This window comes from Saccharomonospora amisosensis, from assembly GCF_011761185.1.
Lineage (GTDB): Bacteria > Actinomycetota > Actinomycetes > Mycobacteriales > Pseudonocardiaceae > Saccharomonospora_A > Saccharomonospora_A amisosensis.
In genome coordinates, this window is record NZ_JAAOYM010000001.1 from 1 (window position 1) to 57,671 (window position 57,671).

The following is a 57,671-nucleotide window of genomic DNA, read 5'->3' on the forward strand; positions in this document are numbered from 1 at the left end:
CTGATCAAGCCCGTAAGCCGTGGCGCACGGTCGAGCAGGTCGAGTTCGCCACCGCCGAATGGGTCGACTGGTTCAATCACCGCCGTCTCCACGAGTACTGCGGCGACATCCCACCGGTCGAACTCGAAACCGCCTACTACGTTCACGACCGGGCCCAGCAACCCGCTGAGCTCTTAAACCCATAGCTCTCCGGACACGCCGGGGCGGTTCACTCGTGTTGTTCGTTGGCCCGTTCGGACCAGTGTTGGCCCACACGTGCCGTGTGATCCACGGCATACTCTCACTGCGTTCGGGTCGTGCCTGCGGTGTCGAACGGGAACTGCGCAGCGCCGCGCGACAGAGAGGTTTGATCACATGGGTGTGACGTCGGTTCGCCGCCAGCATGCGGAGCGGACCCGCCGAAGCGGCTCCGGTCAAGGAGGAGCCGGGCAGCGAGCGCCTGGGGACGTCATCGACATGCCGCTCGCGGTACGTGGCGCGTCTACGGGATTCACCGTCCTGCTGCTGGGAAGTCTTACGCATCCGCTCGTCGCCGCTTGGACTCCAGCATTGTCTCAGCTGTGGCTTCCACTCGTGGCATTGGTTGCTTTCGTGGTGGCGGCGCGCCGCGTCGGCAGGGCGCGCATTCCCATCGTGCACGGCGCGGTGGCCGCGATGAGCAGCTATTTACTGATGTTGCCGCTGGTGTTGCTCGGCCCCGCCGGCGGTGATCCGGCGCAGATCGCTCTGACGGTGGCGGCCTCGCTGATCACCGGAGCTGCCGTCGGCTTTCTGCAGGGCAGCCGAAGGTAGTCGGCGACCTCATGTGAGCCTCGCGTTCGTCGATCCTGTACGGGTTGACGGCCTGGCAAGCCCCCCGCCGCCGGGCAGCTCCGGCCATGTCTGCTGCCCAAGTCGTCAGCATCGGCACACGTCTGAATCATAGGAGCGGCTTTGACTTCCACCGACATCTCGGTGTCATCGCGGCGGCCGTCGCGCGAGCCCGAAGCCAAAACGCGCACACTTGGTGGTCTCGGTTCGTCGGTAGCGAAGCCGTTCGAGCAGGCCGGCGAGATGGTGCGGCTACTCGGTGTCGTTCTGTACTCGGCGATTCGCCACCCGATGGGCTACTGGGGCGAGGTCCGGGACCAGATGTTCCTCACGCTGAGGTTGTGCTCAATTCCGATGATCATTTCCACGATCGCATTCGGACTTGGCGCACCTGGCCTCCAAGGTGGCAACATCTTCTATCTGTTCGGCATTCCCGAGCGTCTGGGTTCGTTCTTCATCATGGCGAGCGTGCGCGAGTTCGCGCCGTGGATCAACGCGATGATCATCGCCGGAGTCATGGGCACCGCCATCACCGCCGACCTCGGTGCGCGCCGTATTCGGGAAGAGATCGACGCCATGGAAGTGCTCGGCGTCGATCCGATCCGGACGCTTGTGGTGCCTCGAGTTGTCGCGCTGACGCTCATCACGGGATTGATGGACATCGTGGCGTTGGTATTCGGCGTCGTCGGTGGATACATCGCGGCCGTCCCTATTCTCGAGGCGAATCCGAGCGCCTTCGTGGCGAGCTTTTTCGACAACGCGACAACGACCGATATCTGGGCGAGCGTGGTCAAGACGTCGCTGTTCGGCATGATCATAGGCGTCGTCTGCTGCTACAAGGGGATGAACCCGGGGAGCGGCCCCATCGGTGTCGGCAAGGCGGTGAACCAGGCGGTCGTCATCGCATTCGCGACCATCTGGATCGTCAATGCCGTGTTCACCGCGATCATTCTCGGTGTGAACCCGGACATGATTGTCTTCAAGTGATGAGGCGGTGGACCCTGTGAGTAGCGGAATGCCACGACCGACAGAGACCGGCACGCAGGCCGGCCGTTCACGAGCCCGTCCTCCGAAGCCGGCCGATGTCATCGTCTCCCCGGGCAGTATCGTCAAGTCCATCAAGGAGGCGGTGACGACCGGTGGTGACATCGCGCGGTTCTCCTGGCAGGTGGTTCGCGCGTTACCTGACTTGCGTCATTACCCGACCGAGGTGTTCCACCAATGTGGCGTGCTCATCCTGTCAAGCGGATTGATCATCTGGATGATGCAGTTCGTCATGGGATACGAGTGCGGCTTGGAGGGCAACTACACGCTGAAACAAATCGGCGCGCCGTTATACTCTGGTATTTTCAACGCCTGGTGTGGCATCCGCGAGATGGCGCCCTACATGTGGGGATACATCATCTCCGCGAAGGTCGGATGCGGCCTTGTAGCCGAAATCGGGTCCATGCGCATCTCGGACGAGATCGATGCGATGGAAGTCATGGGCGTGAAATCGCGCAGTTACCTGGTCGGAGCCAGGGTGGTCGCGGCGTGGCTCGCGCTTCCGTTTCTCTACATCGTCGGACTCGGCATCATGTACATCGGTGAGTACCTCACGACGGTGAAGATGCTGGGCGGGGTGTCCGAAGGCGGATACAGCTTCATTTTCTGGCTCTATCAAAATCCCGCCGATCTGCTGTATTCCCTTGTCAAAGTGATGGCGATGGGAACAGCCGTCGTGTTCGTGGGATGCTACTACGGCTACACGGCCAGTGGCGGGTCCGTCGGTGTGGGCCGAAGTACGGCGAAGTCCATGATGCTGAACATGGTGCTGGTGCATGTGATCGGAGTGCTGGGCACCCAACTGTTCTGGGGCCTCAGTCCCAACGCGCCGATCGCGAACTGATCTTGAGCCAGGTCCCTCTACGGCAAGGAGTTGACGATGTCCTTTGTGTCACCCTCGACGGCGACAGAGCCGACGACGCAACTTCCCCATGCGGGGAACCTGCCTGCCGGCGATCAGGTGCGTCGAGACGGCAACGGACAGCTGCGGCACTCGATGGAAGTGCGGAATGTCGTCAAGTCGTTCGGCAGCTTCCGGGTTATGAACGGAATGAGCATCGACTTCGTCGATGACGCGATCACGACCGTCCTGGGACCTTCAGGGACCGGCAAAAGCGTACTTTTGAAGCACCTCGTAGGACTGCTGGAGCCGGATGACGGAGAGATCGTCGTGTTCGGCAAGAACATCTGGCAAATCAGCGAGAAGGAACGCTACGACCTGCGCAAGAAGTTTGGCGTCCTGTTTCAGGACGGTGCACTTTTCGGATCGATGAATATTTACGACAACACCGCCTTCCCGCTGCGTAAGCACACCGATCTCGATGAGTCGGATATCGAGGAAATTGTGGTGAGTCGGCTCCAGGAGGTCGGGCTGGAGAAGGCGATGGCGAAACTACCCAGTGAAGTTTCGGGTGGGATGCGCAAGCGGGCCGGATTCGCGAGGGCGCTCGTGCTGGATCCCGAGGTCGTGCTGTTCGACGAACCGGATTCCGGTCTCGATCCGGTGCGTACCAGCCTGCTCAACGACCTCATCCTCAAAATGCACAACGAGCACAAGGGGACCTACCTTCTCGTCACGCATGACATTAGGACCGCGCGGAAGGTTAGTGACTATGTTGGCCTGATCTGGCAGGGACAGGTGGTGCATTACGGCGAGGCCGAGGAGGCATTCGCGTCCGAGGATCCGTTTGTCCGGCAGTTTCTCTCCGGAGATTCCGCTGGACCGTTGGGAATGGACTGACTCGATGCGACGTATCTTGGCTTTCGGCGTCGTCGCCGTCGTCGTTCTCGGAGTTGCCGGCTTCGTGCTGGGGAGGGACGACGGTTATCGAGTCGACGTGGTGCTCGCATCGGCCACCAACGTCGTCGAAGGCGGCTCAGTTCACGTCAACGGTTTCGAGGCGGGCAGGGTAGAGAACATCGCGGTGCAGGACGGCAAGGCCCGGGTCACGTTGGCGATGAACAACGACCACGCTCCGCTGCACGACGGTGCGGTCGTGACCATCGAGTGGAAGGCGGCGCTGGGTGAACGTATCGTCGCCGTCGCGGACGGGCCCGCCGGGAACGCCGTCATCCCGGACGGAGGAATGATCCGAGGGGAAATGCCTACGCCGATGGAGGTCGACCAGGTTCTCGCGGCACTGGATGAGCCCACGCGAGAGCACCTGTCCTCCCTGATCCGGCGGCTTGACAAGTCCGTGGACGGCAACGAAGAGGACCTCCGTGACACGTTGCGGTCGGCGGGGCCGGCGCTGGAGGCCCTGGGTGAGGTTCTGCGGGCGGTCGGCAGTGACGGTCCGGCGATCAAGCAACTGATCACCCAACTGGATGGCATCGTGTCCACGCTCGTCAACCGCGAGCAGGCCATCCGCAATATCATCGAGCAGGTTTCGACCACGACCCGTCTCACCGCACAGCAAAAGCACGCGGTGGCGGAGGCGTTGGACAAACTTCCGGGCACGTTGGACACGGCGAAGACGACACTGGACCGGGTCCCTTCCGTCGCGGACAAGGCGGTTCCGCTGCTCGAGGATCTGAAACCCGCTACCGACAAGTTGCCGTCGGTGGCGCGGAACCTGAGGCCGGTGCTGGCTGACCTGCGCCCGCTCGTCGCGGAACTGCGGCCAACACTGGCGGTGGCGCGGGATCTGCTTCGCTACACCCCGGGGTTGCTGGACAGCGCTCATGGGGTACTGCCGGGCGCCAACTCACTAGTCGGGGACCTCACTCCCGCGTTGAGTTTTCTCCGGCCCTACACCCCGGAGATCGCCGGATGGGCCGCGAACTGGGGCTCCGCGAACGCCAACTATGACACCAACGGCCATTACGCCCGGATCTACGTTCAGGCCGGGCTCGGCAGTGTCAACGTCAATCCGGGCATCGTCCCCCCCGGCTACAAGAAGGACCTGACACCGGCGCCCGGTTCGCTGGTCGACCAGCCCTGGGTGGATGCCGCCGGAGGTGGAGTGCGATGAGCAAGCAGCCCAACCAGGTGCCTCGTCGGCTACCGCGTGGCCGGATTCTCGCCGTCGTCGCGGTGGCCGTGCTCGGGGTGACAGCGGGAACAGTCGGCATTGACCAGGAGAGCGAGCCGGGCCAGACCACGATCGTCGCGCGCTTCGCCGATGCGAGTCCTCTGCTGGTCGGCAACGAGGTGAAGGTCAGTGGCGTGAAGGTCGGCCAGGTGGCGGCGATGGATGTGCGGGGCGGCAAGGCCTCCGTGGTGCTGAGCCTGGAGAGCGAGGCCCTTCCCGTGCACACGGACGCCAGGGCCACCATCCGTCCAGTGAGCCTGCTCGGCGAGCGCTACGTCGAGCTGGATCGGGGAAGCCCCGACGCGCCGGTACTCGGCGATGGCGATGTCCTCCCGATGCGGCAAACCGGCGCGCAGGCCGACCTCGATGAGGTGCTCAACACGGTCGACGACCCCACCGGACGGTCGCTGGCCGCGCTGGTGACCATGCTCGGGGAAGGTATCCGTGGCAACGGCGGAAATGTCGACGCCACCATCCGGGCCCTCGAGTCGTCGATGAACGACACCACGGCCCTGTCCGGTGTCCTGCGGGACCAGAACCAGCTGCTCGGCAGCCTGGTGGACAAGCTGCAGCCTGTCGCGAGCGCTCTCGCCGCCGACCAGGGAGCCAACCTCGACCGGCTGGTCGCCTCGGCGCGAAAGCTCACCGCGGCCACCGCCACGAAACGGCGGGAACTGACCGAGACGTTGCGGCGTCTGCCAGAGACCCTCGCGACGGCCCGCGCGACGCTCGCCCAGCTCACCGGCACCGCCGCCGAGACCACGCCGACCCTCGCGGCGATCCGGCCCACCACCGACGACCTCGCCGCGATCAGCGCCGAAATCCAGCGCTTCGCCGACGCCGCCGATCCCGCCCTGGCGCACGCCAACCCCGTCCTCGAGCACGCTCAGCGCCTGCTGGACGAGGCCAGGCCGGTGGTGGACCAGCTTCGGCAGGCCGGTCCGGACCTGCGGTCGGCGGTGGGCGACCTGCGTCCGGTCGTCGGTGAACTGACCGCCAACCTCGGCAACGTGCTCGGCTTCATCCGTAACTGGGCACTGACCACCAACGGCCGGGATGGCATCTCACACTACTTCCGCGCGATGCTGGTCGTCAGTCCGGATCTGCTCGGCGCGGCCGTGCCCACGCCCAACGGCGCGCCACCCGCGCAGCAGCAAGGTCCGCCCTCCGAACGACCGCCGGAAACATCACCCCAGCCTGACCGTGCGCCGTTGCCCCTGCCGCAGGTACCCGGCCTTACCGGGGACGGCGGCATCCTCGGTGGGCTGCTCTCCACCGAACAGGACCCCAAGGCAGGTGTGACCGGGCTCGACCCACAGCAGGAGCAGGGACTCGTCCAGTTCCTCATCGGGGGAGGAGGTCGATGATGGCAAGCAACAGCAAGCGCCGCCGGCGTTCGGTGCTCACCGGAATCGTGGTGCTCGTGGTGTTCGTGGCCTCCGTTGGCGTCGCGATCACCGCGAACAAGGGCATACCCGGTCTGCCGCGCACCGTGGTGCGCGCCGAGTTCGTTGAGGTCGGAGGCTTGCGCAGCGGGGATGACGTGCGGATCAACGACGTGCGCGTCGGGCAGGTCGGCGAGATCACCCTGGTGGACGGCAAGCCAGTCGTCGAGCTGAGGTTCGATGGCCACCGGTCCATCTACCGCAATGCGACGGCCGTCACCGCATCGGTGGGGGCGCGCTCCGCGCTCGGCCAGAAGTACGTCGCCTTCAACCCCGGTTCACCACAAGCCGGAGCCGTCGACCCCGGGGAGGTCATCCCGGCCTCGGAAACGACCGGAGCCCAGGAACTGTCGGACCTGCTCGCCGTGCTGGACGAGCCCACCCGCAAGGCGCTGGGCTCGACGCTCCGGGAAACAGGCGGCGGTGTCGCAGGCCATACGCAGGACCTGCGAGACACGCTGGCCGCTCTGCCGACCGAGCTGCCCGACCTGGGGACCGTGTCGCGCGCGCTGACCACGGAGGGGGGTGCCGACCTTGTCCAGACACTGCAGGCCGTGGATCGCTTCAGCGGCCGCTTCCAGGGCCGGGAGCAGCAACTCAGCAACCTTGTGCGCCAGCTCGACACCACCCTACGCTCGGTCGCCGTCGACGACGCCAGGCCGGTGTCCGACGCGCTGACCAAGGCGCCGGACACGCTGACCAAGGTCCGCGGCAGCCTCGAGGCCCTGCGGCGGCCGCTGGCCGACACCGAGGCCGCCGCGGCGGCATTGCGGCCCGGAGCACAGGCGCTCGGCCAGGCAACCCCCGATGTGCGCGGCGTGCTGCGAGAAGGGATTCCGCCGTTGAACAAGGTGCCCGGTGTCGCGGGGCAGGCGATGCCCGCGGTGGACGGCCTGACTCGGACGTTCACCGATGCGCGCCCGGTGGCGCCGCGTATCCGGGAGGCGGTCGGCTCGGCGCAGCAACCCCTGGCCGTTCTGGCGCCCTACGCCCCGGAGATCTCGCTGTGGTTCACCCACGCCACCGACGCCCTGCATCAGGGTGATGCGGCTGGCCACTGGCTGCGCTTCTCACCGCCGGTCGGGACGAGCACCGCGACCGGCATCGTGCGGGGCCTGCGTGACCCGCTGACTGCGCGCAACCCGTACCCGGCACCCGGCGAGGCCGCACGAGACAAGAGCACACTGCTGGGACCGAGGTGACACAGATGGAATCGAATCCGCGGAAGAGGCTCGCACGGGCCCGGCGCTCCCCGTTCCGACTCGGCCTGGTCTTCATCGTCGTAGCGTTGGTGGTCGGCGTCGGCCTGTTCAACAAGGACCCCATTCTCACCACGTTGAAGCCGGGCACGACATTCGCGATCCACTTCGCCCGGGACTACCATCTTCGTCCCTACGTCACGGAGGTCAAGGTCGCCGGGGTCCCGGTCGGCAAGGTCACCGCCGTCGAACCGGGGTCCGACGGCTCCGCGCGAGTCGAGGTCAAGGTCGACGGCGACATTCCGGGCAAGCTCCGCTCCGCGCCGTCCGCGGTGATCCGCCCCGCCACACTCCTGGGTGGCAAGTACTACCTCGATCTCGTACCCGGAGGGCAGCCCGGGGACTTCGGCGGCACCATCCCGGTCGCGCGAACGGAGGTCCCAGTGGAGCTCGACAAGGTCACCCGGGCGTTGCCACCCGACACGCTGGAGTCCGCGACGTCGGCCGTTGATTCGCTGGATCGCACGTTGGACGAACGTGGCCGCGCCGCGCTGGACCGGCTCCTCGCCGATGCCCCAGGCACGTTGGACCCGGCGGCCACCGTACTCGACGCCGCCCGGGGCACGCGCCCGGCAACGGACCTCACTCACGTCGTGGGGGGCCTGGAGTCGACGGCGCGGACGCTGACCGAGCAGCCAGGGCAACTGGACGCCATCGTGCGTGACCTGGACACCCTGGGCACCGTGCTGGGGCGGCGCTCGGCCGACCTGGCGGACGCGCTCGCGACGTTGCCCCGGACCCTGGACTCGACGAACGCTGGGCTGCGCCGCCTGGATGGCACGCTGATCCGGCTGCGGGACACCGCTGACCCGGCGCGCCCCGTCGCGGCGGAACTCGACACCGCGCTGGCGCATGCCGATCCCGTACTGGCGAAGGCCCGCCCATTGGTGACCGACCTGAAGAACCTGCTGGTCGATGCCAGGCCCGTCGTGGAGCGGCTGGTGCCCACCGCCCGCGACGCCACGCCCGTGCTCGACGACGTGCGTGGCCCGGTGCTGGACCGCCTCAACGGTCCGGTCAAAGCCACGGTCCTTTCGCCCTACCACGGCACCGGGCCCTACTCGGACACCGGCGGAGACAGGCCGCTGTACCAGGAGCTGGCGTACATGTTCGCCAATGTCGACCGGGCCTCCTCCATGACCGACGCCAACGGCGCCTCGATCGCGTTCCATCCTGGAGTCGCCCCAGGCACGCTCGCCGGCCTGCCGATCAGCCTGGAACAGCTGTTCCGCAACCTCACCGGCATCGGGAAGGGAGAGCCACGATGAGCGGCACACGGCACCGCCTGCGCAAGACGTGGCAGCGGGTGCGCAACGAGCCGCGCCTGGGACGCAACGTGCTCACGCTGGCCGTTCTGGTGGCCCTCGGCCTCGGCGCCGGCGGATACATCCTGAGTCAGCAGGGATCGGGGACCACGACCTGGCCGTGGCAGGATCAGTTCGTCTTCACAGCCGAGTTCGACAACGCGCCCGCCGTGAGCCCCGGCAACGGACAGGAGGTCCGCATCGCCGGTGTGCAGGTCGGGCAGATCGAGTCCGCTTCGGTCTCCGACGACGGCAAGGCGGAGCTGACACTCTCGATCGAACCCGGTCACACCGTCTACGACAACGCCCGGACGGTGCTGCGGCCCAAGAGCCCGATGAACGAGATGTACGTGGAGATCGATCCCGGTGGCCCGCCCGGCAAGCCGCTCGCCGAAGGGGATATGATCCCGGCAACGCAGTCGCAGCGGCCCATCCAAGCGGACGAGGTCCTCGCGCACCTCGACACGAATACCCGCAGCGCCCTGACCGCGCTGCTCACCGAGTCCGACACGGCACTGGCCCACGCGCCGGAGGCACTGCCGGGCGGGCTGTCCGCCACCGACCGCGTCGTGCGTGACCTCAAACCCGTCGTCGTCGAGCTGCAGACCCGCAAGGACAAGCTCGCGCAACTGGTCACCGCACTCGCTCAGGTGTCCAGCGCTGTCGGTGAGAACGACCAGCGCCTGGCCGAGCTCGCGAGGAACCTGCAGCACACGCTGGCCGCGGCCGGAGAGCAGAGTGACGCCATCGACGAGGCGCTCGCCCAGCTGCCCGACGTGACCGACGAGCTGGGCCGCGCCACCGGCAGCGTGCAGGCCCTGAGCGACCAGCTCGATCCGGTCCTGGACAGCCTGCGGCAGGCCTCCGGCACGCTCCCGGATTCCTTGCGCAGGCTGACCGCCACCGTCGATCGCGTCGGCGAGACCGTGGACGTGGCCAACCCGGTGGTGACCAAGGCCAGGCCCGTCGTCAATGACTTGCGGCCCCTGGTGACTGACGTCAACGCCCTCCTGCCCGACCTGCGGCACACCACCAGCCGGCTGGAGCCGATCACCGCCTCCCTGCTCCCCTATCTCAACGACCTGGGAGCCTTCGTGTACCAGACCAACTCGGTGACCAGCCTCCACGACGCCAATGGCGGCATCCTGCGTGGCCTGCTCCAGGTGACGCCCAGCACGTTGCCGCTCCCGGGCGCCGAGATCCTGTCCAGCCCGACACCACGCTAGGCGGTCGACCACCATGAGAATCTCGCATTCCGTGCTGCCGGCCATCCGGCTCACCGTCCTGATCGTCTTCGTCGCCGTGTGCGCCGTGATCTTCGGCTATCTCTGGGACAACTCGGGCGGGCGGCTTCCCTTCCAACGCTCGGCCTACCAGTTGTCGGCGAGCTTTCCCCGGGTGGCGAACCTGGTGCCCGGCGCGGACGTGATGGTCGCCGGCGTCCGGGTCGGCGAAGTCGCCGAGGTTCGCCCTGCCGGGGAGCGGGCACGCGTGACGATGGAACTGGACAACCAGTATCCGGTGCACGAAGGTGCCACGGTGCGGGTCCGGAACAAGACCCTGGTCGAGGAGACCTTCCTGGAGATCAGCGACGGTGACGGCGCGCCGGTGCCCAGCGGCGCCACCCTGCCGGACTCAGCCGGCCAGCCGCCGGTGCAGCTCAACGATGTTCTGGCCAGCCTCGACCAGCCCACCCGTGAGGCGCTGGCAAGCGCGGTGCGTTCCCTCGGCGGGGCGACGGAAGGCAGCCGCGAGAACATCTCCCGTGCGCTCACCGGCCTCGGCTACCTCGGCCGGGAGGGACAGGGCGCCCTGGCCGCGCTGTCCGCCCAGAGCGACGATCTGTCGAAACTCACGGGGAAGACGGCGACCCTGCTGGCCGCGCTCGACACCAGCCAAGGACAGATTGCCCGGCTGGTCGCCGACGCCGACACCCTGACTCGTACCACCGCCGACGGCGCCGGCCAGATCGAGGCGGTGCTCCGTCGACTACCACCGGTCCTGGACAGCGCGAGCGCCGCCACCGACGACCTGGACCGGCTCTCCACCAGCCTGGCACCCATCGCCCAGAACCTGCGTACGGCCGCCCCCGACCTCAGTGCCGCACTGCGGGAACTGCCGCGGACCTCCGCCGACCTGCGCGGCCTGCTGCCCTCCCTGGACGGCGTGCTGAACACCGCGCCGGACACCCTCACGAGGGTCCCCGCGGTGGCGGCCGACGCGCAGCGCCTGCTGCCGACCCTCGACGTGGCGCTCGCCGACGTCAACCCCATGCTGGCCTACTTGCGGCCCTACGGCCCCGATGTCGCCAGCATGTTCGCCAACATGGCACAGTCGATGGCACGGGGGGACACCAACGGCCGCTGGCTGCGGACGTTCCCGCCGGTCAACGAGCAGAGCGTCCGGGGCAACCCGCTCAATCTCAACCAGATCCCCCTGCTGGACAAGTACAACCCGTACCCCGCACCGGGGGAGGCGGCCAACCCGGGCCCGTTCGACGGCGAGTACCCGCGCGTGCAGCGTGATAACAAATGAGAAGGCCGCGTCCTCCACGCCTCCGGCTCCGACTGCCCATGCCTTGGGGTCGGCACTCCCATGCGCCAGCGGAGAAGCGGCGCCCCCGGTGGTCGCGGTACCGGACCAAACGCGGCGCCGTGACCATCCTGGGCGCCCTGCTCGTGGTCGCCTTCCTGATCGGCGGGCTGGCACAGGTGCGCCTGGAGACCAGTGTCGAGTCCTTCCTGCCACACGACGACCCCGCGCTGCAGGAGCTGCAGGCGGCGGCGTCCGACTTCGGCGGGGACCCCGTCGTGGTCCTGCTCGAGTCACGCCAGCCGGGTGAGCTGCTCGACCAGCAACATTTGCTGCCGCTGCTGCAGCTGGAGGGCCAGCTGTCACGCCTACCCGACGTCGCCGCCACCTACGGCCCCGCGACCACGCTCAACCAGATCGCCGGCCGGGTGCAGGACCTGCTCGCCGAGCTCGCGGGACGACGCGACGCCCTCCGCGCCCGAGGCGGAGACGCGACGGCGGCCGAGTTCGACGCCCGGTACGGGGCACTCCTGGTGCAAGGGCTTCCGGCTGGGCTGCCCACGTTGCGCAACCCCGGCTTCGTTGAGACGGTCCTCCACACACCGGACGGGCAACCCAAACCACAGTGGCGGTTCATGGTCCCGTCCGACCGGGCCGTCGCCGTGCTGATCCGGCCACGCGAGGGGCTGGACCAGGACGGCACCGACCGGCTCGTGCAGAGCGTCCGGAATGCCGTCTCGGCGGCCCGCGACACCGTGGGTGCCGAGCGTGCCATCGTTTCCGGCGTTCCCACGGTGACCTCGGATCTGGCCAGTCAGGTGCGCTGGGAAATCCCTGTGATCGGGGGGATCGCGGTGGTGGCGGTCGCCGCGTGCTTTCTGCTCATCCCCTGGACCCGGGGTGTGCGACGACGGCTCCTGCCCGTGGTGACGACCACCGTGGCGGTGGCGCTCACGGTCGCTACGTTCGGGTGGCTAGACCGGCCCCTGTCCCTGGGCGTGGTCGCCTTCCTTCCCGTGCTCTTGGGCATCGGCAGCTACTATCCAACCTACTTCGCGCAGCACGCCCGGCGTCGCGTCGTGCTGGTGGTCGCCAGCGCGACCGCGGCGGCATTCGCCACCCTGGCGCTGTCCCCGTTACCCCTCGTCCGGGACCTCGGCCTGACGCTGGCCTTCGGCGTTCTGCTCGCCGCCGCGCTGGGTATGGTGCTGGTGCGCGCGGTGTCACGGGCTGACGCTGAGCCTCGCGGCGACCGTCGGCCCGCTGCCCGCACCGCTGCGTCCTGGCCGATCCGGGCTGCTGCCGCGCTGCTCGCCGTCGCGGTCGCGGCGACGGGCTGGGTCATGCTGCCGCAGTTGAGACTTGACAGCGACTTCCGCAACTTCGCCGCAGGGCTGGAAACCCTCGAGGACGCGCGTAAGGTGGAATCGGTCATCGGCTCCTCCGGTGAGGTGGCGGTGGTGTTGCGCGGCCCCGACGTGCTCGCACCCCAGGCCGTCAGCTGGTCCCACAGCGCTCAGAGCATGATCGTCGAACGGCACGGAGACCAGCTCCGGCCGGTCATCTCGCCCGCCACCCTGCTTCCCTTCCTCGGGTCGTCGCCGTCCGCCGCGCAGATCGAGGCCGCGACCCGGCTGCTGCCGCCGTACCTCACCGGCTCGGTGTTCCGCGACGACCGGCGGGCAGCCGTGCTCAGCTTCGGTGTGCGCATGGACGACCTCGACCAGCTGCGGACGCTGCGCGACGACGTCGCCAGGAACCTGCCACCGCCCCCGACGGGGTACCGGGTGGAGTTGACCGGCTTGCCGATGGCTGCGGTCCGCGGGCATGAACTTGTCTCCTCCGACCGTGTCATCACCAATGTGGCGGGGATCCTCGCCGCTGGGGGCGTGCTCCTGATCGGCCTGCGCCGCAGGAGCGACGCCGCGCGCGCCGTCGCCGCCGCCACCCTCGCAACCGGGGTCGGCCTCGCCGCCCTGTGGGTGGCACGGGTTCCGCTGACCCCGATCACCGCCGCGCTGGGTTCCCTGACAGCGGCCGTCGGGTGCGAGTTCACCGTGCTGCTCGCCGAAGCGGTGCGACGGGGCAACGCCGCGCTGCGCACCTCCGTGTTGCTGGCCACGGCGACATCGGCCGTCGGGTACGCGGTGCTCGCCGTGTCCCAGCTCGAGGCGGTCCGGGAGTTCGGTCTGCTGCTCGCCGCATCGGTGCTGCTAGCCCTCGGAGCCGCGGCGTGCGTCGTCTGGCTTACCGTGAAGCCCCTCCGGCGGAGCGATCGTCGCCCAGCGACCGCGACCACTCCGCCCGTATCCGTCACCACGCCAGGAGGTGGATCATGAAGCAGCGGCAGACATCCGACGTGACGGATGCCAAGGAACAGGATGCTGATACGCGTGAGAACGACGCAGAGCGTTCGGGCACGGACCGGGACACCCACGTCGCCGAGGATTGCTCGCCGGACCAGCGGCGAGAGCAAGGAACCCAGGGCACGGGTGGCCAAGACCGCGACATCGCCAACAACGACGACAGCGGTGCGGACGGCGTCGATGCCGAGCGGAACGCCGACGGTGAGCCGGGCGGCCTGCGCGGCCTCCTCAGGCGAATCAGGCTCCCGCGGACCCGGAAGGCGCGGACAGTCGCGGCCGTGATGCTGCTGCTGCTCGCGGGCGGTGGCGCGGGCGGCTACCTCTGGTGGGCTGGTGAGCAACTGCCGGACGATGCCGCCTTCCGGATCGACGATCGTGTCGTCACCGTTGACGACCTAGGCGAAGTCACCGACACATGGCGTGCACTCTACGGTATCGAGCCACCGCAGGAGCCCGGCAGGCTGGACCGTTTCCGGCGCGACGCCGCCAAGGCCTATGCGGTGAGCCTGCTCCTCGACAGGGCGGCCCGGGACCACAAAATCGTGGTGGCGGACAAGGCGGCCCGGGACACGTTGAGCCGGTTCGTCACCCAGCAGTTCGGCGAAGGCACCCAAGGTCGCGACCAGTTCGTCCAGGCGCTGGGCAACGCGGGCACGTCGGAACGAGCCGTCCTGGACGAGGTGAAGAAGCAGTTGGCCATGGACCAGCTGTTCAACACGGTCACCAAGGACACACCGAAGGTCGGCGACCAGGAAATCCGTGAGGCATTCAGCAAACGAAAGGATCAGCTGGGGACTCCTGAGCGCCGGGAACTGGCCAACATCGTCGTTCGGACCAAAGATGAGGCCGACCGGATCGTTGCCGAGCTCCGCGGCGGGGCATCGTTCGACACCCTCGCCCGACAGCACAGCCTCGACAGCGCGACCCGAAGCGACGGTGGAAACCTTGGCACCGTGACCCGGGACCAGCTTCAGCCCGACTACGCCAAGGCAGCCTTCGCCGCTGGGCGGGGTGAGCACTTCGGCCCTGTGCAGAACCAGTTCGGCTGGAACGTCGGTATGGTCACCGGAATCACACCGGCCGAGCCCGCGAGGTTCGACCAGGTGCGCGACCCGCTGAAGCAGCAACTCGAACTGGAACGAAAACTCCAAACCTGGCGCGACTGGCTGGCCGAGCGGATCCGCGACGCGGAAATCCAGTACGCCGATGCCTACCTGCCCGCATCGCCGGACGCTCCGCCAAGCGTGCAGCCGGGCGAACTCGGGATTCCCCAAGGGCAGGAGCCCGCGAAACCCGCTCAGCCGCCCCGGCAAGGGGGTCCCCGGTGAGCACGGCGGGGCCCCTGCTCGTGCTGGCGGCACTACTCGTGTTGCTCGGCCGGTGGGGCTTGCGGAATGCCGACACGGCGGTACCCGCGGCGCTCGGTGCCCGGGAACGCGCCCGCCGCGCGCGGGTGCTGCGCCGGGGCGCGGTCGCCGCACAGGTGGTGGCGGCTGCCTTCGTCATCCTGTCCATTCTGGCCTTGTGGGGAACTTGATGCCAGCATGTCTCAGACGCCCGTATCCTTGGGCCGGTCGATCAGCCCGTAGTACCCGGCCAGTCCCGCGGCTTCCGCGCGGCTCCCGACGTCGAGCTTGTGTAACAGGGCCGCGATCATGCGTTTGGCCGTACGCTCGGAGACCAGCATCCGTTCGGCGATTTCGATCGTCTCGGCGCCCCGCGCGAGCAAGCCCCACAGGCGCATCTCCTCGGTATCCAATCTCTGGAGAATCGTTTCCGGTGGGCGGCGGATGCCGTCCAGCAGGGCGGTAAGCAGATCCGGTTCGAGGACCCGGAAACCGGCCGCGACGCTTAGCAACGGGGCGACAAGGGTGTCGGGGTCCGCGGACTTCGACAGGTAACCATCGGCACCCGCCCGCAATGCCTCCTCCGCCAAACCCCGATCGGTGGTGCCTGACAGCGCCAAGATCCTGGTGTCCGGGTGGCGTGACTTGATGTGCCGGATTGCCGCCACGCCGCCGATCGGTGGCATGGCGAGATCGACGATCGCTAGCTCGGCGCCGGTCGAGCCGACAAGAGCGGCTGCTTCCTCCGGTCGGCTGGTCGACCCGGCGACCGAGATGCGGTCGCCGACCCGGCTATCCAGCAGCAGAGCCAAGCCCTGCGTGAATAGATCGTGGTCGTCGACGATGACTACGATCAGCTTGCCACCATCCATAGCATAACTCTACTGCGACATAACGGTGGTGCTGAGATGTCATACGACGAGGTGGGCGCGACTGGGGAATCTCCGGCCGCAATGCGCTGGTGGCGTGCGCCTCGGTCGCGGCGGTATCTGGTCGGGCTGCCGGATCGTGCCGACAAGCTGCGTCCGGTCGGGTTGATCACCGTCTGGGTCCGGATGGGTGTCGTGCTCTCAGCGGCGGTGCTCCTGCTGGTGGGGTCTGGCCCCTTCGTCCACCACACGGCAGCGGCCTGGTTTGTGGTCTGCGTCGCGATGGCCTACTCGATAGTCGTGTTGCGGCACCCATCGTGGGAGGTCGAGGGGAGATGGCCTGCCGCCGTCATCACCGCGTTGGACGCTAGCCTGGCGTCCGGGATCGTGGCCTTTTCCGGCGCCGCGCAGAGCCTGGCGGTGTCCATCCTGTTTCTGGTTATCGTCGCCGCAGCGTCGCGGCTGTCCTTCCTCAGCACGTTGGGAGTGTCCCTGCTGCTCGGTGGAAGCTACGTGACGATCGCGCTGGTCGTGGATGCCGGGAACGTCTCGGTGCACGATCGTTTCCTGTCCGGAATGTGGTGGGCGCTCTACCTGCTCTTCACCGGCGCGCTGGGTTCGGGGCTCGTCCTGCTAAATGAGCATGCCGAACGCGCTCGCGGCCTGGCTCAAGCGGAGACGATCGCCGCACGCATCGTGGCGGACGAGGAGCGTGACCTCCGGGCTCGGCTGAAGGCGGCCTACGATGCGCAGGAAACCGGGCTGCGCGTCATACTTCATGAGTTCCGTACGCCCGTCACGTCCTTGGGCGCGCTGGTCCGCGATCTGTCTCATGAGGACGACTGTGGCGAGGCGCGGTCCGTCAGCACCCGCCGCGCTCTGTTGACCGCGCACGTCGAGCACCTGTCGGCCATGCTCAACGCGCTGGCCGACGTCGCAGCCAGCCGGCGACCAGCCTTCAGCACAGGGCACCTTCGGGTGGTGAACGTGCACGAATTCATACTCATGGCCGCCGACGCGGCCGGCTTGCCGCGGGAACGACTTCGATTGATCGTCTCGCCATCGAACGCCCACGCCCAACTCGATGCTCAACTTGTCCGCCGGGTCGTCACGAACCTGCTGGAGAACGCATCCCGCCACGGCCGTGACCAGCCGGTCAGTGTCATCGCGAACCTTGACCAAGGCTCGCTGTCACTGGAGATCGCCGACCGAGGGCCGGGAATACCCCTTGACCGCGCCGTCGAACTCACCGCCAAGTTCGCGCAGGCCGGGCAGGAACGAGGCACCGCAGGTCTTGGCCTGTGGATCGTCGACCAGATCATCCAGGCGCTGAACGGCACGATCGACTTTCAGGAGGCCGCCGGAGGCGGGTTGGCCGTGCGCGTGACATTGCCCGTGCGGACGCTGGCTGGTCGCCCACCCACCCAGTCGCCTCACCCATAGGTCCGCACCACGAGCGCCAGGGGGTGGCGATGGTGCGCCCAGACCAACTGGGCCTCGACCGATCTTGCGCGGCCCACACTGTCCGTGGCCTTCATGGGCCACTCGCGGCACGGATGGCCCGTATTGCCGGGTGCGCATTCCTCATACGCTGGGGGAAGAAGCCCTTCAGAGTCGAAGGAGACGATGTCGATGAAGACCAAGGCCGCCGTCTTGTGGGGCCTCAACGAGAAGTGGCAGGTCGAAGAGATCGACCTCGACCCGCCGAACGAGGGTGAGGTCCAGGTCAAACTGGCCGCCAGCGGATTGTGTCATTCCGACGAGCACCTCGTCACCGGCGACATCCCGATCCCGTTCCCGGTCGTGGGTGGACATGAAGGCGCCGGCATCGTTGAGGCGGTGGGCGCGAACGTGACCGAGGTGGCCGAAGGCGATCCTGTTGTCTTGAGCTTTCTCCCGGCATGCGGCAAGTGCTCCTACTGCGCCCGTGGCATGACGAACCTCTGCGATCTGGGTGGCGCGGTGATCCTCGGGCCGCAGCTGGACGGCACCTACCGGTTCCATACTCGCGGCGAGGACGCGGGCCAGATGTGCCTGCTGGGTACCTTTTCCGAGCGCACGGTGGTGCCCGCCGCCTCGGTGGTGAAGATCGACGAAGGGTTTCCGCTGGAGAAGGCCGCCCTTGTCGGGTGTGGGGTCACGACCGGATTCGGTAGCGCCACCCGGGCCGGCGAAGTGCGTGCCGGCGACGTGGTCGTCGTGGTCGGGGCCGGTGGCATCGGTGTCAATGCCATCCAAGGAGCACGGGCCGCCGGCGCGCGTGCCATCGTCGCCGTTGATCCGGTCGAGTACAAACGTGCCAAGGCGGGCGAGTTCGGGGCCACGCACACGGCCGAGTCGATGGACGAAGCGTGGAACGTGGTCAGCGAGTTGACCCGCGGGCAGCTCGCTGACGTATGCGTGCTCACCACCGACGTCGCCGAGGGCTCCTACATCGAGCCCGCTTTGAGTCTGGTGGGCAAGCGTGGGCGTGTGATCGTCACCGCGATCGGCCATCCGGACGAGCACACGATGAGCGGCAACCTCTTCGAACTCACGCTCTACGAGAAGCAGATCCGGGGCGCGCTGTTCGGATCCTCGAATCCGCAGCATGACATTCCGCGACTGCTTGAGTTGTACAACCTCGGCCAACTCAAGCTCGACGAACTGGTGACCGCTGAGTATCAGCTGGAGGACATCAACCAGGGATACCAGGACATGCGTGACGGAAAGAACATCCGCGGAATGATCCGCTTCTGAAACTCCTAAGTCGACAGAAACAGTTATCGTCGCCAAGTTATTCCCGCCCTATCCGGCGTGTATTCGAATCGAGGATGTGACATGGCAATCGACCGCGTCATCCAGCACGGTAAGCGGAATGGGTATGGCAGCCTCTGTGAGGGCGGCCTACGCATGGAATCCTTCCCGATGCGGCTGTTCCGGAAGGGAAACAAGAAATTCTGGGACCCGGAAACGATCGACTTTTCGCAGGACGCCGCGGACTTCGCCGCGATGTCGCCGGACGAGAAGAAGTTGACCTGTATCCTTGCCTCGCAGTTCATGGCCGGGGAGGAGTCGGTCGCTCAGGACCTCCAGCCGTTCATGGCGGCCATGGCGGCTGAGGGACGGCTGGCCGACGAGGCCTACCTCACCCAGTTCACCTTCGAAGAGGCCAAGCACATGCAGTCGTTCCGACTGTGGTTCGACGCTGTCGGGCTCGGCACGGACCTGCATGAGTACGTGGAGTACAGCCAGCCCTATCAGACGATCTTCGCCGAGGAGCTGCCCAAGTCCCTGTACGCCTTGGAGAAGGACCCGTCGCCCGCGGCGCAGGTGCGTGCCTCGATTACCTACAACCACATCGTCGAGGGTTGTCTTGCCCTCACCGGGTATTTCGGATGGGCGAAGGTATGTGCAAGCCGGGGCATCCTGCCGGGCATGCAGCAGCTCATCAAGTACATCGGCGACGACGAGCGCAGGCACATGGCGTGGGGAACATTCACCTGCCGCCGTCACGTCGCCGCGGACGAGCGGACCTGGGAGGTCGTTGAGGAGCGCATGCAGGAACTAATCGAGCCAGCGATGGGCTTGATCGTGAAACTGTTCGACCAGTTCGAGGGCGCGCGGGCCCCGTTCGGCATCGATCTCGACGAGATGACCGACTACGGCATGGACAAGATCAACCGTCGGCTGGAGTCGATCGAGGGGGCACGGGGCCGCCCCGTAGAGGAGATCGACGAGGACTACTCGCCGATGCAGCTTGAGGACACCTTCGCCGAGGAGGACGAGAAGGTCGTGGCGAAGTCGCTTGCGGCCGTGTCCTGAGCCGACGCGCTCCGAGCACTGTTCAGTGGAACTGTTCGTCCGGGAGCGGAGACCCGACCCGGGCGAACAGTTCGCGTCGGCAAGGTCACCAGAATCGAGGCAGCAAGAGATGGGCACAACAACCGCGCCAGCTGGCGAGGTCACTGTTGACGTGTTGTTCGTCGGCGCCGGGCCCGTGGGGTTGTTCGGTGCCTACTACGCGGGTTTCCGTGGGCTTACTGCGGCGTTGGTGGATCCGCTACCGGAGGCCGGTGGTCAGGTACAGGCGATCTACCCCGAGAAGAACATCTACGACATCGCGGGCCTGCCCGCTGTTCAGGGGCAGCAGCTGATCCGCAACCTCCTCGAGCAGGCGAAACCGTTCGGCCCCCGATTCCTTTTGTCTCAGCAGGCGAGCGACATCCGGGAAGTTGCCGATGGCTGGCGGGTGACGACCTCCTCGGGTGTCGTCGTCAACACGAGGGCCGTGATCGTCACCTCCGGAGTGGGTTCGGTGACTCCGCGTCCGCTACCAGCAGGTGAGGAGCTTCTCGGGCGCGGGCTCTGCTACTTCGTCCCGCAGCTGGAGGTGTTCGACGGCAAGGATGTCGTCGTGGTGGGCGGTGGCGACTCGGCGCTGGACTGGGCACTGGCCGCGGTTCCGCGTGCCCGGTCGGTCACCCTCGTGCACCGTCGCAAGCAGTTCCGGGCGCACGAACATTCGGTCGCGCAGGTGAAGGACAGTCCGTGCCACCTGGTGCTCGACGCCACCGTTACCGCGGTTCGTGGTAACGACAGCGTGGAGAGCGTGGACGTCACTGTGCGCGGGGAGGACGGCGCGCGGGAGCTGAAGGCTCAGGTCGTGGTCGCCGCACTGGGTTTTCTGATGGACCTCGGCCCGATCGCCGGGTGGGGCCTTGAGATGGAGGGGCGGGCCATCCGCGTCGACACCCGGATGCGTACGAATCTGCCGCGCGTCTATGCCGCTGGGGACGCGGCGACCTTTCCGGGCAAGGTGAAATTGATCGCCGTCGGTTTCGGCGAGGTGGCGCTCGCCGTGAACAACGCTGCCGTCGAGTTGAATCCGGACGCGACTCTTGCTCCCGGGCATTCGAGTGATCTCGTGCCCGCGTCGGAACCGTTGGCGCCCGAGGGAAACTCTGCACAGCCGCGAAGCAAGGAGGTCGCAGGATGGCGTTCGTGATCGGCGAGCCGTGTGTCGACGTCAAGGACATGACGTGCATCGAGGAATGCCCGGTCGATTGCATCTACGAGGGCGAACGGATGTTGTACATCCACCCGACAGAATGTATCGACTGCGCGGCCTGCGAGCCGGTATGCCCAGTAGAGGCCATCCGTCCCGCGCAACACGTCGATGAGGAATGGAAACCGTTCCAGGAGTCGGCGCAGCAAGCGTTCACCGGGATCGGGTCGCCGGGAGGTTCGACGAAAGTGGATACCCCGATACCCGACACCGAGTTCGTGAAAACGCTCCCTCGCAAGGAGGACTAGTCAAGGTGGAAGGTGCGTCGCGATCGCGACGCAGCATTACGAGGAGTGAGTGTGGGCTCAATCGCTGTGGCTCAACGAGGAGCACGCAGCACCGCCGATGACGGACAGGCTGGCGGTGATGTGGTGGACCTGTCCGCTGACAACTGGGTGCTTGTTCGTGCGGCTCAACGAGGAGACGCGTCGGCGTATGCTCTGCTGTACGACAGATTCGCGACCAGGGTTCAACGCTTTGCCCGATCCCGTGTCCGCGATCGGCACCTGGCGGAGGACGTCACCAGCGAGACCTTCGCACGGGCGCTGCGGGCCATCAACTCGCTAGAGTACCGGGGACGAGACGCGGGCGCGTGGTTCCTCACCATCGCCCGCAACATCATCTTCGACTACACGAAGTCCGGGTCGGTGCGGCATGAGGTCACCGTCGACGAGCTCCCGGACGCCTCCGGTCACGAGACGCCGGAGGAGCTCGTCATTCTTGGGATCGCGCGAGCTGAACTGATCCGGTGCCTGCGATTACTCCCCGATGACCAGCGAACGTGTCTTGTGCTGCGGTTCTTCTGCGATCTCTCGGTCAGCGAGACCGCGAGAATCCTGGACCGCGAACCCGGTGCGGCGCGCTCTCTGCAGTATCGGGCGATTCACCGTCTTGGCGAGTTGATCGGCGGATCTGCGAATGAGCAGCGTCGGGCACAGCCGGCACCGTCCGGAGGAGAGAAAGGCAGTTGACGATGACAGCAATGACTGTTGACGTTCCGGAATCCGTGCAGCGATTTCTCAGCAGCGCTTCGGACAGCATCGTGGTCGGCGCGGAGCGGCGAGGTGCGACCGGGAACGGCCAGATCACGACTGAGGACCCCGCCACCGGTACGACGTTGACCAGCATCGCGGCCGGCGGCAAGCTCGACGTCGACGAGGCGGTGGCTTCCGCACAGTCGACCTTCGGAGAATGGCGAGCGATGAGCGCGGCAGCCCGCGGACATGTGCTGCTTGACATCGCGACGATGCTGGATGCTCATGCCGAGGAATTGGCGACGCTCGAAACCTTGGACAACGGAAAGCCATTCACCGAGTCGCTGTACGTCGACGTCGCGCTCGCGGCCCAGGTGTGGCGCTACTATGGTGGCTGGACGACGAAGCTGACCGGGCAAACCGTGCCGGTCTCTCCGCCGGTGGGGGAGGCCCTTGTCTATACGCGACGGGAACCCCTCGGCGTTGTTGGCGCGATCGTGCCCTGGAACTTCCCGTTGCTCATCGCATCCTGGAAGGTGGCACCGGCGCTGGCGGCTGGGAACACCGTCGTCCTCAAGCCGTCCGAGTTCACCTCGTTGAGCGCCCTGCGTATGGTAGAGCTAGCGCTTGAGGCAGGGCTGCCCCCCGGCGCGATGAACCTGGTCACCGGCTACGGGCCGGAGGCCGGACAGGCACTGATCGATCACCCCAGCGTCGCCAAGATCTCGTTCACCGGTTCGACGGACACCGGCAGGCGCATCGTCACCGCGAGCGCGCCACATCTGAAGAAGTTGACGCTCGAACTGGGCGGGAAGTCGGCGAACATCGTCTTCCCGGACGCCGACCTTGCCGCCGCGGCACAAGGCGCGCTGACCGGGATCTTCATGAACCAAGGGCAGGTGTGCTGCGCCGGATCACGGCTGTTCGTGCATCGCGACGTTCACGACGAGCTGGTACAGGAGCTGGCTTCGGCGGCGAAAGCGATCCAACTGGGTCATGGACTGGCCGACGACACCGAGATGGGCCCGCTCATCTCGCCGAAACAGCTGGAGCGCGTGCAGGGGTATGTCGAGTCGGGGCTGCGCGAAGGCGCGACGCTGGTGTGCGGTGGTGACCGCCCGAATGGTGTACTGGCTAACGGCAATTTCCTGAGCCCGACCGTGTTCACCCAGGTCCGCGACGACATGTCCATCGCGGCTGAGGAAATCTTCGGGCCGGTGCTGTCGGTGCTGTCGTTTGACGACGAGAACGAGGCGGTTCGGCGTGCCAACGCGAGCGCCTACGGATTGGCCGCGGGCGTGTGGACCAACGACGTGAGGCGGGCCCACCGCGTCGCAGCGGAATTGGATGCGGGCACGGTATGGGTGAACATGTACAACATGATCGACCCCGCCGCGCCCTTCGGCGGTTTCAAGGCGTCCGGCTACGGACGCGATCTCGGCGAGGAAGCGTTGCTCGGCTACACACAGACGAAGTCTGTGTGGCTGAACCTCGACTGATCCCAAGAGCCAAGCAGAGGCTCACACCACAAGAAAGGAAATCGCAATGGGCGTGTTCAAGGACGAGGCGGAAGTTCACAAGTACATCGGAGGGGTCTTCGAGAAGGGGCTCGCCGATCCCAAGATCGGCCCAAAACTGTCGGGCTCAGGGGTGATCCTGCAGATCACGTACACCGACCCCGACGCGGTCGTCACGGTCGACATGCCGAACGGCAAAGTGTACGCGGGCGCCAGCGATCTGAAACCAGTAGTGGAACTGTTCATGACCGCCGACGACGGAAACCGGTTCTGGCTCGGCGAACTCAACCTCGCGACCGCGCTGGCGAAGGGCAAGGTCCGCGCTAAGGGACCGACTTCGAAGGTCCTGAAACTTGTGCCCGCCGCGAAGTCACTGTTCCCGACATATCGTGAGATGCTGGAAGCGGACGGTCGACAGGACCTGCTTGCGGCATAACGGAGGTCACCATGCTCAGCACCATGCAGACAACACCGCTGACGGTGTCCTCGATCCTGCGGCACGTGGTGCAGAACCACAGCGATCGTGAAGTCCTCACGGCTACCGGTGACGGCGTCAGGCGGGTTTCCTACCGCGAACTGGGCGAGCGGTGTGGCAAGCTCGCGAACGCGTTGCGTCGCCTCGGTGTCGCCGACGACGACCGGGTCGCGACGTTCCAATGGAACAACCAGGAGCACCTGGAGGCCTATGCGGCGATCCCATCAATGGGCGCCGTGCTACACACCCTCAACATCCGGCTGTCGCCCGAACAGATTCGGTTCATCGCCACACACGCCGAAGACCGGGCGGTCATCGTTGACTCGTCGCTCATCCCACTGCTGGCTAAGGTTCTCCCCAGCCTCGACACCGTGCGGTTCGTGCTCGTGACCGGAGAAGGTGACATCACCTCCTTGGAGGGATGCGGCAAGGACGTGCTGCGTTACGAGGATGTATTGGCTGGCGAGTCGTCCGAGTTTCCCTGGCTGGACGGTGACGAGAACGCGGCGGCGGCGATGTGCTACACGAGTGGCACGACCGGCGATCCCAAAGGCGTCGTGTACAGCCACCGGTCGATGTACCTGCACTCGATGGCCGCGTGTTCCGGGAACGCATTCGGCATCGCGGAACCTGATCGAGTGCTTCCGGTGGTTCCGATGTTCCACGCCAACGCATGGGGCCTGCCTTACGCGGCGTTGATGGCTGGCGCGGACCTGCTGCTACCTGACCGATTCCTGCAGGCAGAACCTCTGGCGGACATCATCCAGGCGCAGCGCCCGACGCTTGCCGGCGCTGTGCCCACCATTTGGAATGATCTTTTGCACTATGTCGATCGAAACCCGGACATTGACCTCTCCTCGTTGCGCCTGGTCGCTTGCGGTGGTTCGGCGGTGCCGAGAGCGTTGATGGAGTCGTTCGAGCGGAGGTTCGGCGTCACGATCGTGCAGGCATGGGGCATGACCGAGACTTCGCCGCTTGGCGCAATCGCGACGCCCCCGGCCGCCGCCGAAGGGGAAGACCGAATGCGGTACCGGGCCACTCAAGGACGGCCAGTTTGCGGCGTCGAACTCAGGCTGGTGGACGACGACGACAGGGTGCTCCCGCGCGACGGCAAGGCGGTCGGCGAGTTGGAGGTGCGTGGTCCGTGGGTTACCGGGTCGTACTATCGTGTCGAAGCCGAGGACAGGTTCCACGACGGCTGGCTGCGAACCGGCGATGTCGGGAACATCAGCCCGGACGGGTTCCTCACCCTAACCGACCGGGCCAAGGACGTCATCAAGTCCGGTGGCGAGTGGATCTCCTCGGTTGAGCTGGAAAATCTGCTTATGGGCCATCCCGACGTCGTCGAGGCAGCGGTCATCGCCGTATCCGACCCCAAGTGGCAGGAGCGACCCCTTGCCGCCGTGGTGCTTCGAGACGGCACTGAGACGACTGCCGACCAGCTGCGGTCGTGGTTGGCCGACAAGGTTCCGAAGTGGTGGCTGCCGGAACGATGGGCATTCGTTGACCAGGTCCCGCGCACGAGCGTCGGCAAGTTCGACAAGAAGGCTCTACGCCGTATCCACTCGGATGGCAGGCTGGCGGTGAACGAAGTATACGAATAGCTTCGTTCGTCATCAGGAGCAGTGTCGATGGTTCCGGCTGCGGCTGGCGGAGCTCACCAACGATGAGGTGTGAGCTACCTGTCGGCATGTCACCGGGCATCGACCATGAGACCCCGACCGTGGCGCGAAGTAGCACCGAGGATTGATATCCAGTAGCGTCAACCCAAGCAGAGAGCCGAGTTACAGCCGCTCGCCCCGCACTGCCCGGGTGCGCCGCGCCGACATACGGAGGCGCGGCGCACGACCCTGGACCGCCCAGGTGTCCCCCACGACTGCGACACGTAACCCGACCTGAAGTATGACACGCGACAGCTCCTTCAGCGGGAACGGGGGCACAGCCACCGCTTGCTGGCTGCACCGCGATCTGCCAGGAGTGGCGCTCGACGTGGTGCGCGGTGTGGTCGCGTGGTGGTTGATCCGTCGAGCCGGTCCCGAGCGGACCAATAGTCATCGAACCAGTTCGCGACGTACCGGATGCCTTCGCTAATCCGTTCCTGGTTCCTGGCAACGCGGAATCCACATCAGACTCCCTTCCACGTCGGCGCGGAGTTCCGTAGCTGTCCCATGGCTTCACCGTCGCGTCGTACCGGGAACACGACGTGCCGTTCTCCGTCCAACGTCCGCACCCAGGTCGCTGTTCTCGGCCACCTCGGTGAGCGCGCGGACCGGGCTGACCGGTGCGTCGGTTCCGGCGAACAGCACGAGCCGGGTGTCCGGTCGCGGGTGGCGAATGTGCGGTGCAGCAGCGCGTGTAGCTCGTCGCCATGTCGCAGCTGGTTCCCCAGGCCTGGGAACCGCGTGTCGGCGAACGCAGGCTCGATGGTCGCGAGCACCGCGCGGGTCGGCGCCCAGAACCGCTCGTCGACGGCGCCGAGGGCGAGCCAGCGCCCCGTCGGCGGTCGCGGAGACATCGTTGGTGGGGTAGAGGTGGCGCCGGTCGTCCGCGCCGCGCTCCAGCGGTGGGCCGCCGCGCGCGGCGGCCCACGCGGTCATCACGTCGGTCATGCTCACGTCGAGGTGGCAGCCTAGGCTGGTATGGGGCCCGTTCGTACAGGGCCGACAAGATCGCGATGAGGCGAAGCACGACGAGCCGAGGTCGGCCATCGGCACGCCTCGGCGTGGTTCCTGGCCCCAGCGCCCGCTGAACGACAGTGTGCCGGATGCAGCGAGGTAGTTGATGTCGTGGCCGGGCAGTTGCTCGCCGCGGCTGCCGTAGCCGGAGATGGAGCGGTACACGATGCCGGGATGATCTCGGCGACGCGTTCGTGCCGACGCCGAGCTCGTTCATCACGCCCGGTCGGAAGCCCTCGACGAGCACGTCGTGCTCCCGCGCCAAGTCGAGGAACTCGGCCTGGCCTGCCAGGGTCTTGAGGTCGATGACCACGCCGTGTTTGTTGCGGTTTGCCGCGGCGAATAGCTCACCGCGGATCAGCCGGCCGCCGTCCCTGCCCGGCGGCTCCACCTTGGTCACCTCGGCACCGAGGTCGCCGAGCACCTGCGCCGCCCACGGTCCCGGCAGCAGTTGGGATGCGCGTCGAACACTCGGACCCCGTCCAGTACGCCGCGCTTACCCATGCTTCTCCATAAGCACCACGCGGTTGACCAGTCCGGCCGCAGCCGCGGTAGGAGCCGGGAACCGTTCACCGGGCATCAGTAGTTCAGCCGCGCGGGTTGGGCCCAGACTGCGGGTGAGAAACCAGGCCAACCCGCCGTCGGGCGCCATCCCGCGTTGGGGGAACGGGGCCGCGGAGAAGGCGTCTTCGGCGGTGACGACGACGTCACAGCAGCGCACCAGGCTCCAGGCGACGCCGACCGCGAAGCCCTCCACCGCGGCGATCGTGGGCATCGACAGGCGCGCCAGCCTGGTGAGGGTGCGGTCCCCGACAGACAACCTGGCGGATGGGGCGCCGATGCCTTCGCCTCGGGACGGGGAGGTTTCACGTCCCCGCCCGCCGAGAAACAGCCTGCGGCTCCGGTGAGCACCAGTGCGCGGATCGTGCTGTCCTCACTGACCTCCGACAGGGCCGCGTCCAGCTCCGCCCAGGTCTGCCAGCCGATCGCATGTTCCGTCGGCACCATTTGATCGACTAGTACTGCAACGGCACTTATTAGCGGGTGGCCGCGTCGGCGGTAGTGGCTGGTGCGGGCTTGGTGTTGGCGTTGTCGGCGCCAGCGTGACCAGCGCCAGACACGTTCGGCGGTGTGTAGGGGTAGCAGGACCAGTTTGATCAGTAGGCGGCGGATCTCGGGTAGGGTGTAGGCGATCATGTCTTCGGCGCCGACGCCGATTCCCCTTTTATCGCAAGAGCTTTGGTTGCTGCGAGCCAGGCCAGAGCGAGCATGGACAGGGTGATGTGGGCATACCAAGCCCGCCAGCTCCGAGCCTGGTAGTGATCAAGTCCGGCTTCGTTTTTGGCTTGTTGGAAGCATTCTTCGATCCGCCAGCGGCTTCCGGCGACCCAGGCCAGGTCCACCATGGTGGCTCGGCGGGAGCCGTAGCATTAGTAGGCGATCTCGTTGGGATCGCTGATCGAGCGGCGTGCCAGCAGCCAGTGACCCCGGCCGGTCGCCAGTCGATGCGGATCGGGATCTGTGCCCAGTCGTAGTCGCGGGGACCGTGCGCCCCGGTGCCCACCGACAACCGGCGCCAAGCCTGCGCCGGCAGCGAGGCGATCAACTCATCCGCACGCTGCTCGCCGCCGTCGGTGGTGATGAGGGTGTCGCTGCAGCGCAGCGCCAGCACGTGCCAGGCGTCGTGGTCTTCCAGCCAGACCCGCAGGTACTTGGCCTGTCCGTAGGCTTCGTCCGCGGTGACCCAGGAAAACGGCACACCCAGCGTCGAAAGCGCGGGCCAGCATGGCCATCAACTGCCGCGGCTTGGTCGCGAAGCCGACCTCGTCGGGGATACCGGCGGCTCGGCAGCGTTCCCGGTCCTCGGTCCACGAGGTGGGCAGGTACAGCTCCCGGTCGATCAGCGCATGCCCACGATCCGAGGCATACGCCAGAAACGTGCCGATCTGACAGTTCTCTATGCGCCCAGCCGTGCCCGAGTACTGCCGCTGCACCCCGGCCGAGCGAGTGCCCTTCTTCAGAAACCCCGTCTCGTCCTTGATCAGCACACCCTGTCGATCGCCCAAGTGCTCGATGACGTAGTCACGAACATCGTCACGGACACCGTCGACGTCCCAGTCCGCACGACGCAGCAACCGTTGCATACCGTCCGGCGACACCTCACCGGCATGTTCGGCCAGCGTCCACCCATTCTTGCGTTCCAGCCCCGCGACCAGGCCCGGGACATACTCCCGGACCCTAGCCCGCGGCTCCGACCGCGCGAACCGTCCCGTGATCCGCTCATGCACACGCTCAAGCTCCGCCACCACAAGATCGACAACCACGGGCACCATGATCCACTACGGATCAGGCAAGTGCCGTTGCAGTACTAGGGCGTGTCCTGTAAATGATCTAGCTGCGGATGGGGTTTGATCTTGTTCGTGGTTGGTCGGGGTGAGTTGACGGATCGGGCCTGGGCGCGGATTGAGCCGTTGCTGCCGGCGGTGTCGGGGCCGGGGCGGCGGTGGCGGGATCACCGGCAGGTGATCAATGCGATTCTGCGAAAGCTTCGGACCGGCGCGCCCTGGCGTGATCTGCCCGAACGGTATGGGCCGTGGAAGACCGCCCGTGAGCGGCTGCGGTTGTGGACCAAGGACGGTACCTGGCAGCGGATTCTGGATGAGGTGATCGTCAAAGACGACGCTGTCGGGGACGTGGAGTGGGTCATCAGTGTCGATTCCTCGGTGGTCCGGGCTCACCAGCATGCTGCGGGAGCCCGAAAAAGGGGGGCTGCACGCCTGCCATCGAGGCGATCGCGGTCGACGGCGAAGGACTCGGACGTTCCTGTCAACGGACGCAGAAAACTGACCCCGTGCGGTTCCGGGAAAGTTGACCCCCTTGGGGTTAGTCGTGTTTGGCGCGGTTGTCTTTGGCGAGTAGTTCGCGGCGTTGCCGTGTGCGGTAGGAGTCGCCGGTGAGGGTGAGGACCTCGGCGTGGTGGACGAGCCGGTCGATCATGGCGGCGGCGACGACGTCGTCGGAGAACGTTTCGCCCCAGCGTCCGAAGGGCAGGTTTGAGGTAACCATGATCGAGCCTTGTTCGTAGCGGGAGGCGACGAGCTGGAAGAACAGGTTGGCTGCGTCCTGGTCGAAGGGGATGTAGCCGACCTCGTCGACGATGATCAGTTTGTAGCGACGGATCTTCTTCAGCTCGGCCTCCAGTTGGCCGGCGTGGTGGGCGGCGGACAGCCTGGCGATCCAGTTGCTGGCGGTGTCGAACAGCACCGAGTAGCCGGCGTGGCAGGCCTTGACGCCCAGTCCGATGGCCAGGTGTGTCTTGCCGATGCCGGGCGGGCCCAGCAGGATGACGTTCTCGGCCTTGGCGACGAAGGTGGTGGTGGCCAGGTGCGCGAGCACGTCGCGGCGCAGCGACGGCAGGTGGTCGAGGTTGAAGTCCTCCAGGGTTTTGACCTGCGGGAAGTGCGCGGTGCGGATGCGCATGATGGTGCCTTTGGACTCCCGGTCGGCGACCTGGCGCTGCAGGAGCGCGGCGAGGTACTCCTCGTGCGACCAGTTCTCGTCGCGGGCCTGGGCGGCCAGTTCTTCCCAGAACGCGCCGATGGTGGGTGTCTTCAGCACCCGGGTGAGGTAGGCGATCATCGAGGGCAGGCCGTCCTTCGGCCCGGCGACGGGTGCCGCCGTGGTGGTTGTGGTCACTCGTTCCTCGCTTTCGTCACTGGTGCGGACGGGTTGAAGTCGACGCCGAACAGGGCGTCGTAGTCCGGCAGGGCCCGCAGCATGACGGCGTGGCCGTCGGCATGGTGGCGGGTAGCTGCCTGACGTCGTTGCCGATCCTCGGCCAGTGCCTGGCGCATCTGCTGCGCGGTGGCGGCGTGGCCCGGGTCGGTGACCACGCCGTGTTTGGCCCAGGACCGCTCGTGGCGGGCCACGACCTGCCCGTCACAGACCACCGTCACTTCCCGCAGGGAGGCGGTCACGTCCACGAACCGGCCGATGCACCGCGGATCGACGGAGTAGTCAACGGTGTCGACACGCACGTGGTAGTCACGCGGCAGCCGCACTCGATGGGTCAGGCCGATCGGTGGGGCGACCGGTGGCAGCGGCAGCATCGCTTGGTAGTCCACCTCCAGCAGATCCACCGGGCGTCCCTGGATCGAGCGCACGGTGCGGGTGTTGGCCCGGGCCAGCCACTCGGTGAGCTGCTCGTTGAAGTCCGCTGGCGAGCCGAACGTCCGGCCGGGCAGGAACGAGGTCTCCAGGAATCCGTTGTGGCGCTCCACCATGCCCTTGAACTCCGGATCACGCGGCGGCGCCAACCGGATCTGGGTGGCCAGCGTGCCGGCGAACGCCGCTGCCGGTGTGCTGACCCGCCCGCCACCACCGATCGCGGACTCCCGGTCCCACAACAGCGTCTTGGTCACCCGGCCGATCCCGCAGATCAGCGCCCACATCCCCGAGAGGATGTCGCCGGCCTGCCGGGACGGGATCATCGTCGCGGCCATGAACCGGGAAAACGCCAGCGTCATCACCAGCACCGGCAGCATCCGCTGCTGGCCCGGCCCGACCGGGATCCGCGGCGCGGGAAACCACAGACCTCCGATTTGGCTATTTGTCAAGTGGCTATGGGTTCACGCGGTGCGCTGTCTGGATGCCCGAAGGCCTTGATTGGGTCGTAGGTCTGGTCGGTCTGTAGGCAGTGGTAGAGCTGGCCCAGTATCTTATTGAACAGGTGACGGACCGCGGGTGCGTGTGCGTCGCCGTGGTCCCGTCGGCGTCGGTAGTGCTGTTGCGCAGGTCCCGGGAGAACGACGAGGGTGGTGCCCCAAACCCAGCCGACCGCAGCGAGTCGGTCGTTCTTGACGCGTCTGTGCGTAATCGCAATGGCCTTGCCGGACGCCCGGGTGACCGGAGCGGATCCGGCGTAGGCCTTCAACGCACGGGCGTCGCCGAATCGGGTGCGGTCATCGCCGAGTTCGGCGAGAATGCGGGCTCCGGTGAGATCGGCCAGACCAGGGAAGCTTGTGATGATGGCGTGGTCCGGGTGTTTGCGGAACTCTTCGGCCGAGGCCTGCTCCAGGTCGTTGGCGCCGGTGCAGGCGGTATCGAGCATCGCGAGCAAGACCAATGCCTGGCGCCCCATCGCCTTCTCCACCAGAGCCGGTTGCCGCAGGCCAGGCTTCCGCAGCTTGTCGACGATCGTGGCGGCGAGCTGCTCGACGCCCCGGCGACGGCCCGCCCGACGCAATGCCGCTGCCACTCGTGCCTTGGTTACCTTCATGGCCTGAGCCGGCGTCGGGGCGATGGCAAGCACCGCTCGCGCCTCGGGCTTGGCGAGGTTGGTAGCGGACTTGGCTGCGAAGGCGTCAAGCATCGCGGGGTAGTACTCGCGCAGCAACGATCGCAGTTCGTTGCCGGCCCTGATGCGCCGCCAGACCGCGTCTTGCTGTGCGCGAGCGAGCACCGCGACGGCCTGGGCGAGCTCACTGTCGGCCGGAAGACGGCGGTGCAGGTGTGCATCGACGCGCAGGATGTTCGCCAAGGTCATGGCGTCAGCGTGGTCGGACTTGGCGCGAGCGACGGTGTAGCGTTCGCGGTAGCGAGCCACGGCCATCGGGTTGATCGCGAAAACGGGCCGACCCGTCGCGCGTAGCGCAGCGACCAACAGGCCCCGTGGTGTTTCGATTGCGACGGGAATCGGGTCCTCGTCCGTGTCTCCGACACCGGCGAGCAGTTGGATCAGCTCGGTCAGACCGCCAGGGTCGTCGCCGATCCGCTTCTTGCATAGCAGCGTGCCCTCGTTATCGATGACCGCGATGTCGTGATGGCCCTCGGCCCAGTCGATCCCACAGTACCGGTTCAATCCGTCCCTCCACATCAGGTGTTGTTCGGTTGGTCCGAAATCCAGGCGAGAACGCGCAGCGACCTACTTACGAGCCTCACGGGCTTGCCTCCGATGAGCTGTTCGCGATCCCAGCGCACCAGCACGGCGCCGGTCTACGTCAGAACTCGAAACTCGCGAATGACGAGGCGTCGGATCGTGCGGGCGGCTCGAACCACGAACATTCCACCCGGTCGCGGCGGCCGGACCCCGGAAGACACACCGGAATCCGGCCGCCGCAGGCTGCTGCCCGACCGCCCACGGCCTGTGGTGAGGACTACTGGCCCAATCGCACTCAGGGGTCTACGAGCAGCAAGCCATCGTTCCAGACCACGTGACCAGTGGCCGGTTCGCGGATAAGTAGATCGCACTGCGCGAGCTCGCCGGGCTGGTACTCAGTCCGGCTGGCCGGGTCCAGTGGGGTGAACAGCGGCCGCAGTTCCGCACCCGGTCCTTGAGCACCGTCAGCGACCTGGCCCAGCCGATCCGTTCCGCGATCACGGTCGCCGGCATGGTCGGCCACTGCGCCAGCAGCGCCCGGATCTGCGGCTCGACCGCGTCCACGATCGAGCCCTTAGCCAGCCGATGATACTGCGGGGGCGCGGCGGCCGCCAGCGCCCGCCGCACGGTGTTCCTGCTGACACCGAGCTGACGGACGATCGCCTTGATCGGCATCCCTTCAGCCCGGTGAAGACGGCGGATCTCCGCCCAGTCCTCCACGTTGAGCACTCCCTACTGTCAACGGGGGTCCGTTTTCACCCGTCGGTAGGGGTCAGTTTTCACGCGTCGCCGACAGCACCCAAGCCCGCCAACACATCCAGACCGGGATGAAAAGGGCTCACTGATGATCTTGGTTTGAGGTGATGTTGGTGTGGCTGCGCCGTGGATCGTGTCGGACGAGTTGTGGTCGCGGATCGAGCCGTTGCTGCCGGTGCGTCCTGCTGGCAGGACGGGGCCGAAGCCGCTGCCGGATCGGCAGGTGCTGCAGGGCATCTTGTTCGTGCTCTACACCGGCATCGGGTGGGAGGACTTGCCGCAGGAGCTGGGCTTCGGCTCAGGCATGACCTGCTGGCGGCGATTGCGGGACTGGCAAGACGCCGGGGTGTTCGACCGGCTGCACGAGGTGTTGCTGACCGAACTGAACGCGGCCGCCGTGATCGACTGGTCCCGGGCGTGTGTGGACGCCTCGCACGTGCGCGCGAAAAAGGGGGCCTGGATACCGGGCCGAGCCCGGTCGATCGGGCCAAGACCGGCTCCAAGCACCATGTGATCTGCGACGGCGGCGGCATCCCGCTGGCGGTGCGTCTCACCGGCGGCAACCGCAACGACGTGACCCAGCTTCTGCCGCTGGTCGAGGCCATCCCGCCGGTACGGGGACGGCGAGGCAGGCCCCGCCGCAGACCCGACGTCCTCGTGGCCGACCGGGGCTACGACTACGACACGTATCGCGAGGCGCTGCGGCGGCGAGGGATCCGCCCGTTGATCAGCCGACGCGGCACCCGCGACAGCAACCAGGCCGTGCGCTGGGTCGTCGAACAGACACTGGCGCTGCTGCACCAGTTCCGCCGCCTGGCCACCCGGTGGGAACGCCGCACCGACATCCACCACGGCCTCCTCACCCTCGCCACCAGCATCATCTGCTGGCGCCGACTCCCCAACCGAATACGTCAGGAGCTCTAAGCTAAGTGTTCGATTTTGGGACAGTGCGGTCGCGGGGGACAGGTTGACGATGGCGGCGGTTGTGACGCGTAGCACTAGGAGGTGGACTCATGACGGCCGCGACTGACACCGCCCCAGAGGTTGGGCAGGGCCAGGCGGACATCGTGCTCGACGTGGTGGTGCTTGGCGCTGGGGTGGCTGGCTTGTATCAGCTGCACCAGTTGCGTGAGCAGGGCCTGCGGGTGCGGGCCTACGAAGCGGGTTCCGACGTGGGTGGAACCTGGTACTGGAACCGCTACCCGGGCGCTCGTTTCGACAGCGAGGCTTACATTTACCAGTACCTGTTCTCGGAGGCACTGTACAAGGAGTGGAGCTGGAGTCAGCGGTTCCCGGACCAGCCTGAGGTGGAGCGGTGGATGCACTACGTCGCCGATCGGCTCGACCTGCGCCGGGACATCCAGTTCTCCACCACGGTCACCAGCGCGCACTTCGACGAGGACCGTGGGCGTTGGCTCGTGGGCACCGACCGTGGCGAGACGATCGACACCCAGTTTTTCGTCGCCTGTGGAGGCATGCTGTCCGCGCCGCTGGAGAACGTCTTCGAGGGACAGGACCGCTTCCGCGGACCGGTGTATCACACGTCCCGCTGGCCGAAGGACGGTGTCGAGCTGGCGGGCAAGCGGGTCGGTGTGGTCGGTATCGGCGCGACCGGCATCCAGGTGATCCAGACGATCGCCGCCGAGGTCGAGCACCTCACCGTGTTCGCACGTACGCCGCAGTACGTGCTGCCGATGAAGAATCCGGACTACGGGCCGTCTGAGCAGGCTTGGTACAAGAGCCGGTTCGAGGAGTTGCGGGCCACACTGCCGCACACGTTCAGCGGGTTCGAGTACGACTTTGAGCACGAGTGGGCCGCGTACGCGCCTCAGCGGCGCCGGGAGATCCTCGAGGAGATCTATCAGGACGGGTCGCTGAAGCTGTGGCTGGCCAGCTTCGGGGAGATGTTCTTCGATGAACAGGTCAGCGAGGAGGTCTCCGAGTTCGTCCGGGAGAAGATGCGCGAACGCCTCAAGGACCAGCGGCTGATCGACATTCTGGTGCCCACCGACTACGGGTTCGGCACCCACCGCGTCCCGCTGGAGCAGGGCTATCTCGAGGTCTACCACCGCGACAACGTCACGCTGGTCGGGGTCCGGGACAACCCGATCGCTCGAATCACCCCTGATGGCATCCAGCTCACCGACGGCACTGTCCACGAGCTGGATGTGATCATTCTGGCGACCGGTTTCGACGCGGGCACCGGGGCTCTCACCCGAGTCGATATCCGCGGCCGGGACGGCCGGTCGCTGGCCGAGGACTGGGGGCGGGACATCCGCACCACGATGGGCCTGATGGTGCACGGCTACCCCAACATGCTCACCACCGCGGTGCCGATGGCCCCGTCAGCGGCCCTGTGCAACATGACGACCTGCCTGCAGCAGCAGACAGAGTGGATCACCGACGTCATCCGACACATGAAGGCGCAAGGCAAGTCGGTGATCGAGCCGACCCAGGAGGGCGAGGACGCCTGGGTGGCCCACCACGAGGAGATCGCGAGCGCGACGCTCGTGCCGAAGACCCACTCGTGGTACATGGGCTCGAATGTGCCGGGCAAGCCACGCCGTCTGCTGTCCTACATCGGCGGTGTGGGCACCTACCGCGAGAAGTGTGACGAGGAGGCTGCCGGGGGCTATCCGTCCTTCCGGATGACCTGAAACGACCAGGCGCCGTCAGGCAGAGCGTTCATACTGGTCCACGGGTCGTGAGTGTTGCGAGTGGCGAGAACAACCACTCGCAACACTCACGACTAGACATCCGCCGGTCGCGGCACAACCGAGTGCCGGACAGCGCGGTACGGCGAGGGGCCTCAGATCGTGATGCCGTACTGGCGGATCTTGCGGTAGAGCGTGGAACGGGCGATGCCGAGTGCCTTGGTGGCTGCCACCCGGTTGCCGCCGGTCTCGCGCAACGCGGTGACGATGGCGTCGCGTTCGGTCTCGTCCACCGGGCGCAGCGAGCTACGCGGCACACTCTGACAGAACGCGGGAAGGTCGGCGGCCTCGATAACACCCACCGGCCGCCGTGCGAGCGCGGCAGACAGGACTCGTTTGAGCTGCCGGACGTTGCCCGGCCAGTCATAGCCGCCGAGTACGCGCATGGAGTCGCGGGACATGCAGGTATCGCGATGCGGCGCGAGGTCGGTCAGCAACGCCTCCACCAGGCCAGGCAGATCGGACCGGCGATGGCGCAGCGCGGGCACGATCGCCGAGGCGCCGAAGGCGGCCAGCAGCCGTTGGTAGGACGCATGCTCGACGATCGCCTCCGAGGCCATCGCGGCGACCGTCCCCGAGACCCTGCCGGGGGCGCCGTCGGGCGCGGGGCCCAACGCATCGGCGAGCCTGCCGAGGGACTTGGCGGGCAGCCGGTCGATGTCTCTGAGCACGTACAGCGTCGGCCCAGATGCCGGCTCCCGGAGGCGAGCGCAGATCTGCGACGGTGACGCCGCGACCTCGTCGGCGGTCAGCGCGATGACCTGTCCCGAGCCGGAGACGAGCCGATGCACCTCGGCCAGCAGGGTGCAGCGGCCGGTCCCGGGTTCGCCGAGGACCAGGACCGGGGTTCCGGCACGGATCGCGGTCTCGACGGTGGCCGCCGCCGCACGCCATGCCGGCGACCGGCTCTCCAGCATCCCGTGGCGCGGGGTGTCGACCGTGGTGGAACGCGGCCGGCCGTTCTCGATCATCACTGGGGTGGGGCGCGGGAGATCGGGCTGGGCCGAGACGACGGCGACCATGCCCGCGATGTCACCGCCCAACTCGACCCTGGCGCCGCGCAGGCGGACGCAGGTGCCCGAGGGCAGTTCGACCTCGTCGTCCACAGTCGCGTGTCGCGGCATGACAAACCGGACGTGATCCTGCAGCACCTCCTGGTCACGCGCGTCGAGAAGGTCCCGCAGCGGTGAGTTGCCCAGCACCGTCCGCCGGCCGACGGCCAGCACGGCCTGCCTGCTGCGCATCTCCACCCGCGAGTAGGCGTCGAACAGCGCCTGCTGCGCCTGGTCGCGGTCTGTCAGCAGGTTGCGCTCGATCTGTCGTGCGGCGGAGCGGACCAGCGAGTGCATCAGCGGCGTGGAGTGCTCGCTCATGCAGCTCAGGTCGAGCACGCCCTCGATCCGTCCGGTGAACGGGTCACGCACCGGCGCGCCCGCGCACGCGAAGGCCTGCAGCGACTCCACGAAGTGCTCGGCGCCCACCACGTGCATCGACTCGCCGAACTCCAGCACCGTGCCGACGCCGTTGGTGCCGACCACCCCTTCGGCGTAGTCGAAGCCCTGCGCGAAGTACACCCGATCAAGCATGCGCGCGATCCAGCAGTTGCTGTCCCGGCGGCTGACCAGGCGGGCACGTTCGTCGGTGAGCGCCACGCTGATCGGGAGGTCGGCGATCTGTTTGGAAAGTTGATCCAGTACGGGCTGTGCGCAGCGGACGAGACGAGCGTCGAAGTCGAGCTCTGGAGAGTAGGGGGGAGCCACCTCGTGTGGAGGAACTCCTTGGTCAACGCTGCGCCGCCAAGATGCGGCCACGCGATCTGGGACTCCGCGCAGTGCGAGGTCTGCGTTCTCGATCAAGTCTGCGCGGGCCGCCGCAAGCAGGAGCCGCTGATCCGCGAGTTCGCCCATCGGTCCACCACCTCCTTGTGGCATCACACACAGAGCGAGCCCTACCATCATGACCCGGAAGTCAAGGCCGTGACGTGTCCCAATTTCGGACACTTCGCGAGCCCGCGACACGTGCACAGTGGGGCGCACGCCAGTGACGAAACGGGAGGGCCAACGATGATCGACAACCCGTACTACACCCACGAATTCCACGGCGACTACGAGCTGATCAGCATCGGCCGGCTCGACCTCGAGGAGGGTGGCTCGATTCCCGACTGTCAGCTCGCGGTCGCGACCTTCGGCACGCTCAACGAGGCCAAGGACAACGCCATTCTGGTCACCACCTGGTACTCCGGCACCCACCAGGTGTGGCGGGAGAACTACATCGGAACAGACCACGCACTGAATCCGGACGAGTACTTCATCGTCGTCATCGACCAGATCGGCAGCGGGCTCTCCACCAGCCCGCACAACGCCTCGGGCGCCAACGCGGAGCTCACGATGTCGAAGTTCCCCCGCGTGCGAATCGGCGACGACGTCGTCGCCCAGGAGCGTCTGCTTCGCGAGCACTTCGGCATCGAGAGGCTGCAACTGGTCGTCGGCGGCTCGATGGGCGCTCAGCAGACCTACGAATGGGCCGTCCGGTTTCCGGACAAGGTCAGGCGGGCCGCGCCGATCGCGGGCACCGCGCAGAACACGCCGCATGACTTCCTGTTCGCCCAGGTGCTGTGCGAGGCGATCACCTCGGACCCCGGGTTCAACGGGGGCGAGTACGCGTCGAACGCCGACGTGGTCGAGGGGCTGAAACGGCACGCCCGCATCTGGGCGGTGATGGGTTTCTCCACCGAGTTCTGGAAGCAGGAGGTGTGGCGCGCTCTGGAGTTCCACACTAAGGAGGAGTTCCTCGAGGGCTTCCTGGAGCCGTACTTCACCGCCATGGATCCGAACGACCTGCTGTGTATGGCGTGGAAATGGCAACACGGCGACGTCGCCCGCAACGCCGAAGGTGACCTGGCCGCCGCGCTCGGCCGGATCACCGCGCCCATGTTCGTGATGCCGATTAACGAGGACATGTTCTTCCCCGTGCGCGACTGCCGCGCCGAGCAGGAAATGGTCAAAGGCAGCGAACTACGGGTGATCGACGACGTACTCGGGCACCTCGCACTGTTCGCCGTCGCCCCCACCTACATGCCCCAGGTCGACCGACACCTCGGTGAACTATTGGCTCGCCCGGCCTAAACAAAACCTCCGGAGTAGGTGCAGAACAGCCGAAGAATCGGAAGGACCTACGATGTATCGCTTGATCGTGTGTTACGGGCACCCCGATAGCCGAACCGCCTTCGACCAGTATTACCACTCTACCCACCGGCCCTTGGCCGATAAAATCCCCGGAGTGCGGCAGTGGCATGCCGGCAAGTGTACGACCCCGGACGGATCCAAGCCGCCGTACTACCTGGTCGCCGAGCTCGTCTTCGACTCGAAACATGCTATGGAGGCCGGGCTCGCTTCCCCAGAGGGGCAAGCCGCCGCCGCGGACATCGACAATTTCGCAACAGGTGGCGTGACCATGCTCATCACCGACGACTGGACCACGGCCGACTCACGTGAAAGTCGTTGAGATCGCCTGAGGGACGTTGCCGGATGGATTTGTCAGGCAAAACGCCGGCGCTCGGATTGATCTCCCCGCATCGCACGCCGACGTCGAGACCGCCTGACTGTCACCACGTGTGTCGCTCGCGACGGGTGCCCGCTGCTACCTCGGTGACTCCACACTGGACGCGAGCGCCGCAAGCCTCGGTAGTGCGAGAGTTTTGGTCGTCGGGGCGACCCGTTTCGCACGATGTTCGACCGGGGGCTTCCGGTCAGCGGACCACGACGCCGTCTGTCACACCGGCGTACTTCTCCCGCAGCACGGTCTTGAGTAGTTTGCCGGTGGCGTTGCGCGGCAGGGCGTCGACGAAGTGCACCTCGCGCGGGCACTTGAAGTGCGCCAGTCGTTCGCGGCACCAGGTGACGAGTTCTTCCGACCCCGGGTCCGGCCCGGCCCCGGGGTCGGGTACGACGACGGCCACCACTCGCTCGCCCCATCGCGGATCGGGACCGCCGACCACTGCGGCGTCGGCGACCTTGGGGTGCTTGAACAACACCTGCTCGACCTCGATGGGATAGACGTTCTCACCACCGGAGATGATCATGTCTTTCTTCCGGTCGACAAGGGTGATGTAGCCTTCCTCGTCCATTCGCCCGAGATCACCGGTGTGGAACCAGCCGTTGCGGAAGGCCTCGGCGGTGGCCTCAGGGCGCATCCAGTAGCCAGCGAAGATGTTAGGACCGCGAAGGACCAGTTCGCCGACGGTGTTCGTCGGGACGTCCCGGTCGTCGTCGTCGACGATGCGGGCTTCGACGTGCATCGCGACCCGCCCGATCGACCCGGCCTTGCTCCTCGCGTGGGCCGAGTCGAGTATGGAGACCAACGGCGCGGTCTCGGTCATGCCGAAGCCCTCGATGAACGGGACGCCTCGCTCGTTGAGGAACTCGATCATGGGCAGTGGGCATGGAGCTCCGCCTCCCATGGCCAGTTCGAGGGACGACAGGTCGTAGGAGCCGAAGTTCGGTACCTGAGTGATCGCGACCCACATCGCCGGCACCATGAACTGGACCGTTGCGCGGTGCTCGGCCATGGCCGTGAGCGTGCCGACCGGGTCGAAGTTGGGCAGGATCACATTCGTGCCACCGACGTAGAGCAGCGGCAGTGAGTGCACGCCGAGTCCGCCGATGTGGAACATCGGGGCGACCGTGACCGTCACGTCGCGCGAGGAAAGCGGGTGCTCGGTGCCGAGCACGTTGATCGCGTTCCAGAGCAGGTTGTCGTGAGTGAGCATGGCTCCCTTGGGGCGTCCGGTGGTCCCCGAGGTGTACATCAACATGGCGGTGTCGGTTCCAGCGACGTCCGCCGCAGCGAAGTCCGGCGACGCGCTGGCCAGCAGTTCGTCGTAGGACGGGCCACGTTCGTAGCCGCCTTCGCCCACCTGTACCGCGTGGCGTACCCGCACGCCGGGTTCGGTCAGGGCGCCGCGCACGATGTCGGTGAACTGGCCGCTGAACACGAGCACGTCCGCGCCGGAATCGCCGAGAATGAAACCGACCTCCACGGCGGCCAACCGGACGTTGATCGGCACCATGATCGCGCCGAGCTTCGCGCAGGCCAGCAGCGTCTCGAGGAACTCCACCGAGTTGACCATCAACGCGGCGACCCGGTCGCCCCTGCGCACGCCGAGTCCGGCCAGAGCCGAGGCCAGCTGATCGGTCCGCCGGTCGGCGTCCGCGTAGGTGAAAGTGCGCTCGCCCGCCACGAAAGCGGTATAGTCGCCTTGCAGAAAGGCGCGTTTGGTGACCCAGGCGCCGATTCCTCGGTTCATCGCGTTTCTCCGGTTGGTAGTCGCCCCGCGCGGTACCACGGCGCGGGGCGAGATCCTGGGCGGATCTGTTCATCGGTCATGTCTGGGCTGCCGGGACGGTTCGCGTCGGCCGGCGGGTCGCCACGGTTTGGGAACGCCACACTCGGGAACCGGCGCGTCGCCGCCGAAGGTCTCGGTCGAGCATGGTCACCGGCCGGGCGGAGACCCCTATCGGTTGGGTGCGGGCTCGCTGTCTCGGTCACGTCGAACACGACCCCGCACTAGTCGTTGCGGAAGTGGTCCCGGTACTGATAGCGCAGGACGTTCTTTTGGATCTTTCCAGTGGCGGTGCGGGGCATCTCGTCGACGAACACGACGGCCTTGGGCACCTTGAACCCGGGCAGTCTGCCGCGGGCGGCGGCGAGCACGTCCTCCTCGCTTAGATCACTGCCTGGCTTGCGGGTCACGACCACCGTGATCGCCTCCGACCACCGTTCGTGCGGCAGTCCGACCGCGACGACCTCCTGGATGCGGGGTTCGGCCTCGTAGAGCACCTTCTCCACCTCGATGGACGCGACGTTCTCCCCGCCGGTCTTGATGACATCCTTCTTGCGGTCGGCGAACCACAGCAGGCCGTCCGCGTCGAACCGGCCGACGTCGCCGGAATGGAACCAACCATGGGCGAACGCCTCGGCCGTGGCTTCGGGGTTGCGCAAGTAGCCCTCCATGGCGTGCGGGCCACGGTAGACGATCTCGCCCGTTTCGCCCTGAGATAGCAGGTTACCGCCGTCGTCCATGATGCCGACCTGCACGTTGGGTACCGGTAGTCCGACCGAACCGGCGTGGGACAGCTGGTATTCGGGGGGAAAGACCGTGGTGATCGGGTTCATCTCGGTCTGGCCGAAGCCGAGGGCGAACTCACAGCCGAACGCCTTCATCGCCCGGCGAAGGTCGGTGTCGGGCATCGGTGCCATGGCGTAGATCGCCAAGCGCAGTGTGGAGAGATCGCGTTTGTCTATGTCGTCGTGGTCCAGCATCGCCCGGTACATCATGGGCAGCGCGAAGATCTCGGTGAGGCGTTCGGACTCGATGGTGGCCAGCAACTCCGCCGGATCGAAGGCGCGCAGTAGTACCGCGGTTCCACCCATGTAGAACAAGCCCGTGGTGAAGCCGTTGAGTTGCGCGGTGTGGAACAGCGGCATCATCACCCCGGCGCGCTCCCGCTCGCCGATGCCAAGGACCAGCGGGGCGTTCAGTGATTCGAGATAGACCGCGAGATGGCTGCTCACCACGCCTTTGGGGGCCGAGGTGGTGCCGCTGGTGTACAAGTAGCTGATCGGGTCGCGATCCTCGACGAAGCACTCCGGCTCCGCGTCGCCTTCCGCGCCAACGAAGTCGTCGAACTCGCGCCAGGACGCCGAGCCCGAGGCTTCCCACGCCGCACCGGTGCCGTGGGCAACGACCACGTCGGTCACGACGCTGTCGTCGAGCTGGTCCAGCGCGGCCGACACCAGGCCGGCAAGCTGGCTTTCCACGACGACGCCCCGGGACCGGGAGTGATCGAGCACGTAGGCGGTTTCCCGTGGGCCCCAAGCAAGATTGACCGGCACACAGACGACACCGGTCTTGGCGCACGCGTAGTAGGTCAGCAGGAACTCCGTGCTGTTTCCGCTGACCAGGGCCAGCACCTCGCCGCGCCGGTATCCGTTCCGCAGCAGCGCGTTCGCCAGCCGGTTCACCGCCGCGTTGAACTCGCGGTAGGACAGCCGGCGTGGCCCGTCCACGACCGCCTCGTGGTCGGGGCGCCGCCAGGCGGTGCGGGTGAGCATGTCGCCGACATTCACCCGGGTCACCAAATTCCGCTGGAGATCTTGCTCGGTCATCGATTGGCTCTCCTTCTCGACACGCTCCGCGACGCGGCGGACCGGATGACTTGGCCGAGGTGGCGACTGACGTGCGCCAGTTGTGAATCGTTCGTTGGGTGAGGCCCGCGACATCGTGGCCGCTCGTCGCGTGCCCACGAACTGTTCACCACACGCGTGCCGAGGTCGTCGGCCCGCAGGTGGTTCAGCCGCCCGGGCCCAGGGTGCGTGTGAGCGCCAGGACCGTCGACGGACGGCTGGTCGTGTGGGAGGCTCCAGGTCGCGCGCACGACGAGGCCGCCGGCTGTGACGGGTTCCCGTCGGCGCGCGGCGGGCGGGTGATGGTGCTCGACCGTGACGTCTAGGTCGAGGTCCACGTTACCCATCGTTGCCCTCGTTTCGCCGTTGATAACCGGGCTGACATAGTTAAAGCTGAATCACTAGGATCCTACTGTTCGAGTGCGGCGTTGTGAAGCTGGTCGCATCGAGGCAGGCCTAGCCGACATGGCCGAACCGGGCGCACGGAGTGCTTCGTACCGTTGTTCAAGCTAGTGAATCGCGAGCGACGCTCAGCAAACGGATGTGGAGGCGAGAGGGACATGCCGACGCCGAGAGGGGCGGATGCCTCGAGCGAGAGGCGTCGGCGGTACACGACCGGGCGCCCCCGCACCCACGATGTCGCCGCGGCCGCCGATCTGCCTCACCGTCGAGGTCGGCCGCTGGCACGGGCGAGCCATGAGACGCCGCTGGATCTGACGTCCGGTCCCAGGGCAGTCGCCCGTCGCCGCGTATCCGTACCGGGACGGCCTGCGGTCGACCCGGCGGAGTCCGACAACGCGGGCGTGTCGGTCCGCCTGCACGCCGGCATGAATCCTCCGCGACCTCGCCGCCCGCTCCGCGACCCGTCACACGATCGACACAGTGATGGGGCATCGGCGATCGAGGTGAGCTACCCACAAAGTGGGCCAGTGGCTTGGTTGACCATCAACCGCCGGAAACCCCGCATCGTGTTGAACGAGGCAGGGCGTGGTTGGCCGTGTGCGGGCGTGTACAGGTTCGACGGTGATGCGAACGTGCTGGTGCTGGCCGGCGTGGGCGGCCGGGCAGTCCGCGCCGGTAGCAGCCGGAAGGAACTGGCCGATACCGCGCTTACCGTGCTACTACTTGACTTCGTGTCCCAGTACGGCGGCGACATCGAGGTGGCCACGCCGACGATCGCCGCCGGGCAACGGCGTCGCGAACCCTGGTGGGTTCGTGCTCGCGCAGTGCTGCGACCTGTGCGTGGCCGCCGACACCGCACGGTTCGCGGTCACCGGGGTCAAGGTCGTCAGGGGTACAAACCGTGGGTCGTGCCGCTGCCCCGGCTTGTTTCGCCGCGCATCGCCATGCGGCTTCTGCTCATCTGCGACCCAATTGACGCTGGCCGGGCATACCAGGTTGGACTGCTGAACGCGGTAGCGCCGTCACCCCGACTCGCGGAGAGCGGTGCAACGACCGGCCGAGCGCATCCTCGCGAACGCACCGCCGTCCGTGCTGGCCGCCAGGAGGAACTATGCGTCTGATGGCCGAGTCCCCGCTGGGACGCCTGCGCCACGGCGAGGCAGAGCTGGGAAGCCCGGGGCATCGCTGCCGGGACGCCCAGGAAGAACTCGTGGCCGTCGCGGCCAAGCCCGCTTCAAGAGGAGCGGGGCGCTGATGGGTGCCGCACCCCCGCCTGGGATGCGCGCTGTCGCATTCTCCTGTCTGGCCGCGTGGCGGGAACAAGTTCCCATCGCGACGGCGGCCAAGCAACGGGATGAAGGAAGGGGCTCCAAGTGAGCAGCGAGGCCGAGGCACCACTGCGGACCCGTGATCCCGCGCGCAAGGAACGCATCCTCGCCGCCGCCGCCGACCTGGTAGCCCGCCACGGCTACCACGCCGTGTCCATGGCCGACATCGGCGCCGTGGCCGGCATCACCGGCGCCGGCATCTACCGGCACTTCGACAGCAAGTCTGCCGTGCTGGTGGCGCTGTTCGACCGGGTGATCGACGGGCTGGTGCGTGAAGAGCAGGGCATCGTAGCTGGCACCGCCGACCTTCGGGAAACCCTGGACAAGTTGATTGCCGGCCAGGTCGAATTCGTGGTGCGCGATCGGGAACTGGCCCAGGTCTACCACAACGAGATCCATAATCTTCCCGAGGAAGACCGCCGCCGGCTACGCCGCAAGCAGCGGCTCTACCTCGAAGAGTGGGTACACGTCCTGATGGAGCTGCGCCCGGAACTCACCGATACCGAGGCCCGCACCATCGTGCACGCGGCCATCGGTGCTATCCAGTCGACGCTGTTCCACCGCGTCGGTCTCCCCGAACCGAGGCTGCGCGAACTGCTCGCCGAATGCGCCCGCTCGGTGCTCAACGGCGGCTGACCCCCGGACACAGGCCGTCCTGCGGCAAGCCTCCAGCACAACCAAACCATGGGTCCGGTTCGCCGTGGCCAGTGCGTGGCGCGGCCGCGGGTCGTGCGGTGGCCATGTCGGTCGGTGTCGCCCTCGGCTGGGAACCGGCGCTGGGCCTCCGGTGGCGAATTCGACGACGTACGCGGAGATGTCCACTCCGGACTCGATGCGGCTGGACGCTTGATTCCGTGAAGTTGGTGTTGACGGTCGAACGCAGTGCGGTCGCGTCGGTGGCGTTGGCCTGGCAGCGGGAGGTTTCCGCGGACCTGGACCGGGCCAACGCCGATGGTGGGGTCACCGCCATGGGGCCACGCCTAGAAGTGACTTGGCTGGTGCGTGGTTCCCGGACGGGCGAGCAGGTCGCGTCACGCGGTTTGAGACTACCGCGACCGTTGGCGCGGTAGCGGCAAGCAGGGAGTCGGAGACGAGGTGTGTCATCGGCTGGTCGTGACGTGACCGGGTAGCTGGTCGAGGTTGAAGACGAGGGTGGATCGGGCGGCCAGGCCGTGCTCGGTGTGGCAGTCGATCGCTAGCGTCGCCTGGCGGGGCTGCGCTGTGTCGTCGATGGAGAGCACGCGGCCGTCGGTGCGCAGGGTGTCGCCGGCGCAGACCGGCGCGATCATCTGCAGCCGCCTGCGCGCTAGCCAGGCGTCCGGGCCCGCCCAGGCCTTGCCGACGCGGTCGACGAAGCCGTGGAGAAACATGGTGTTGAGGTAGACGTCGCGGGCGCCCTGTTCTCGCGCGTAGGCCTGGTCGTGGTGGCCGCGGAAGAAGTCGCGGGTGGCCGCGGCGTCGAGCACGCACCGGGTGACTGTCACCGGCATCCGCACCTCGGGGAGAACCTCGACCGCGTCCGCCGGGTCAGCCGCGGCCGGGGCAGCCTGCCGCGTGGGCGGCTTGGCGTCGGAGGCGCGGTAGCGGAAGAGCACGTTGTCGTTGGTGGCGACCAGCGTGCCTTCCTGGTTCCGGCATGCGGACCGTGTGGTGACAAAGTGGCCCACGCCCAGCGCGGTGTGCTTCTCCGCGGAGACGGACTCCACGCGCTCGCTGAAGGTGAGCCGGTCGCCGACTCGCATCGGGGCGAGGAACCGGGTGTCGGTGGAGACGTTGATCAGCGTGGTGCCGGGCAGCGGCACGTCGAGGGCGAGGATCGGCGCGTGCTCCGGTCTGCCCCACGGGTTCCACGGCAGCGGGAACGCCCAGACCATGAGCATTCCGGGCGGCGAGATCAGCGCCCCGTACCGCCTCCCCGCGGCGTCGGCGTCCCAGTGGTTCTCGTCGGCGTCCTCGACGAGGGCGCAGAAGTACGCGATCTGCGCTTCGTTGACCGGAAACGGCGCCTCGGTGGTGACCTCGTGGCCGATCCAGGCCTGCGCTTCGGCGTGCGACCCGGTGACCACGTAGTTGAGCGCGTCGGCGTAGTTGACGGTCATGAGGGTGTCTCCTCCCGCGGCCGGAACTGCGGGATCGCGACGTCTCCGCGTGGTTCGAACGTGACCTGGACCGGGGTGCCAACGCGGACCGTGTCCGGGGCGCAGTCGACGACGTTGGCCATCATCCGAGGTCCTTCCGCCAGTTCGATCACGGCCAGCACGTAGGGTGCGGTGAACGCGGGGGACGGTGGCTGGTGCACGGTCGTGTAGGTCAGCACGATGCCGCGGCCGGAGGGCTCCGCCCATTCGAGGTCGGTGCACCAGCAGTAGGGACACCATGCTCGCGGGTGGTGGTGGAACCTGCGGCACGCGCGGCACCGAGGTAGTGCGAACCGGCCCTCGACGGCCGCACGCCAGTAGGGTGCGGTGTCCTCGTACAGGGTGGGAACGGGTGCGGTGGTGGTCATCGTGCGGTCCTTCCCAGGAGCACGGTGGAGTGGTCGGCCATCATTCCGCCGTAGGTGTGGACCAGGGCGATGTCCGCCTCGACCTGCCGGTCTCCCGCCTGGCCCATCACCTGGCGGGCGCCCTCGATCAGCATCGACATACCGGAGGCGTCTCCAGTGTGTCCGAAGGACAGCAGTCCGCCGTAGGTGTTGACCGGAAGGACCCCGTCCGGCGCGGCCGCACCGTTCAGGTAGAAGTGGCCACCCTTGCCGGGCTCGGCGAGGCCGGTCTCCTCCAACAGCAGGATCGGGTTGATGCTGAAGGCGTCGTAGAGCTGGGCGATGTCCACGTCCGACGGGGCGAGGCCAGCCATGGCGAACGCGGTGCGGGCCGAGACGCCCGCGCCCATGGTGGCGAAGTCGCTGGCGTGGCTGATGTTGCCGTGGTCGTGGTGCTCCCCGAAGCCGAGTAGGTAGGCGGGCTGCTGGGTGAGCTCACGTGCCAGCTCGCCGCGCATCACCAGGAACGCCGCGCCCCCTTCGCACGGCACCGAGCAGTCCAGGAGGTGAAACGGCGAGGCGATCGGCCGTGAGTCGAGAACCTGCTCGATGGTCAGCGGGCCCGCCGGTCGCATCAGCGCGTCAGGGTGGCGCAGCGCCCACTCCCGGCTGGTGACCGCGACCGCGGCCAGCGCTTCCCGCGGGGTGCCCCGCTCAGCCATGTGCCGGGTGGCGGCCAGGGCGTAGAGGGCGGGGATGAAGCTGCCGTAGGGGTACTCGAAGTCCGGGTGGCTGATCATGCGGGCCATCAGGTCGGCACCGCCGGCGCCGACCTTGGGGAACTTGCCCGCGCCCACGCACAACACTGCGTCCGCCAGCCCCGCCCTGATGGCCGTCGCCGCGCGGGTGAGCATGACGGTGTAGGTGGCGCCGCCCACGTTGATCGTTTCGCAGAACCGCGGTCGGATGCCCAGCGCGTCGTTGATCCGCTCGTGGTTGAAGACGTCGGCGCCCTGTCCGCCCGCCATGCCGGCAGGGCAGACCAGCAGCCCGTCCACGGCGTTCGGCCCGATCCCGGAGTTGGTCACGAAGTGGCGCAGGACGAGTTCCTGCATCGCCGCTCCGTCGTAGTCAGGATAGCGCCCGGGCGGAAGCTCTTCGACCGCCGCGATAGCGGGGCTGCCGGACAGTGCTGGTGACCTCATGGTGCGCCTCGCATGTCACCGGTTCGGCCAGGACCCAGTGATCGCCAGGACCACCTTGGATCGTCAACAACAAGAGAACTCGGAGTGCCCGTGTCCGGGTCACGGTGGCGGTCAGGATTGGCCCTTCGCGCCCGGCTCCTTGGCCGGTCCTTGGGTTCGGATTCGTCCACAGTGGCACCAGGGGGCGCCTGGGGACGGGGTTCCCTTCGTCTGGTGATTGGTTCTCGCTGTTCGACGCGCACGCCTCTCCTTCTGTCAATCCCTGTCAACCGGCGAGTTCGGGGATCCCGGCTGGTGTTAGACATCTCAGCCCACTGCCACCGGCGCGCGGCACGCGTGCCGGCGGGGGTTGTGGTTGGCGCCTCTCTCCAAGTATGTTAACCATGATTAACGGAGCGTGGGAAGGCTCAGAGGTGATGGCGCACACTCGGCGGATGTGTCACAGCCGCCGGGTGTGGCCGGAACGTCATGAGGTGCCACGAGATTTGGTCAAGCGTCCGGACGGTGGGTGAGTCCGCCGACAGATTGTCGGTGCGATTCGACTTGCGGGAGCGCTGAAGAGGTGCTTCGTGCGGCGAAGGGCATCGGAGTGGAGGAGAGCCAAGGTGGACTTTCGGGAGACCGACGAGCAGCGCGCACTTCGCGAGGCGGTGTCCAAGCTCGCCGCCTCGTTCGGCCACGAGTACTTCGTGGAGCGGGCGAAGTCGGGCCAGAAGAGCACCGAACTCTGGCAGGCCGTGGGACGGCAGGGCTTTCTCGGGGTGAACATCGATGAGGCCCATGGCGGCGGCGGGGGTGGCGTCTACGAGCTGCAACTGGTGAGCGAGGAACTCGCCGCTGCGGGCTGTCCGCTGTTGATGATGGTGGTCTCGCCCGCGATCTGCGGCACGATCATTCAGGCGCATGGCACGGACGAGCAGCGCAAGCGGTGGCTGCCCGGCATCGCCAGCGGTGAGACGATCATGGCGTTCGCGATCACCGAGCCGGACGCCGGGTCGAATTCACACAACATTTCTACGGCGGCGACCCGGGACGGCGGCGACTACGTGCTGCGCGGAACCAAGTACTACATCTCGGGGGTGGACGAGGCGGAGGCCATCCTGGTGGTGACCCGCACAGGTACCGACACGTCCGGACGTGGCAGGCTCAGTCTGCTGATCGTGCCGACCGACGCGCCGGGGCTGGAGCGAACCGCGATCCCGGTGGAGGTCACCGCGCCGGAGACGCAGTTCACGTTGTTCTTCGACGATGTGCGGGTGCCTGCGGAGAACCTGATCGGCGTTGAGGGGGAAGGCCTCAAGCAGGTGTTCATGGGGCTGAACCCGGAGCGGATCATGGGTGCGGCGCTGGCGAACGGGATCGCGCGTTATGGCCTGGCCAAGGCGTCCGAGTACGCCCGCGAGCGGAATGTGTGGGGGGTGCCGATCGGGTCGCACCAGGGCGTTGCCCACCCGCTGGCGAACGCCAAGATCCAGGTCGAGCTGGCTCGGCTGATGACCCGGCAGGCCGCCTGGTTGCACGACGAGGGCGACCCCGCGTCTGGTGAGGCGGCGAACATGGCGAAGTACGCCGCCGCTGAGGCCGGATTGACGGCGCTGGACCAGGCGATTCAGACCCACGGCGGCAACGGGATGTCCACCGAGTACGGGCTGGCCACATTGTGGGGGCCGTTGCGGTTGATGCGGACCGCGCCGATCAGCCGGGAGATGATCCTCAACTACGTGGCCCAGCACGGTCTGGGCCTGCCGAAGTCGTACTGACCGGCGCGGACGCGATCGAAAGCGGGAAGAAGCATGCCGGTGCTGAAATCAACGCTCGACACGGCCAGCGAGACCTACCTGCTCAACCGGAAGGCCAATCTCGCCGCGCTGGCCGAACTCGACGAGCAGCTGGAGATCGTTCGTGCGGGAGGCGGCCCGAAGTACCTCGAGCGGCATCGCAAGCGGGGACGGTTGCCGGTGCGGGAGCGGATCGAGCTACTGGTTGACCGCGACGCGCCGTTTCTCGAGTTGTCGCCGCTGGCCGCGTGGGGCACCGACTTCCTGGTGGGCGCCAGCGTGGTCACCGGCGTCGGCGTCGTCTCGGACGTCGAATGTATGATCATCGCCCACGACCCGACGGTGCGCGGCGGGGCGATGAACCCGTACTCGCTGCGCAAGACGCTCCGAGCGCTGGAGATCGCGCGCCGCAACCGGTTGCCGGTGATCAATCTGGTCGAGTCCGGGGGTGCCGACCTGCCGACGCAGGCCGAGCTGTTCGTCCCCGCAGGCAAGATCTTCCACGACCTCACCGAGCTGTCCGCGATGGGGGTGCCGACCGTCGCGCTGGTGTTCGGCAACTCCACCGCCGGTGGGGCGTACGTGCCGGGCATGTGTGACTATGCTGTGCTGGTCGATCGCCAGGCGAAGGTGTTTCTCGGTGGGCCGCCGCTGGTGAAGATGGCCACCGGGGAGGAGGCCGACGACGAGGAGCTCGGTGGGGCGGACATGCACGCGCGGGTGTCCGGGCTGGCGGATCATTTCGCCGTGGACGAGCTGGACTGTATCCGGATCGGCAGGCAGATAGTGGCCGAGACCAACTGGCGCAAGCTGGGGCCGCCGCCGACGGAGCTGCCTGATGAGCCGCGCTACGACCCGGAGGAGCTGCTTGGTGTCGCCTCGGCCGACTTCCGGGTGCCGTTCGACCCTCGGGAGGTCCTGGCCAGGGTTGTGGATGGTTCCCGGTTCGGGGAGTACAAGGCGCGCTATGGCACCAGCCTGGTCACCGGGTGGGCCTCGATCCACGGTTATCCGGTCGGGGTCCTGGCCAACGCGCGCGGCGTGCTGTTCTCCGAGGAGTCCGAGAAGGCCAGCGAGTTCATCCTGCTGGCGAACCAGTCCAGCACTCCGTTGATCTTCCTGCAGAACACCACTGGCTACATGGTCGGCACCCGGTACGAGCAGGGGGGGATCATCAAGGACGGCGCCAAGATGATCAACGCGGTGACCAACAGCACGGTCCCGCACATCACGATTAACATCGGGGCGTCGTTCGGAGCGGGCAACTACGGCATGTCGGGCCGTGCCTACGATCCCCGCTTCGTCTTCAGCTGGGTCAACGCCAAGTGCGCGGTGATGGGGCCGCAGCAACTGGCGGGCGTGCTCTCGATCGTGGGCCGTCAGGCCGCCGAAGCCGCGGGCAAGCCGTTCGACGTCGAGGCCGACGAGAAGCAGCGGCGCGCCATCGAGGCGCAGATCGAGCGCGAGTCGCATGCCTTCTTCATGTCCGCCCGGCTCTACGACGACGGGGTGATCGACCCGCGGCAGACCCGCACGGTGCTGGGTATCGCGTTGTCCGCGGCGCATTCCCAGGAGGTGGCGGGACGGCGCGGTTTCGGCGTGTTCCGGATGTGATGGAGTCGATGGTGTCCAGGATCAACAAGCTGCTGGTGGCCAACCGGGGTGAGATCGCCTCCCGGGTGATGCGCACGGCCCGTGAGCTCGACATCGGCACGGTGGCGGTGTTTTCCGACGCGGACGCGCATGCCCCCTTCGTCGCGGAGGCCGATCAGTCCGTGCATCTGCCGGGCGTGGCGCCGGCCGACACGTATCTGCGTGCTGACCTGCTGCTGGACGCGGCCCGGCGGACCGGGGCGGACGCCGTTCATCCCGGCTATGGCTTCCTGTCGGAGAACGCGGGGTTCGCCAGAGCGTGCGAGGACGCGGGACTGGTGTTCGTCGGGCCGCCGCCGGCCGCGATCGAGGCGATGGGCTCGAAGACCGCGGCCAAGGAACTCATGGCCAACGCGGGTGTGCCGGTGCTGCCCGGAATCGTGATCGACGACGAGGAGGTCGACCCGCGCTCGCTCGAGGCTCAGGTGGCCGCCGAGATCGGGTTCCCCGTCCTGGTCAAGGCCGCTTACGGCGGTGGCGGCCGCGGCATGCGGGTGGTCGAGGCCAAAGCCGGGCTGGCCGACGCGGTCACCTCCGCCAGGCGCGAGGCCGCCTCGGCGTTCGGCAACGCGACCGTGTTCCTCGAACGCTACGTCGACTCTCCCCGCCACGTCGAGGTGCAGATCTTCGGCGACCGGCACGGCACCGTGGTGGGCCTGTTCGAGCGCGAATGCTCCATCCAGCGGCGCTACCAGAAGATCCTCGAGGAGGCGCCGTCCCCCGCGGTCGACGATCGGCTGCGCGCCGAACTGGGCCAGGCCGCCGTCGCCGCCGGCAAGGCGATCGGCTACGTCGGCGCCGGCACCGTCGAGTTCGTCCTCGATTCCAGCGGCCAGTTCTATTTCCTCGAGGTCAACACCCGGCTGCAGGTGGAGCATCCGGTGACCGAGCTGGTGACCGGACTGGACCTGGTGCGGCTGCAGCTCCTTGTCGCTGAGGGCGCGCCGTTGCCGCAGGAGGCGCTGGAGGCGACCATCTCCGGACACGCCGTGGAGGCCCGGCTGTACGCTGAGGACACCGCCGCCGGTTTCCTACCCGCCACCGGCACGCTGCACCGCTTCGACATTCCCCGCCTGCCCGGTGTCCGGGTCGACGCGGGCGTGGCGGACGGTTCCGTGGTGAGCCCGCACTACGACCCCATGCTGGCGAAAGTGATCGCGCACGGCCGCACCCGAGACGAAGCGATCCGGACACTGGCCCGGACCCTCGCGGACAGCAGACTGCACGGTGTCGTCACCAATCGGGACCTGCTCGTCGGCATCCTGCGCGAGGACGAGTTCCGCTCGGGCGCGATCGACACTGGCTACCTGCGCAGGCACGACCCAGCCGAGTTGAAGCGCTCCGCGCGTGACCCGCAGGCAGTGTCGACGCATGCGCTCGCGGCGGCGCTGGCCGGACAGGCCGAGCGCAGGGCGAGGGCACGGGCGCTGGCCACCGTCCCGTCCGGCTGGCGCAACGTGGACAACGGCCCGCAGCGGGCGGCCTTCGTCGCCGACGGCGAGGACATCGACGTGACGTACCGGATTCGGGGCGGTGAGGTGACCGGGAGCGTGGCCGGGCAGGCGCTGGGTGCCGTCCACGCCTTCACGCTGGCGCCGGACGGAGTGGACATCGCCGTCGGCGGTACTCGGTGCGCGATGTCGGTGAGCCGCTACGGCGACGAAGCCTACGTCGACAGCGCGCTGGGCAGCACCCGGCTCACCGAGAAGGCCCGGTTCCCCGACCCCACTGCGGTCCGGGAACCGGGGTCGCTGCTCGCGCCGATGCCGGGGACGGTCGTACGCGTGGCGGCCAAGCTCGGGCAGGAGGTCACGGCCGGCACCCCGATCCTCGTGCTGGAGGCCATGAAGATGGAGCACACGGTGGCGGCACCCCATGACGGCACGGTCGCCTCGGTGAACGTCGCGATGGGACAGGCCGTCGACACGGGCTCGGTGCTCGCGGTCGTCGAGGAACGGATGGACTGATGGTCGCCTTCGCCGAGTTGCTCGCCGACCTCCAGACCGAAACCCGAGTGGTCGAGGACATGCTGACCGGGCTGAGCCCCGCCACCTGGGACGCGCCGACCCCAGCGCCCGGGTGGGCGATCCGCGACCAGGTCAGCCATCTGGCCTACTTCGACGAGGCGGCCACTCGGGCCGCAGTCGATCCCGACCGCTTCCGCGCGGTGGAGGCCAAGCAGGTGTCGCGAAACCCGGCGTTCGCCGACGAGGTCGCCCAGCGGCATCGGGGGCTGCCGCCGGCGGAGCTGCTGACCTGGTTCCGCGACGCGCGCCGGCGCCTGGTCGACACGGCGTCCGGACTGGACCCGAAGCTGCGGGTGCCGTGGTACGGGCCGGAAATGAGCCTCGCGTCCTCGATCATCGCCCGGCTGATGGAGACGTGGGCGCACGGCCAGGACATCGCCGACACCCTCGGCGTCGAGCGCGCCCCGACCGCGCGGTTGCGGCACGTCGCGCACCTCGGGGTGCGCACCTTCGGGTTCGTGTTCGGCCTGCACGGCAAGCCGGTCCCCGCCGACCCGGTCCGCGTCGAGCTGACCGGCCCGGACGGCGCGACCTGGACGTGGGGACCGCCGCGAGCGCGGGACACCGTGTCCGGGCCGGCGTTGGACTTCTGCCTCGTCGTGACCCAACGGCGGCACGTCGCCGACACCGTCCTGAAGATCAGCGGGCCGGTGGCGGCCGAGTGGATGTCCGTCGCCCAGGCCTTCGCCGGCCCACCGGGACCGGGGCGTGCGCCAGGTGAGTTCGCCAGGAAGGAGAAGACGGTCCGATGACTTCCCGTCCGGTGCGGATTGGCAACTGTTCCGGCTTCTACGGCGACCGCGTCGCCGCGGCCAGGGAGATGGTGGAGGGCGGCCCGATCGACGTCCTCACCGGCGACTACCTGGCCGAGCTGACCATGTTGATCCTGTGGAAGGCGAAGCAGAAGGATCCGGGCGCCGGGTACGCCAAGACGTTCCTCACGCAGATGGAGCAGGTGCTGGGCACCTGCCTCGACCGCGGGATCCGGGTGGTGACCAACGCGGGCGGACTGAACCCGGCCGGCCTCGCCGAGCGGCTCACCGAGCTGGCCGAGCGCCTCGGACTGGCACCGCGCATCGCCTACATCGAGGGCGACGACCTCACGAACACGATCGATGACCTGATCGCCGCCGGGCACCCCCTGGCACATATGGACACGGGGCGTCCGCTCGCCGACGCGGGTGTGAAGCCGGTCACGGCCAACGTCTACCTGGGCGGCTGGGGCATCACAGAAGCCCTGACCGCCGGCGCCGACATCGTCGTGTGCCCACGGGTCACCGACGCCTCCCTGGTCACCGGCCCGGCCGCCTGGTGGCACGGCTGGGCCCGGACCGACTACGATCCGCTGGCCGGCGCGGTCGCCGCCGGGCACATCATCGAGTGCGGCCCCCAGGCAACCGGCGGCAACTACTCCTGGCCGCACGAGGTGACCGACCGCCGCTATCCCGGCTTCCCCATCGCCGAAGTCGCCGCCGACGGGTCCAGCGCCATCACCAAACATCCGAACACCGGAGGCATCGTGTCGGTGGACACGGTCACCGCCCAGCTGCTGTACGAGATTGCCGAACCCGCCTACCCCAACCCCGACGTGGTGGCACACTTCGACACCATCACCCTGACCCAACAGCAGCCCGACCGGGTCCGCGTGTCCGACGTGCGAGGCAGCGCGCCACCGGACACGGCGAAGGTCGCCATGAACTACGTCGGCGGCTACCGCAACACCATGACATTCGTCCTGACCGGCCTCGACATCGAGGACAAGGCCGCCTGGACCGAAGGACTGCTGTTCGACATCCTCGGCGGCAAGGACACCTTCGCCGAGACCGACGTGCGCCTGATGCGGTTCGACACCGACGATGCCCCGACCAACGAGCAGGCCACCGCCCACCTGCGGATCACCGTCAAGGACCCGGACGCACGCAAGGTCGGGCGGGCCTTCTCCGGCGCGGTCATGGAGGTCATCCTCGCCGGGCCCGCCGGGCTGCACACCACGACCCCACCCACCGCCGAGAGCGCCTACGGCGTCTACTGGCCCGCCTTGATCCCCGCCGACCTGATCGAACAACGGGTCGTGCTACCCGACGGCACGACCAGAACGATCGGCCGCGCCGAGCACGCCCCAGCCACCGGCCAGCCCGTCCCCCCACCCCATCCAGCCACGGTGGCAGTGCGGGCACCGACCCGGACAGTCCCACTGGGGCGGGTCTGCGCGGCGCGGTCAGGTGACAAGGGCGGCAACGCCAACATTGGCGTGTGGGTCCGCACCGACACGGCCTACGCCTGGCTGCGCGACTACCTCACCGTCGACAGGCTGCGGACACTGATCCCCGAAGCCGCGCCGCTGACCGTCCGCCGCCACGAGCTGCCGAACCTGCGGGCGCTGAACTTCGTACTGGTCGGCCTGCTCGGCGAGGGCGTTGCCGCCTCGGTACGGCCCGACCCACAGGCGAAGGGTCTCGGCGAGTACCTGCGCTCCCGCCACGTGCCGATCCCCGTCACCGTGCTCGAGGAGAACGCACCGCCGTCCTGACAGGAGGATGACCATCTCGTCAGGCCCCATCGACGTGACCAGTCTTCGCGGCCGCCACGAAACCCACCGCTGGAACCGGGTCAGCGTCGGCGATCTGTGTGAGCAGCTGGTCTGGAGCCGCCCCGACAAGGAGACGGTGGTGGGGCACGAGCGCGCCTACGCCTATCCCGAGCACCGCAGGCTGACCTACCGCGAGGTCGACGAGCTGGCCAACCGGGTGGCGAACGCGCTCGCCGCGCAGGGCCTGCACGCGAACACCTTCCTGAGGACCGCGCCCGACGTGGTGCCCGCCAACGGCCAGACGGTCGCCGAGTCGGAGGTCATCGAGTTCTGCCGTTCCCGGCTGGCCGGGTTCGAAACGCCCAAACGAGTCACTGTCACCGACGCGTTGCCCGAAACGGTCGGCCAAGTACCAGATCCGGGCCGGCGCCAAACCCCTGTACACCGAATGACGACCCGAACCGTTGCCTGCGGACACAAGGAGCGGGCGGGATCGCGCCGGAATCATGTTTCGTGTGCGAGGACTTCGCCGAGATTCAGCGCCGCCTGCTTCAGGCTGGGGGTGAACAATTAGTAACATTGCGGAGGTTCGACCGCAGCGGGAGTAGGGGAGTCCACGGAGCCGCCTGTGGCCGGGAGCGCACGGAGGACGTCCGCACTGCGGCCGCCAGCCCTGGGCTCCGGGTATGCTTACCATACCTTTCTCGGAGTCGACCCGAGTTCCGCAGTTAGTGGGCATACGCGGGTGTTCTGAATCGTGTTTGTGCTGGTAGTGGCGTGGCGTTGCGTTGGTCGCGGTTCGCGAAAATGCGTGGGCACACGACTTGCCGTGTCGTGCTTGATCACGCTGCTGGTTGGTGCTCGACTGGTGGGCATGTATCTGCGGACGACGCAGCGGCGCAACCGGGACGGCGCGGTGGTGCGGGTACGTGCAGCTGGCGCACAACCGGCGGGTGGACGGCGTGACCCAGGCTCAGGTGCTGCTGAACCTGGGCCGGGAGGATCATCTCGACCGCGACGGGCTGCGCTGGC

The 57,671-nt window shown here is 67.3% G+C and carries 47 protein-coding genes and 5 pseudogenes (1 of these 52 running past the window's edge); 37 read left to right on the forward strand and 15 right to left on the reverse strand.

Features of this window, described 5'->3' with window-relative positions:
* The 14 genes from FHU38_RS00005 to FHU38_RS00070 form a co-directional block, all read left to right on the forward strand.
* Positions 1-185: integrase core domain-containing protein (locus FHU38_RS00005; RefSeq protein ID WP_167165496.1), on the forward strand; the 185-nt coding region annotated here is incomplete at its 5' end.
* 169 nt (positions 186-354) lie between these two features.
* On the forward strand, positions 355-792 hold the full coding sequence (locus tag FHU38_RS00010) for a hypothetical protein (RefSeq protein ID WP_167165498.1): 438 nt from the start codon (positions 355-357) through the stop codon (positions 790-792).
* A gap of 141 nt (positions 793-933) precedes the next feature.
* Positions 934-1,797 carry an MlaE family ABC transporter permease gene (locus tag FHU38_RS00015; RefSeq protein WP_009156926.1) on the forward strand — a complete coding sequence of 288 codons (864 nt, stop codon included), beginning with the start codon at positions 934-936 and terminating at the stop codon, positions 1,795-1,797.
* 16 nt (positions 1,798-1,813) lie between these two features.
* Positions 1,814-2,698, forward strand: coding sequence for an ABC transporter permease (locus tag FHU38_RS00020; protein WP_232285490.1), 885 nt, complete (start codon positions 1,814-1,816; stop codon positions 2,696-2,698).
* Positions 2,699-2,734: 36 nt separating this feature from the next.
* On the forward strand, positions 2,735-3,595 hold the full coding sequence (locus FHU38_RS00025; RefSeq protein WP_009156924.1) for an ABC transporter ATP-binding protein: 861 nt from the start codon (positions 2,735-2,737) through the stop codon (positions 3,593-3,595).
* A 4-nt stretch (positions 3,596-3,599) separates the two neighbouring features.
* Complete coding sequence (locus FHU38_RS00030) at positions 3,600-4,829, forward strand: MlaD family protein (RefSeq protein ID WP_009156923.1); 1,230 nt, start codon at positions 3,600-3,602, stop codon at positions 4,827-4,829.
* Positions 4,826-6,256: an MlaD family protein gene (locus FHU38_RS00035; RefSeq protein ID WP_167165500.1), complete on the forward strand. Its 1,431-nt coding sequence runs from the start codon at positions 4,826-4,828 to the stop codon at positions 6,254-6,256. The genes FHU38_RS00030 and FHU38_RS00035 overlap by 4 nt, the downstream gene beginning before the upstream one ends.
* Positions 6,253-7,536, forward strand: coding sequence for an MlaD family protein (locus FHU38_RS00040; protein ID WP_243852169.1), 1,284 nt, complete (start codon positions 6,253-6,255; stop codon positions 7,534-7,536). The genes FHU38_RS00035 and FHU38_RS00040 overlap by 4 nt, the downstream gene beginning before the upstream one ends.
* A gap of 5 nt (positions 7,537-7,541) precedes the next feature.
* Positions 7,542-8,861, forward strand: coding sequence for an MlaD family protein (locus FHU38_RS00045; protein WP_009156920.1), 1,320 nt, complete (start codon positions 7,542-7,544; stop codon positions 8,859-8,861).
* A complete protein-coding gene (locus tag FHU38_RS00050) occupies positions 8,858-10,123 on the forward strand; it encodes an MlaD family protein (protein ID WP_110341464.1) in 1,266 nt (421 codons plus the stop codon). Before FHU38_RS00045 ends, FHU38_RS00050 begins: the two co-directional genes overlap by 4 nt.
* Positions 10,124-10,136: 13 nt before the next feature.
* On the forward strand, positions 10,137-11,432 hold the full coding sequence (locus tag FHU38_RS00055; RefSeq protein ID WP_009156918.1) for an MlaD family protein: 1,296 nt from the start codon (positions 10,137-10,139) through the stop codon (positions 11,430-11,432).
* A 119-nt stretch (positions 11,433-11,551) separates the two neighbouring features.
* A complete protein-coding gene (locus tag FHU38_RS00060) occupies positions 11,552-13,768 on the forward strand; it encodes an MMPL family transporter (protein ID WP_313886623.1) in 2,217 nt (738 codons plus the stop codon).
* A complete protein-coding gene (locus FHU38_RS00065; protein WP_167165504.1) occupies positions 13,765-15,123 on the forward strand; it encodes a peptidylprolyl isomerase in 1,359 nt (452 codons plus the stop codon). Before FHU38_RS00060 ends, FHU38_RS00065 begins: the two co-directional genes overlap by 4 nt.
* Entirely contained in the window at positions 15,120-15,332 is a 213-nt protein-coding gene (locus FHU38_RS00070) for a hypothetical protein (RefSeq protein ID WP_009156915.1), read from the forward strand. The genes FHU38_RS00065 and FHU38_RS00070 overlap by 4 nt, the downstream gene beginning before the upstream one ends.
* Before the next feature lie 12 nt (positions 15,333-15,344).
* Here the strand turns inward: FHU38_RS00070 and FHU38_RS00075 are convergent, their stop codons facing one another.
* Positions 15,345-16,013 carry a response regulator transcription factor gene (locus FHU38_RS00075; protein WP_167165506.1) on the reverse strand — a complete coding sequence of 223 codons (669 nt, stop codon included), beginning with the start codon at positions 16,011-16,013 and terminating at the stop codon, positions 15,345-15,347.
* A 36-nt stretch (positions 16,014-16,049) separates the two neighbouring features.
* On the opposite strand from FHU38_RS00075, the gene FHU38_RS00080 reads away from it, so the two are divergent.
* The 9 genes from FHU38_RS00080 to FHU38_RS00120 all read left to right on the forward strand — a co-directional run bounded on the left by FHU38_RS00080 (position 16,050) and on the right by FHU38_RS00120 (position 25,627).
* The gene (locus FHU38_RS00080) at positions 16,050-17,453 is read left to right on the forward strand and encodes a sensor histidine kinase (RefSeq protein ID WP_167165508.1); all 1,404 of its coding nucleotides are present in this window, start codon (positions 16,050-16,052) and stop codon (positions 17,451-17,453) included.
* A gap of 189 nt (positions 17,454-17,642) precedes the next feature.
* Positions 17,643-18,749: an NDMA-dependent alcohol dehydrogenase gene (locus tag FHU38_RS00085; RefSeq protein WP_009156912.1), complete on the forward strand. Its 1,107-nt coding sequence runs from the start codon at positions 17,643-17,645 to the stop codon at positions 18,747-18,749.
* 81 nt (positions 18,750-18,830) lie between these two features.
* The gene (locus tag FHU38_RS00090; protein ID WP_009156911.1) at positions 18,831-19,814 is read left to right on the forward strand and encodes a R2-like ligand-binding oxidase; all 984 of its coding nucleotides are present in this window, start codon (positions 18,831-18,833) and stop codon (positions 19,812-19,814) included.
* A gap of 109 nt (positions 19,815-19,923) precedes the next feature.
* Positions 19,924-20,997 (forward strand): NAD(P)/FAD-dependent oxidoreductase, encoded by a 1,074-nt coding sequence (locus tag FHU38_RS00095; protein WP_167165510.1) that lies wholly within the window; start codon positions 19,924-19,926, stop codon positions 20,995-20,997.
* Positions 20,985-21,305, forward strand: coding sequence for a ferredoxin (fdxA, locus tag FHU38_RS00100; RefSeq protein ID WP_009156909.1), 321 nt, complete (start codon positions 20,985-20,987; stop codon positions 21,303-21,305). The genes FHU38_RS00095 and fdxA overlap by 13 nt, the downstream gene beginning before the upstream one ends.
* 123 nt (positions 21,306-21,428) lie before the next feature.
* Entirely contained in the window at positions 21,429-22,028 is a 600-nt protein-coding gene (locus tag FHU38_RS00105) for a sigma-70 family RNA polymerase sigma factor (RefSeq protein WP_313886624.1), read from the forward strand.
* 71 nt (positions 22,029-22,099) lie between these two features.
* The gene (locus tag FHU38_RS00110) at positions 22,100-23,530 is read left to right on the forward strand and encodes an aldehyde dehydrogenase family protein (RefSeq protein WP_313886625.1); all 1,431 of its coding nucleotides are present in this window, start codon (positions 22,100-22,102) and stop codon (positions 23,528-23,530) included.
* Positions 23,531-23,576: 46 nt separating this feature from the next.
* A complete protein-coding gene (locus FHU38_RS00115) occupies positions 23,577-23,984 on the forward strand; it encodes an SCP2 sterol-binding domain-containing protein (protein WP_167165515.1) in 408 nt (135 codons plus the stop codon).
* Positions 23,985-23,995: 11 nt separating this feature from the next.
* Complete coding sequence (locus FHU38_RS00120; RefSeq protein ID WP_167165517.1) at positions 23,996-25,627, forward strand: long-chain fatty acid--CoA ligase; 1,632 nt, start codon at positions 23,996-23,998, stop codon at positions 25,625-25,627.
* Positions 25,628-26,148: 521 nt separating this feature from the next.
* Here the strand turns inward: FHU38_RS00120 and FHU38_RS27060 are convergent.
* The 4 genes and pseudogenes from FHU38_RS27060 to FHU38_RS00140 all read right to left on the reverse strand — a co-directional run bounded on the left by FHU38_RS27060 (position 26,149) and on the right by FHU38_RS00140 (position 29,022).
* Positions 26,149-26,538, reverse strand: a complete 390-nt coding sequence (locus tag FHU38_RS27060; RefSeq protein ID WP_112276304.1) for a hypothetical protein — start codon at positions 26,536-26,538, stop codon at positions 26,149-26,151.
* Positions 26,539-26,572: 34 nt separating this feature from the next.
* Positions 26,573-27,155: pseudogene (locus FHU38_RS28075) on the reverse strand (CoA transferase); the annotation flags it as partial.
* A gap of 39 nt (positions 27,156-27,194) precedes the next feature.
* Complete coding sequence (locus FHU38_RS00135) at positions 27,195-27,518, reverse strand: enoyl-CoA hydratase/isomerase family protein (RefSeq protein WP_167165521.1); 324 nt, start codon at positions 27,516-27,518, stop codon at positions 27,195-27,197.
* A gap of 373 nt (positions 27,519-27,891) precedes the next feature.
* Positions 27,892-29,022, reverse strand: a pseudogene (locus FHU38_RS00140) (IS701 family transposase).
* Between the two features lie 84 nt (positions 29,023-29,106).
* On the opposite strand from FHU38_RS00140, the pseudogene FHU38_RS26845 reads away from it, so the two are divergent.
* Positions 29,107-29,466, forward strand: a pseudogene (locus FHU38_RS26845) (IS5 family transposase); the annotation flags it as partial.
* Between the two features lie 115 nt (positions 29,467-29,581).
* On the opposite strand, the gene istB reads toward FHU38_RS26845, so the two are convergent.
* From istB to FHU38_RS00165, 4 genes and pseudogenes are all read right to left on the reverse strand, one after another.
* Positions 29,582-30,394: an IS21-like element helper ATPase IstB gene (istB, locus tag FHU38_RS00150; protein WP_009156904.1), complete on the reverse strand. Its 813-nt coding sequence runs from the start codon at positions 30,392-30,394 to the stop codon at positions 29,582-29,584.
* Positions 30,391-31,290, reverse strand: a pseudogene (locus tag FHU38_RS00155) (Mu transposase domain-containing protein); the annotation flags it as partial. The pseudogene FHU38_RS00155 and the gene istB, both read right to left, overlap by 4 nt.
* Before the next feature lie 20 nt (positions 31,291-31,310).
* The gene (locus FHU38_RS00160) at positions 31,311-32,573 is read right to left on the reverse strand and encodes an IS110 family RNA-guided transposase (protein WP_040925900.1); all 1,263 of its coding nucleotides are present in this window, start codon (positions 32,571-32,573) and stop codon (positions 31,311-31,313) included.
* A 367-nt stretch (positions 32,574-32,940) separates the two neighbouring features.
* Positions 32,941-33,305 (reverse strand): annotated as a pseudogene (locus FHU38_RS00165) (helix-turn-helix domain-containing protein); the annotation flags it as partial.
* A 142-nt stretch (positions 33,306-33,447) separates the two neighbouring features.
* Here FHU38_RS00165 and FHU38_RS00170 point away from each other — a divergent pair.
* Positions 33,448-34,256 (forward strand): IS5 family transposase gene (locus FHU38_RS00170; protein WP_167165523.1). Its coding sequence is split into 2 segments (ribosomal slippage): positions 33,448-33,778 and positions 33,778-34,256, totalling 810 coding nucleotides; the frame shifts between segments, so codons are not numbered across the junction.
* A gap of 89 nt (positions 34,257-34,345) precedes the next feature.
* On the forward strand, positions 34,346-35,989 hold the full coding sequence (locus FHU38_RS00175; RefSeq protein WP_009156901.1) for a flavin-containing monooxygenase: 1,644 nt from the start codon (positions 34,346-34,348) through the stop codon (positions 35,987-35,989).
* A 152-nt stretch (positions 35,990-36,141) separates the two neighbouring features.
* Here the strand turns inward: FHU38_RS00175 and FHU38_RS27860 are convergent, their stop codons facing one another.
* Positions 36,142-37,806 (reverse strand): sigma-54-dependent Fis family transcriptional regulator, encoded by a 1,665-nt coding sequence (locus FHU38_RS27860; RefSeq protein ID WP_198285912.1) that lies wholly within the window; start codon positions 37,804-37,806, stop codon positions 36,142-36,144.
* 303 nt (positions 37,807-38,109) lie between these two features.
* Here FHU38_RS27860 and FHU38_RS00185 point away from each other — a divergent pair, with 303 nt between their 5' ends.
* Together FHU38_RS00185 and FHU38_RS00190 are read left to right on the forward strand one after the other, a co-directional pair.
* The gene (locus FHU38_RS00185) at positions 38,110-39,171 is read left to right on the forward strand and encodes an alpha/beta fold hydrolase (RefSeq protein ID WP_009156899.1); all 1,062 of its coding nucleotides are present in this window, start codon (positions 38,110-38,112) and stop codon (positions 39,169-39,171) included.
* Positions 39,172-39,223: 52 nt separating this feature from the next.
* Positions 39,224-39,550 carry an EthD family reductase gene (locus FHU38_RS00190; RefSeq protein ID WP_009156898.1) on the forward strand — a complete coding sequence of 109 codons (327 nt, stop codon included), beginning with the start codon at positions 39,224-39,226 and terminating at the stop codon, positions 39,548-39,550.
* Between the two features lie 244 nt (positions 39,551-39,794).
* Here FHU38_RS00190 and FHU38_RS00195 read toward each other — a convergent pair whose 3' ends face one another.
* Both FHU38_RS00195 and FHU38_RS00200 read right to left on the reverse strand, forming a co-directional pair.
* A complete protein-coding gene (locus FHU38_RS00195) occupies positions 39,795-41,351 on the reverse strand; it encodes an acyl-CoA synthetase (RefSeq protein ID WP_167165525.1) in 1,557 nt (518 codons plus the stop codon).
* Positions 41,352-41,611: 260 nt separating this feature from the next.
* Entirely contained in the window at positions 41,612-43,213 is a 1,602-nt protein-coding gene (locus FHU38_RS00200; RefSeq protein WP_167165527.1) for an AMP-binding protein, read from the reverse strand.
* Positions 43,214-43,422: 209 nt separating this feature from the next.
* Here FHU38_RS00200 and FHU38_RS27610 point away from each other — a divergent pair, with 209 nt between their 5' ends.
* Both FHU38_RS27610 and FHU38_RS00205 read left to right on the forward strand, forming a co-directional pair.
* Complete coding sequence (locus FHU38_RS27610) at positions 43,423-43,557, forward strand: hypothetical protein (protein ID WP_269726577.1); 135 nt, start codon at positions 43,423-43,425, stop codon at positions 43,555-43,557.
* A 1,449-nt stretch (positions 43,558-45,006) separates the two neighbouring features.
* A complete protein-coding gene (locus FHU38_RS00205; RefSeq protein ID WP_009156892.1) occupies positions 45,007-45,597 on the forward strand; it encodes a TetR/AcrR family transcriptional regulator in 591 nt (196 codons plus the stop codon).
* 464 nt (positions 45,598-46,061) lie between these two features.
* Here FHU38_RS00205 and FHU38_RS00210 read toward each other — a convergent pair whose 3' ends face one another.
* The 3 genes from FHU38_RS00210 to FHU38_RS00220 are packed head-to-tail and all read right to left on the reverse strand — an operon-like array spanning position 46,062 to position 48,561.
* Positions 46,062-47,060 (reverse strand): FAS1-like dehydratase domain-containing protein, encoded by a 999-nt coding sequence (locus tag FHU38_RS00210; protein ID WP_009156891.1) that lies wholly within the window; start codon positions 47,058-47,060, stop codon positions 46,062-46,064.
* On the reverse strand, positions 47,057-47,467 hold the full coding sequence (locus FHU38_RS00215) for a Zn-ribbon domain-containing OB-fold protein (protein ID WP_009156890.1): 411 nt from the start codon (positions 47,465-47,467) through the stop codon (positions 47,057-47,059). The genes FHU38_RS00210 and FHU38_RS00215 overlap by 4 nt, the downstream gene beginning before the upstream one ends.
* Positions 47,464-48,561, reverse strand: a complete 1,098-nt coding sequence (locus FHU38_RS00220; protein WP_198285911.1) for a thiolase family protein — start codon at positions 48,559-48,561, stop codon at positions 47,464-47,466. Before FHU38_RS00220 ends, FHU38_RS00215 begins: the two co-directional genes overlap by 4 nt.
* Positions 48,562-49,256: 695 nt before the next feature.
* On the opposite strand from FHU38_RS00220, the gene FHU38_RS00225 reads away from it, so the two are divergent.
* The 7 genes from FHU38_RS00225 to FHU38_RS26850 form a co-directional block, all read left to right on the forward strand.
* Entirely contained in the window at positions 49,257-50,411 is a 1,155-nt protein-coding gene (locus FHU38_RS00225) for an acyl-CoA dehydrogenase family protein (protein ID WP_009156888.1), read from the forward strand.
* A gap of 33 nt (positions 50,412-50,444) precedes the next feature.
* The gene (locus FHU38_RS00230; protein ID WP_009156887.1) at positions 50,445-52,043 is read left to right on the forward strand and encodes an acyl-CoA carboxylase subunit beta; all 1,599 of its coding nucleotides are present in this window, start codon (positions 50,445-50,447) and stop codon (positions 52,041-52,043) included.
* Positions 52,043-54,049, forward strand: a complete 2,007-nt coding sequence (locus FHU38_RS00235) for an acetyl/propionyl/methylcrotonyl-CoA carboxylase subunit alpha (protein WP_167175256.1) — start codon at positions 52,043-52,045, stop codon at positions 54,047-54,049. The genes FHU38_RS00230 and FHU38_RS00235 overlap by 1 nt, the downstream gene beginning before the upstream one ends.
* Positions 54,049-54,861, forward strand: a complete 813-nt coding sequence (locus FHU38_RS00240; protein WP_009156885.1) for a TIGR03084 family metal-binding protein — start codon at positions 54,049-54,051, stop codon at positions 54,859-54,861. Before FHU38_RS00235 ends, FHU38_RS00240 begins: the two co-directional genes overlap by 1 nt.
* Entirely contained in the window at positions 54,858-56,639 is a 1,782-nt protein-coding gene (locus tag FHU38_RS00245) for an acyclic terpene utilization AtuA family protein (protein WP_009156884.1), read from the forward strand. The genes FHU38_RS00240 and FHU38_RS00245 overlap by 4 nt, the downstream gene beginning before the upstream one ends.
* A 7-nt stretch (positions 56,640-56,646) precedes the next feature.
* Positions 56,647-57,213 (forward strand): hypothetical protein, encoded by a 567-nt coding sequence (locus FHU38_RS00250; RefSeq protein ID WP_009156883.1) that lies wholly within the window; start codon positions 56,647-56,649, stop codon positions 57,211-57,213.
* Between the two features lie 355 nt (positions 57,214-57,568).
* On the forward strand, positions 57,569-57,671 hold the beginning of the coding sequence (locus tag FHU38_RS26850) for a hypothetical protein (protein ID WP_050998286.1). It continues 293 nt past the right edge of the window; only the first 103 of its 396 coding nucleotides appear in the window; the start codon lies at positions 57,569-57,571; the stop codon falls past the right edge of the window.

Excerpts from the sequence above, each read along its gene's own strand:
- FHU38_RS00010 (WP_167165498.1), top strand. The coding sequence starts at position 355 with ATGGGTGTGACGTCGGTTCGCCGCCAGCATGCGGAGCGGACCCGCCGA.
- FHU38_RS00025 (WP_009156924.1), top strand. The coding sequence starts at position 2,735 with ATGTCCTTTGTGTCACCCTCGACGGCGACAGAGCCGACGACGCAACTT.
- FHU38_RS00030 (WP_009156923.1), top strand. The coding sequence starts at position 3,600 with ATGCGACGTATCTTGGCTTTCGGCGTCGTCGCCGTCGTCGTTCTCGGA.
- FHU38_RS00035 (WP_167165500.1), top strand. The coding sequence starts at position 4,826 with ATGAGCAAGCAGCCCAACCAGGTGCCTCGTCGGCTACCGCGTGGCCGG.
- FHU38_RS00040 (WP_243852169.1), top strand. The coding sequence starts at position 6,253 with ATGATGGCAAGCAACAGCAAGCGCCGCCGGCGTTCGGTGCTCACCGGA.
- FHU38_RS00045 (WP_009156920.1), top strand. The coding sequence starts at position 7,542 with ATGGAATCGAATCCGCGGAAGAGGCTCGCACGGGCCCGGCGCTCCCCG.
- FHU38_RS00050 (WP_110341464.1), top strand. The coding sequence starts at position 8,858 with ATGAGCGGCACACGGCACCGCCTGCGCAAGACGTGGCAGCGGGTGCGC.
- FHU38_RS00055 (WP_009156918.1), top strand. The coding sequence starts at position 10,137 with ATGAGAATCTCGCATTCCGTGCTGCCGGCCATCCGGCTCACCGTCCTG.
- FHU38_RS00065 (WP_167165504.1), top strand. The coding sequence starts at position 13,765 with ATGAAGCAGCGGCAGACATCCGACGTGACGGATGCCAAGGAACAGGAT.
- FHU38_RS00075 (WP_167165506.1), bottom strand. The coding sequence starts at position 16,013 with ATGGATGGTGGCAAGCTGATCGTAGTCATCGTCGACGACCACGATCTA.
- FHU38_RS00080 (WP_167165508.1), top strand. The coding sequence starts at position 16,050 with ATGTCATACGACGAGGTGGGCGCGACTGGGGAATCTCCGGCCGCAATG.
- FHU38_RS00085 (WP_009156912.1), top strand. The coding sequence starts at position 17,643 with ATGAAGACCAAGGCCGCCGTCTTGTGGGGCCTCAACGAGAAGTGGCAG.
- FHU38_RS00090 (WP_009156911.1), top strand. The coding sequence starts at position 18,831 with ATGGCAATCGACCGCGTCATCCAGCACGGTAAGCGGAATGGGTATGGC.
- FHU38_RS00095 (WP_167165510.1), top strand. The coding sequence starts at position 19,924 with ATGGGCACAACAACCGCGCCAGCTGGCGAGGTCACTGTTGACGTGTTG.
- fdxA (WP_009156909.1), top strand. The coding sequence starts at position 20,985 with ATGGCGTTCGTGATCGGCGAGCCGTGTGTCGACGTCAAGGACATGACG.
- FHU38_RS00115 (WP_167165515.1), top strand. The coding sequence starts at position 23,577 with ATGGGCGTGTTCAAGGACGAGGCGGAAGTTCACAAGTACATCGGAGGG.
- FHU38_RS00120 (WP_167165517.1), top strand. The coding sequence starts at position 23,996 with ATGCTCAGCACCATGCAGACAACACCGCTGACGGTGTCCTCGATCCTG.
- FHU38_RS27060 (WP_112276304.1), bottom strand. The coding sequence starts at position 26,538 with ATGTCTCCGCGACCGCCGACGGGGCGCTGGCTCGCCCTCGGCGCCGTC.
- FHU38_RS00160 (WP_040925900.1), bottom strand. The coding sequence starts at position 32,573 with ATGTGGAGGGACGGATTGAACCGGTACTGTGGGATCGACTGGGCCGAG.
- FHU38_RS00175 (WP_009156901.1), top strand. The coding sequence starts at position 34,346 with ATGACGGCCGCGACTGACACCGCCCCAGAGGTTGGGCAGGGCCAGGCG.
- FHU38_RS00185 (WP_009156899.1), top strand. The coding sequence starts at position 38,110 with ATGATCGACAACCCGTACTACACCCACGAATTCCACGGCGACTACGAG.
- FHU38_RS00190 (WP_009156898.1), top strand. The coding sequence starts at position 39,224 with ATGTATCGCTTGATCGTGTGTTACGGGCACCCCGATAGCCGAACCGCC.
- FHU38_RS00195 (WP_167165525.1), bottom strand. The coding sequence starts at position 41,351 with ATGAACCGAGGAATCGGCGCCTGGGTCACCAAACGCGCCTTTCTGCAA.
- FHU38_RS00200 (WP_167165527.1), bottom strand. The coding sequence starts at position 43,213 with ATGACCGAGCAAGATCTCCAGCGGAATTTGGTGACCCGGGTGAATGTC.
- FHU38_RS00210 (WP_009156891.1), bottom strand. The coding sequence starts at position 47,060 with ATGACCGTCAACTACGCCGACGCGCTCAACTACGTGGTCACCGGGTCG.
- FHU38_RS00215 (WP_009156890.1), bottom strand. The coding sequence starts at position 47,467 with ATGACCACCACCGCACCCGTTCCCACCCTGTACGAGGACACCGCACCC.
- FHU38_RS00220 (WP_198285911.1), bottom strand. The coding sequence starts at position 48,561 with ATGCAGGAACTCGTCCTGCGCCACTTCGTGACCAACTCCGGGATCGGG.
- FHU38_RS00230 (WP_009156887.1), top strand. The coding sequence starts at position 50,445 with ATGCCGGTGCTGAAATCAACGCTCGACACGGCCAGCGAGACCTACCTG.
- FHU38_RS00235 (WP_167175256.1), top strand. The coding sequence starts at position 52,043 with ATGGAGTCGATGGTGTCCAGGATCAACAAGCTGCTGGTGGCCAACCGG.
- FHU38_RS00240 (WP_009156885.1), top strand. The coding sequence starts at position 54,049 with ATGGTCGCCTTCGCCGAGTTGCTCGCCGACCTCCAGACCGAAACCCGA.
- FHU38_RS00245 (WP_009156884.1), top strand. The coding sequence starts at position 54,858 with ATGACTTCCCGTCCGGTGCGGATTGGCAACTGTTCCGGCTTCTACGGC.
- FHU38_RS00250 (WP_009156883.1), top strand. The coding sequence starts at position 56,647 with ATGACCATCTCGTCAGGCCCCATCGACGTGACCAGTCTTCGCGGCCGC.